The sequence below is a fragment of the Maribacter huludaoensis genome, assembly GCF_029350945.1.
GTDB classification, from domain to species: domain Bacteria; phylum Bacteroidota; class Bacteroidia; order Flavobacteriales; family Flavobacteriaceae; genus Maribacter; species Maribacter huludaoensis.
The window spans coordinates 1-57671 of sequence record NZ_JARKMS010000005.1 but is presented as its reverse complement, the minus strand read 5'-3'; the positions used below and the strand labels follow the sequence as shown (position 1 = coordinate 57671).

Sequence of the window (57671 nt, the reverse complement as noted above, 5' to 3'; positions counted from 1 at the left end):
CTGTGATACCACCTGTAATTTTATCAGGGTTGTTTACACTTTGTAGTACTAATGTAGCATATTCCAATGGTAGGTTATCATCTTTATCCACGACCTTACCTGTAATAATAATTGGTCCTCTTTCCCGGTCTCCCCCAGGTCTTTGACTATTTGCGTAATTAAATGATAGTACTAGGAGAAGGAGTAACGGGAAAATTGGTTTCATTTATTCGGTTTTAGATTTCTTTCGTTTTTCTTTTTTCTTCTTTTTATTCTTCTTTAAAGTTTTTGATACACCATCTTTCTGAAGTGCAACAAAAGCTTCGTACTTTTCTAAGGGCAAACCTGCTTTTAACTCTTCGTCTTGCCTTTTTGTAATGTTTTCATAAACTTCTGCCATTTTCTCCGGCGGTAGTTTAAGAATTTGAGCCTCTATGCGTTCTTGCACATATTTCTTTAAAATAGAACTTAAAACGGCCTGTTCAAATTCATTTAACGCTAGTGCTTCCGTAATTCTTGGCATTTCACCGTCTACCAATTCTTCTGCGGTTTTAGGTTTTGGTTCTTCTGCGGGTGCTTGTGCCTGCGGTATAGAACTTCTTTGTCTACCATAACCGTAACCACCGCGTGATCCGTAACCGTTATTGCCATAACCGTATTGCGCGTAAATTTCAGAACTTCCCAAAAGAATTAATAGCAACGCAAAAACTTTTAGAGGGCTATATTTTATTACTTTTTTCATGTGTTTAGATTATAAAGTTTTATAATGGTTTAACTGAAAATGGTTAATTGTTTGTTAAGATAATTATGCTGATCCTTATTTTAACAATTCATCTATATTAGAAGATGGTCTGCCAATTACCGCGCTATTGCCATTTATTACAATAGGTCTTTCTATAAGCTTAGGGTATGCGATCATTGCGTCTAATATTTCCTCATCATTTAGCGGTAGATTTCTAAATTTTTCTTTCCAAATTGCTTCTGATTTACGTACTAAATTAATTGGCTTTATACCTAAACAGCTAATAATATTTCGCAACTCGTCTTTTGTTGGTATGTCTTCTAAATACTTGACCACTTCAAATTTCTTGCCAGAATTTTCAAGTACTTTAAGTCCTTCTCTAGATTTACTGCATCTAGAATTGTGATATATTTTAATCATTATGTGTATTACTTTAAATTATGGATATCTCTGCAGGTTTATAAACAAGCAGAGATATTACTTTCATTCTTCTTCTTTTTGTCCCATCATCATTAAATAGGCTTTTAGAAATTGGTCTATATCGCCATCCATAACGTTGTCGACATTACCTGTTTCCTGACCTGTTCTTACATCCTTTACCAATTTGTATGGATGCATAACATAATTTCTGATTTGAGAACCCCATTCGATCTTCATTTTAGAGGATTCAATTTCTTGACGCGCTTCCATCTTTTTTCGAAGTTCTATTTCGTACAATTGAGATTTTAGCATTTTCATTGCCGTAGCCCTGTTATCATGTTGACTTCTACTGTCCGAACAAGAAATTTGAATTCCGGTAGGGTGGTGGGTCAGTTGTACTTTCGTCTCAACTTTGTTTACATTTTGTCCTCCCGCACCGCTTGATCTAGCTGTGGTTATGGTAATATCAGCAGGGTTGACATCTACTTCTATACTATCATCTACCAAAGGGTATACGTATACAGATACAAAAGAAGTGTGTCTTTTTGCGTTACTGTCAAAAGGCGATATGCGCACTAGACGATGTACACCATTTTCACCCTTTAGCCAGCCAAAAGCAAATTCACCGTCAATTTCCAATGTTACTGTTTTAATACCGGCAACATCTCCTTCCTGATAGTTGAGCTCTTTAATTTTATAACCGTTCTTTTCTGCCCACATCATGTACATGCGCATAAGCATAGCTGCCCAATCGCAGCTTTCAGTACCACCTGCTCCTGCGGTAATTTGAAGTACAGCCGGTAGTTCATCACCTTCTTCAGAAAGCATATTCTTGAACTCCATCTTTTCTAGCGTATTGACCGCTTTTTCATATTGGCGTTCAACCTCTTCTTCAGAAACTTCGCCTTCTTGTTGAAATTCGATCAATACCTCCAAATCTGCTACTAGTAATTGTGCGGCTTCGTAATCATCTACCCATTGCTTTTTTGATTGGATAAATTTCATATGTGCCTGTGCCTCTTGGGGATTGTCCCAAAAATCAGGAGCCAAGGTTTTCTCTTGCTCGTTCTCTATTTCTATTAATTTGGCATCAATGTCAAAGATACCTCCTTAACGCACCAAGGCGATCTATAAGACCTTTGTAATGGTCTGTACTTATGTTCATACAATTCTATTTTGGGTAAAAATAATACTCTTTTAAATAATCATAGCAGATATTTTAGAATACCTATTGTTGACTTTCTACGGTTACCGAGTGTATTGTCTTGTTCTTGCCGTGAGAATGTATTATTCCCTTTAACGGGGCACAGTCATTATAGTCCTTACCGTGACAAACTTTAATATGGTTCGTATTGGCCAAAATATTATTTGTAGGGTCAAAACCTTTCCATCCAATTTCAGGTATATATGATTCTACCCATGCGTGCATTTGAGAATCTCCTTGGTAATTGTTATTTTGATCAAGGTAACCACTTACATATCGGGTAGGTATACCGTTACTACGTGATAATGCACAGAAAAGATGCGCAAAATCTTGACATACACCTTTTTGCTTAGAAATAATATCTTTTAACAGGGTATTCACTTCTGTGGCACCTGTGGTGAATTTGATGTAATTAAAAGTAAAATTATTTAACGATACAAGATTATCGAAAATGGACAATGAATTATTAAACCTAAATAATTGCTCTTCCGTATTTTTAATTGTGGTGTAAGTGGTAGCTTTTAAAAAGCGTTCATGGGTAATTTTAAAACCTAAATTTTGCAGTGTATCGTAAGCTGATGATTTGTCTAAGTTAATTTTAAAATTGTAAGGATCTATTTCTTCTTTTAAAAACTTAAACTTTGCTTCAAATGAAATTTCTTTGAATTTTTTTTTAGGGTGAACTCGCAACGTTTTAAAGCCATAACCGTTAATGGAATTCTCGGTAATTGCATATTGCGAATTGCTAAATTCAATTTCTACCTCATGCTGGGTCTCATTTTCCACAGGAATTATTAAAAATTGCCAATGTGCATCATAAACCCATTCATCATAAACATTGGTTGCACTATAGGTAATCTCAAATTCTCTCGGCATAAGAACAAATATACCTTATTTTGCCCTCTTAATAGTTAAAAAACTCTTCATCTACCTTGTTGCTTATATCAACAAGACTTTTTAAAATGTCTTCAATAAATGATTTAATATCTTCATCTATTTCTTCAATATATTTAAATTCATATTCTGATCTTACCCTACCAATTAAAAAAGCTGTTGAGTCCTTGTTATATCGTTTTTCAGGGTTTAAAATCTTAACATGTTGGTTGACCTGGTTTAACGAATTCATTACCGATCTAGGGCAGTTGGGATTTAGGATCAAAAACTCTAATGTAGTAATGCTTGTAGGTGTTTTTTTATAGAACCTGCGCATCATATCATAAGATTCTGCACATTTTAAAAGGGTGGTCCATTCAAAACTTTTTCTAAATCTCTCGTTCTCCCCACCTTGTGATAACATTGCATCATTAAACTTGGCATTTATCATTCTGGTTATTTGAGTTGCTCGCTCTATATTTATACCCATAGAAATGATTGCATACGTTGCATCATGTAATAATGTGCCACGAATCTTTCCTCTTAGAATATCTGTCATTTCTGCTACATGGGTAGTAAATTCGTGAAGGCCGTTTTTTACAAATACTTCTTTAGGGTAGTTGATGACAAAATGGTAGAACTTATTAATTGCCTCATATAGTTCTGTAGAAATTAAATCTCTAGCGCTATTGGCATTCTCACGTGCAAATTTAATGTTGTTGATAATAGATGAACTATAGTTGGGGTCTAGCCCAATTTTGTACAGAACATCTTCTTCCTTTAAAAATTTCTTGTCATCTTTTTCCGGATCGCCAACCATAAATAACATAGAGCGCAAAACAAACTGGCGGTCTTGTGATTTTATATTGGGAGCATCTAATGATGAAAAGTAATTTACATTTAAATATCTTGCTACGTGTTCTGAACGTTCAATATAACGTCCCATCCAAAATAGATTATTGGCAACTCTTGCTAACATATAATTTCTTTATTTTTTTAGTACCCAGGTGTCTTTTGATCCACCTCCTTGAGATGAATTGACTATTAAGTTTCCTTTCTTTAATGCTACACGTGTCAATCCGCCTTTTAAAACAAATTCTTTGTCCTTGCCAAGTACTGTAAATGTTCTTAAATCTACGTGTCGTTGTTCAAAAGACTCAGAGTCGTCTATATATGTTGGGTGAACGGACAAGGACATTATAGGTTGTGCTACATATTTTCTTGGGCTTGCCTTGACTTCGGCCTTAACCTTTTCTATTTCTGATTTGGTCAACCTATTTCCTATAGAAATACCATAACCGCCAGCTTCATCTACAGGTTTGATCACTAATTCATGAATATGCTCAAGAACATATTTTAATTCATCTGGTCTACTGCAGTGGTAGGTGTGGACATTGTTTAAAATTGGTTCTTCATTTAGGTAATATTTAATGATCTTTGGCATGTAGGTGTAGACCGCCTTGTCATCTGCTACACCGGTGCCGGGCGCGTTAGCAAGAGTCACGTTTCCTTTTTTATATGCAGCGAACAGGCCTGGTACGCCTAAAACAGAATCTGGGTTAAACTCTAATGGGTCTATAAATTGATCGTCTATTCTTCTATAAATAACATCTACCTTCTCCGGTCCCTTTATGGTCTTCATGTAAACAAAATCATTTTCTACAAAAAGATCTCGGCCCTCTACCAATTCAACTCCCATAGTTTTGGCCAAGTATGAGTGTTCATAAAATGCCGAGTTGTACATACCTGGTGTTATGACTACTACATTGGGTATATCCACACCTTTGGGTTTTACAGACTCTAGGAGTTCTAATAAATTTTCGGCATAATTGGTAACGGTGTGTGTTTGGTAGTGGTTGAATACCCCAAATAGGGCCTTTTTAAGTGCTGTGCGGTTACATATGACATAGCTTACGCCAGAAGGGCATCTAATATTATCTTCAAGGACATAATATTTACCGTCCTTATGTTTAATGACATCCGTGCCGGATATGTGGTTGTAAATGCCGCCAGGCGGATTTATTCCGTTCATCTGATCTAAATAGTTGGCAGATGACGTTATCAAATCTATAGGAACAATATTGTCTCTTAATATTTTTTTATCGTGATATATATCCCAAAGAAATAAGTTAAGAGCCTTGCTTCTTTGTATAGACCCGCGTTCTATTATGTCCCAATCCACGGGGTCGATAATTCTAGGAAATAAATCGAACGGAAAAATCTTTTCTTGAACATTCTTATCGCCATATACTTGAAAAGTAATACCCTGATTGAAAAAGGATGATTTTGCCTTGTTGTTCAAAGAAACATAATCGTTAATGGAATGTTCGCCATAAAGGTTGAACAGTTTTTGATATACCCCCTTTATTTTTCCGTTCTTATCATAGATTTCATCATATAGGTCTGGGTTTCTTTGATAAGAAGAGAAAATTTGATTTTCAATATTGGTCATATATATTCTTTTGTAAAAGGTACAGGATAAAAAGCAATAAACAAATGGCATTTCTGTAATAATCGACAGTAATTTTCTTTATTCTATAATTATTCTGTAGGTTTTTTAACAAGAATGATTTTTATAATTTAGTTAGTTGCTCTTGTTTTTGGTTCGTTAGTTTTTCAATACTTTTAAGCAAAACTTATAGAAAATGAGAAAAAACTACGCACTTTTTTTAGGGTTGGTACTACTGTCCTTTAATATGTTGTTTGCACAGTTTAACGACCAAAAGAAAAATTTTGTAAAGTACGAGGGACTTTATGATTTTTATTACGACGCTAACACTGATAAGATTTTTTTAGAGGTAGATAATTTAGAAGAAGAATTCTTATATGTGTATGCTTTAAGTAGCGGCATTGGTAGTAATGATATTGGTTTGGATCGTGGTCAGCTTGGCGATGAGCAGGTGGTATTTTTTAAAAAAGCCGGTAACAAATTACTTTTGGTTCAGCCTAACTTAAAGTATAGGGCAATTACCGAAAATGAATTAGAGCGTAAATCTGTTGAGCAAGCATTTGCAAAATCAATATTGTTCGGTTTTCCAATAATAGAAGAGAAGGACGGTAAATATATAATTGATATCACCGATTTTTTAATGCAAGATGCCCATGGTGTGTCTAACCGATTAAAAAGAACCGAGCAAGGTTTTTATAGTCTGGATAAATCTAAAAGTGCCTTTGCTTTAGAAAGGACGAAGGCATTTCCTAAAAATGTTGAGTTCGATGTTACGTTGACATTTAAAGGTCAGGCAACAGGTAGTTATATAAGGAGTGTTGCACCCAATGCAGATCTGGTTACCGTTGCAGAGCATCATTCTTTTATAGCGTTACCTGATAATAAGTATAAAAAAAGAGTGTTTGATCCTAGGTCCGGTTCATCTCCTTTTAGCTATTATGATTATGCCACCCCAGTGGAATCTAATATTTTAAAGCAATTTATTAGAAGGCATCGTTTAGAGAAAAAGAACCCTACTGCAGCGGTCAGTGAGGCGGTCGAGCCTATTATTTATTATTTGGATAACGGCACGCCAGAGCCTGTTAGGTCTGCACTTTTAGAAGGTGGCCGTTGGTGGAACCAAGCTTTTGAAGCAATTGGCTATAAAGATGCTTTTCAAATTAAAATGCTACCCGATGATGCCGACCCCCTAGATGTTAGGTACAATGTAATACAATGGGTACACCGCTCTACAAGAGGGTGGAGCTATGGTAGTAGTATAACAGATCCCAGAACTGGTGAAATTATGAAAGGTCATGTTAGTCTAGGTAGCTTGAGAATACGACAAGATTTCTTGATTGCCCAGGCATTGATGAATAGACCTTTTGCGGAAAGAGATGATAATTACCAACCAATGTTAGAAATGGCCATTGCACGTATTCGTCAATTATCTGCTCATGAAATTGGTCATACCTTGGGTTTTGCCCACAATTACGCGGCAAGTACAACCGGTAAATCATCGGTTATGGATTATCCGCATCCACAATTTACCTTAAACGATGGTAAGGTTGAATTTTCTAAGGCATATGAAGTAGGCATAGGAGATTGGGACAAGGTTACGGTTGCTTATTCCTATCAAGATTTTAACGATGGTGAAAATGAGCAGGAAGGTTTGAATAAAATTCTAGATAAAGCAAAAGCGGACGGATTACGATATATAACCGATCAAGATGCACGCCCGCAAGGTAGCGCACATGTGTTGGCACACCTTTGGGATAATGGTACAGATGTTAGCAAAGAATTAGATGATATGTTAAAACTGCGCAAGGTGGCTATAAACAATTTCTCTGTTGATAATATTAAAGAAGGTACACCGTATTCCGTTTTAGAAGACGTATTTGTTCCGCTTTATTTCTTTCATAGATATCAAACGGAAGGTGTAGCAAAGGTTATAGGCGGATTAGAATATAATTATGCAATAAAAGGTGATGGGCAAGAAGTTGTAGCTATTGCTGGTAAAGAGATGCAAGAGAAGGCATTAAGAAGTGTTTTAAAAACTTTAGACGCAAATGAATTGGCCATACCTAAGGATAAGTTAAGCTTGTTTCCTCCAAGATCTTTTGGTACTCCCCGTAAAAGAGAGTCTATAAAAGGTAAAACAGGAGTTTCTTTTGATGCATTGTCTGCGGTAGAAACTGCTTCGGATATGACCTTGAAGTTTTTATTGCATCCAGAGAAAGCTTCTAGGCTTATTCAGCAAAAAGCTATTGATCAAGGAAATTTAGGATTAGATGATGTGTTTAATAAATTAATAGCATCGACTATTAATAATAAACAGAAAGACGCATATTTGAACGAAGCGCAGACTATTATTAATTTTAGGGTATTGCATCATATTATGAACTTGGCAGGGCACACCAATGTGCATCCACAGGTAAATGCAATTGCATCTCAAAAATTAACGGAATTAAGTGCTCTGTTGGAAAAAGATTCTGGGACATCTGCTATAAGTGCGGAAATGGTTAGGAGGATTAACTCTTTTAGGGCACGCCCAGAATTGTTCAAAGTGATACCTTCGCCAAAAATTCCTGATGGGTCGCCAATAGGAACAAATTGTTTTCATTAATTCAATCTTTACATTTTATTTATGCTTATTAATCTTATCAGTGATACGGTAACGAAACCTACACCAGGTATGTTAGATGCAATGATGTCGGCAGCTGTTGGTGATGATGTATTTAAAGAAGATCCAACGGTAAATGCGTTAGAGGATAAAGCGGCCAAACTTTTTGGAATGGAGTCTGCATTGTTTTTTCCTAGTGGCACTATGACCAACCAAACGGCCATAAAATTGCATACTCAACCTGGTGAGCAATTAATTTGTGATAAATACGCACATATTTATAATTATGAGGGTGGCGGAGTAAGTTTTAATAGTGGGGTCTCATGTCGCTTGGTAGATGGGGACAGAGGTACAATGAAAGCGGCACAAGTGGAAGCTTCTATTAACCCGCCAGATTTTTACCATAGTCCGTTATCTACTTTGGTCTGTGTAGAAAATACCGCTAATAAAGGTGGTGGTACTTGCTGGGATTTTAAAGAGCTTGAAAAAATAAGAAAGGTTTGTGATGATCATAAATTAGGATTTCATTTAGACGGGGCCCGTTTGTGGAATGCCATGGTAGAAAAAAATGAAACTACGTTACAGTATGGACAGCTATTCGATACTATTAGCGTTTGTTTAAGTAAAGGCTTGGGTTGCCCAGTTGGCTCTTTATTATTAGGGACCAAAGAGCAAATGGATAAAGCGCTTCGTATTCGTAAAATTTTTGGTGGTGGTATGCGCCAATCCGGATTTCTGGCGGCGGCGGCAATTTATGCCTTAGATAATCACGTAGAAAGATTAACGGAAGATCATAAAAAGGCAAAAGAGATAGGTGTTGCGCTGTCTTCCAAATCTTTTATAAAAAAAGTGGAGCCTATTGAAACCAATATCGTCATTTTTGAGATTGATGAGTCTTTTATGTCCAGTGATCAGTTTGTAAATAGATTAAAAGAAAAAAATGTTTTAATCATAAGTATGGGGCAGGGTAAGTTAAGAATGGTTACCCATTTAGATTATACTGATGATATGCATAATGAATTATTGATGATATTAAAATCTATTTAATATCAATGTCAATACTGTTAGATATATTTAAAATACCGTTTTCCATACCGGCTTCAGAGGAGTAAAGTCCGCTGGAGCCAATTATTTTTCCATCGGTATTTTTTAATTCAATTAAAAATTTGCCATCCGTGTTTGTTCTGCGCTCAAACAATTTACCGTTGCTGTTCTTTAAAAATTTCACTTCTTTTAAAGCGCTATCTATTTCGTTTTCAGTACTAAATGAAACGCTCTTTAATAGTGTATTGCCATTTTCAGATTTTAAAATAAACTGATATAGCCCATCTTCTTTTTTATCTATTTTGATCATCTCATTAAAGATAATTAATATTTTCTCTGCTTTTTAGTGACTTTTTAAATAATACTGTGTCTTATCTATTGAGAGGTTGATTCATTAACTTTTGATTAAGAAAAAGCTTTTAAAAAGTAGGGCTTTTCTTATTGAAATGTTAAAATATTAACATAAATTGCCAAATATTAATTATTAAAAAAATCCTTATCAAAATGAAAAAAGTATTATTCCTAGCAGTTGCATTTTCAGCGTCGTTTGCAATGGCCCAAGATTTGCCTTCAAATCCAGAGCCAGGTAAATGTTACGTGCGTTGTACAACTCCAGATGTTTATGTAAATGAAACTACTACGATTACAACAAATCCGTCGTACAAGATTTTAAAAACGATTCCTGCTACTTTTAAGACAGTGACAGAACGTGTATTAGTGAGAGAAGAAGAAAAAGTACTTACAGTGGTTCCTGCTAAGTGGGGAACAGAAACGGTAACGTATGTATCTAAAGGAGGTGGAAATTCTTTACAGGTGATCCCTGCTTCTTTTTCTCCTAGCACACAAACATTAGAAATAAAACCAGCTTACGCTCAATGGGAGTTAGGTGTTGCCGCTCCTGATTGTGAGTCTGGAAATCCAGATGATTGTAGATACTGGTGTTACAAAGGGTATCCAGCACAATTTGAGACAATTTCAACTCAGGTTCTTGCAAGTGATGCTTCAACAACAAGTACTCCATTACCTTCTAAGAATGGATCGTACACTAAATCAGTATTGATTTCTCCTGCTACTGTTGTAGAGAAAATAATTCCTGCTGAGTACAGAGAAATTACTAAAACCGTATTGGATAAAGATGCTTATACTGTTGAAGAAATAGTTCCTGCAAAAACTACGACTATTACAAAAGAAGTTTTAAAAGAAAAAGGTGGTTTAACTACATGGAAAGAAGTAGAATGTGCATTAGTTGAGTACCAAGCTTTACCTATCAACTGGGATTCTGGAAGTGCTACGTTAACTTCTCAAGCTAAAAGTATCATAGATAACAGATTGTTGCCTGTATTAGCTCAAAACCCAGGTGTTAAAGTTGAATTAGCGTCTCATACAGATTCTCAAGGTGGTGCGGCTTCTAACCAAGATCTTTCTGAAAGAAGAGCTAAAGCTGTAGCAGATTACTTAATCTCTAAAGGTGTTAACTCTAGTCTTTTAGTGGCTAACGGTTACGGTGAAACTAAATTATTGAACAGATGTAGCGACGGTGTTTCTTGTACTGCAAGAGAGCACGCTGTAAACAGAAGAACTCAATTTAGATTAATTAATAACTAATTATTAGGTTATTTAGTGAAGAAGGGCTTACAACAAGTAAGCCCTTTTTTTATGCCTTATAACTACCATTCTAGATGTATGATTTTTACTTTACGATTCATTGTAATCAGTAAAGTTTAATATGTGCTTTAAAGAGTCTTCGTTACTAATATTTAGGTTGTCAGGATAATTTTTATTGCTGAGGTTCCAAGGGTTGGTTTTAATTATAAGAAATGTAATCAGTAACAATGTTTGTAATCAGAGATATGAGAAATAATAGGAGTGATTAACTTTTTAATTTCATTGAAAGGATATACGCCTAGGCTTGCCTCGAATTTAATAATTTAATTTCTTTGAATACCTCTGGGCTTGCCCTTAGGTGTTTTATCTAGCTATTTAAAAAGACTGTTATGTATTTACCTAAACGTTATGTTTTATATGGGTTACAGTGGTATTTAAAAATAAAAAGGGCTTACATCATGTAAGCCCTTTTTATTTTTAAATGAATCTTATTACTTGTTCTTCTCTAAAAGTCTAAGGTGAGAATCTACAACACCGTTCATGCTATAACCGGATAATTTATCTAATTCATTTCCTTTTGCATCTATAATCTTGAATAACGGAAATACTTTTTTCTTATTTAATTTTGTTAATAAGGCTTTATTGTGCACCATTTGTTTTTCTGATATTAAATCTCTGTTTCTGGGTACATCTATATAAAGTAATATGTAATTATTGGATAGTTCTTTAAACTCTTTAGTGTCGAATAAATCTGTTTTAAGCATTTTACAAGGCGGGCACCAATCACTACCGGTAAAGTAAACCAAAACGTTCTTGTTTTGCTTTTTTGCTTTTGAAATGGCAGTATCATAATTAGTTAACCATTTAGAATCGTCTACGCTATTGAAATCTGCTTGAGCCGAAGCAAAAAGCGGAATCATGAATAATAAAATAAAATACTTCATAATTTATATTTTAAAGAGTATCTACAAATAACTTGCCAATCTTACTTAAATAACGAATCCATCCCAGGAATATTGGGCATTCCGTCTTTGGCAACTGCAGCTAATTCTGTTTCGTTTACGTTGGTTGCGTTCTTTATAGCTTTGTTCAAAGTAAGTATTAAATAATCTTCTAATTGCTCTTTATCTTGCAAAAGACTGTCATCTATTACTATTTTCTTGACTTCTCTATTCGCTGTAATTGTCACAGAAATTAAACCATCGTTAGATTTTTCTTCTAATGAAACTTTATCTAGTCTTTTTTTAGTTTCTTCTACTTTTTTTTGGGTTTCTTTGAGTTTTCCCATCATACCCATCATATCTCCGAACATAATTTCATTTTTATTTTAGGTTGTAAAAATAATAAAAATAGAGGCATTTTAGTTTTTAACGGTAATAAAACGGGGGTCTGTTAAATAGTCTTATTTTTGCCATCTTATTTTATAATGTAGTTTGTATGAGTGTTAAGCATCCGCCAAAGGCGCAAAAAGTTCCGAAAGAATTGGTTATTCATGATGATGTTCGGGTAGATGATTATTATTGGTTGAACGATAAGGAGAATAAAGATGTTATTTCTTATCTAGAAGCAGAGAATGAGTATTATAATGCTATAACAGCGCATACTAAAGATTTTCAGGAAGATTTATTTCAGGAAATGAAAGGTAGGATCAAAGAAGACGATTCTTCTGTTCCTTATAAATTGAATGATTACTGGTATAGTACCAGATATATTATTGGTGGTGAATACCCTTTATACTCTAGATTTAAATATAATCTAGATACTGAAGAGGAAATCATGTTCAATTGCAATGACATGGCTAAAGGCTATGATTACTTTAGTCTTGGAGGTATAGCCATTAGTCCAAATAATAAAATGGCTGCTTTTGGTGTGGATACTGTTTCTAGAAGGCAATATACCCTACAGATTAAAAATCTTGAAACAGGTTTGGTTTTAGAGGATAAAATTGAGAATACAACAGGAGGTGGTGTCTGGGCAAATGATAATGAAACCCTGTTTTATACTCGTAAAGATCCGGTTACCCTTAGATCTGACAAAATTTATAAACATAAATTAGGTACGCCTACATCTGAAGATGTATTGGTTTTTCAAGAAAAAGATGATACGTTCAGTACATTTATTTATAAAACCAAATCAAAAAAATTTTTGGTAATTGGATCATTTAGTACCTTAACTTCAGAATTTCAAATTCTTTCAACGGATACGCCTGATGGTGAATTTCAAATGTTTTCACCTAGAGAACGCGGATTGGAATATACCATTTTTCATTATGACGATAGTTTCTTTATATTAACGAATAAGGATGATGCGGAGAATTTTAAATTAATGCGTACATCTGAAGACAAGACTTTTTCTGGGTATTGGCAAGAATTCATTCCGCACAGAACAGATGTGCTTTTAGAAGATATAGATATTTTTAAGGAATATTATGTGCTTTCAGAACGTGAGAACGGTCTTAATAAAATAAGAATTATTCGTTGGGACGGTGCGGATGAATACTATTTACCTTTTGAAAGTGAAACATATACTGCGTATGTAGGTAGTAATCCTGATTTTGATACAGAGGTTCTTAGATACTCGTATAACTCTATGTCAACACCAAGTTCGGTCATTGATTTTAATATGCGTACCAAAGAAAAGGAAATCAAAAAAGAACAAGAGGTCCTTGGTGGTCTGTTCCACAAGGAAAATTATAAGGAAGAACGTTTGTGGGCAAGCGCCAGGGACGGGGAAAAAATACCGATGTCCCTTGTTTATAGAAAAGATACGGTCATAAATGAGAATACGCCAATTTTACAATATGCATACGGATCTTACGGGTCTACAATAGACCCGTATTTTTCTACCGTAAGATTAAGTTTGTTAGACCGCGGATTTGTGTTTGCTATTGCTCATATAAGGGGAGGGGAGTACCTAGGTCGTAAGTGGTACGAGACAGGAAAACTGTTGAAAAAGAAAAACACGTTTACAGATTTTATTGATTGCTCTAAATATTTAATTGAGCAAAAAATGACCAGCGATAAGCATTTGTATGCAATGGGCGGATCTGCAGGTGGTCTGTTAATGGGTGCAATTATTAATATGCAACCAGATATTTATAACGGTGTTATTGCTACGGTACCTTTTGTAGACGTTGTTACTACTATGTTAGATGATTCAATACCGTTGACTACTGGGGAGTACGATGAGTGGGGCAACCCCAATGACAAAGTATATTACGATTATATGAAGTCATATTCTCCTTATGATAATGTTACGGCTCAGGCATATCCTCATATGTTGGTAACAACGGGCTTACATGATTCTCAAGTACAGTATTTTGAACCTGCAAAGTGGGTCGCTAAGCTTAGGGAGTTTAAGAATGATGACCAATTATTGCTATTAAATACAAATATGGATGCAGGTCATGGCGGTGCTTCGGGTAGGTTTGAGTCTTTGAAAGAGGTTGCAAAAGAATATGCATTTCTTTTAGATTTGGAAGGTAAAATCGCATAGTGGAAAAAAAACTGTAAATTTGCTACGGAAATTTTAACGATTTCCTACAAATATTAATTAAACATTGATATCCCCCTTATGAAAAATGAGATCAGGGCTTACAACAATATATTAGAGCTGGTCGGTAATACACCACTAGTTAAGTTGAATAAAATAGCAGAAAACCTTACCGGTAATTTTTACGCTAAGGTAGAAGCATTTAATCCGGGTCACTCTTCAAAGGACAGAATAGCGATTCATATTATTGAGCAGGCAGAGAAAGCAGGTTTACTTACGGAAGGCAGCACAGTAATAGAGACAACTTCGGGAAATACCGGCTTTAGTATTGCAATGGCAAGTATTATAAAAGGGTACGATTGTATTCTAGCGGTAAGTTCAAAGTCATCTCCAGATAAAATAGATATGCTACGCTCAATGGGTGCAAAGGTATATGTATGTCCGGCTCATGTAAGTGCAGATGATCCAAGGTCATATTACGAAGTTGCAAAAAGGTTGCATAAAGAAACAAAAGGTTCTATTTATATTAACCAATATTTCAATCAGTTGAATATGGAAGCCCATTATAGATCTACTGGTCCAGAGATTTGGGAGCAGACTGGTGGGCAAATTACACATCTTATTGCCTGTAGTGGTACAGGTGGTACAATTTCTGGAACGGCACGGTATTTAAAGGAACAAAACCCGAATATAAAGGTTATTGGTGTAGATGCTTATGGCTCTGTCCTAAAAAAATATCATGAAACCGGTAAATTGGATACCAATGAGATTTATCCTTATAGAATAGAAGGTTTGGGAAAAAACTTAATTCCCGGTGCTACGGATTTTAGTGCTATAGATGAGTTTATTAAAGTTACCGATGCTGAAAGTGCACATACAGCTAGAGAAATTTCTAGAACTGAAGGTATTTTTGTAGGGTATACCAGTGGTGCGGTCATGCAGGCCATTAAACAATTGAATGAATTGAACACCTTTGATAAAAATAGTAATGTAGTGTGTATTTTTCCTGATCATGGTTCTCGTTATATGAGTAAAATATATAGTGACCAGTGGATGGAGGATCAAGGTTTCTTGAATACGCAAACGGTGGAAGAAACACAGGAAATTCAATATATTAAGTAATTTTTTTAAGATATAATTGTAAATAAAGTGGGTTTATAGCCCACTTTTTTGCGTTATAAATAATTTATGTTCTTTTATCAAAATTATTTACTTTTGCAGACAGATCCAAATTAAACAATGAAAGACTTATTTGATAGAATTTTAGCGAATAAAGGCCCTTTAGGTAAATGGGCTTCACAAGCAGAGGGTTACTTCGTGTTCCCTAAATTGGAAGGTCCTATTTCTAATAGAATGAAATTTCAGGGAAAAGATGTTATCACCTGGAGTATCAATGATTATTTAGGCTTGGCGAATCTTCCTGAGATTAAGAAGGTAGATGGTGAGGCTGCAGCTGAATATGGTTCTGCATACCCAATGGGAGCAAGAATGATGAGTGGTCATACAGAGTTTCATGAGCAATTGGAGCAGGAATGTGCTGCTTTTGTACAAAAGGAAGCTTCTTATTTGCTGAATTTTGGGTACCAAGGTTTTATGTCTGTAATAGACGCCCTTGTTACTAAAGATGATATTATAGTGTATGATGTTGATTGTCATGCTTGTATAATTGACGGTGTGCGTTTGCACATGGGTAAACGTTTTACTTTCGTTCACAATAATGCAGAGAGTCTAGAAAAGAATTTAGAGCGTGCTACCAAATTGGCAGAACAGACCGGTGGTGGTATTTTGGTAATATCCGAAGGTGTTTTTGGTATGCGTGGCGAGCAAGGTATACTAAAGGAAATTGTTGCTTTAAAGGAAAAATTCAAATTTAGGTTGTTGGTAGATGATGCACATGGTTTTGGTACCTTGGGTGAGACCGGCGCCGGTGCAGGCCAAGAACAAGGTGTGCAAGATGGTATTGATGTTTACCTAGCAACTTTTGCTAAGTCTATGGCAAGTATTGGAGCTTTCGTTGCCGCCGATCAAGAAATTATTGATTATTTAAAATACAATCTTCGTTCTCAAATGTTCGCTAAATCATTACCTATGGTTTATGTGAAAGGTGCTTTAAAGCGCTTAGAGATGTTACGTACCCAACCAGAGCTTAAAGCTAAACTGTGGGAAAATGTAAATGCGTTGCAGAACGGGTTAAAAGAAAAAGGATTTGACATTGGCACAACTACAAGTTGTGTTACTCCGGTTTATCTAAATGGTAGTATACCAGAGGCTATGGCCTTGGTAAAGGATTTACGTGAAAACCATGGTATTTTCTGTTCTATAGTAGTATATCCGGTAATACCTAAAGGTCTTATACTTTTACGTTTAATACCTACCGCTACCCACACGTTACAGGATGTAGAAGAAACATTGCAGGCTTTCTCTTCTATTAGAGAGCGTTTGCAGAATGGAACTTATAAAAGATTATCTGCCGCAGTTGCGGCCGCAATGGGAGAGTAAATTCTTATTGTACCGAATTGTAAAAGCCCGAAATCTAATGATTTCGGGCTTTTTATTTTTAAAGTGGTTTTCTATACGTTCTTCTACGTTTATAGATGACAGGGTCAAAATGTTTCCACATTTGTTTGATCGCTAGGTTTTCTTCCAATTCCGGTGTTCTATAGCACATATCTATTCCTTTTGCTTTGAACGTTTTGTAATACTCGTTGAAAATGACGGCCGTAACTCCTTTATTTTGATAATCTGGATGAATACCTATTAAATAGAAAATAACATCCTTACTGTTTTTCTTAGCTTTTAATAAGCGAAAAAGCCCAAATGGGAACAACTTACCTTTTACCTTCTGTAAAGCTTCTGAAAAGGAGGGCATTACTATGGCAAAGGCTATTAGTTTGTCTTCTTTATCTTTAATGAATTTAATGTACTCTGGGTTAATAAAACTTATATACTTCTTTTTAAAGTAAGCTTTTTGTATTTCTGTTATTGGAACAAAAGATGAAAGGTTGGCATAGGTTTCGTTAAAAAGGTCGAACATTTCATCTGCCATTGGCATAACCTGTTTGGTAGTGGTAAAGTTCACTTCTTTTAATCCGTAGCGTCTTTTTACCAAATCGTTCAATTTTGTAAATAGTGCGGGATCTGCATTTTTTGCCGGAAATTTATTTTCCATGTATTCCTTTTCCTTAACAAAGCCCAGATTTTCGTAATGGTCTTTGTAATAAGGGTGGTTGTACCATGTGATCATAGTACCTATATGGTCAAAACCTTCTACTAGAACACCCACTTTATCTAAATTTGAAAACCCTACTGGGCCTTCCATATATTCTAGGTTGTTCTGTTTACCTATTTCTGCAACTTTCTCTAAAAGTGTTTTTGATACTTCTGGGTCATCTACAAAATCAAACCATCCAAAGCGCATTTTTTTTACGTTTTGTTGATTGATTTCTAGGTGATTGATCACCGCAGCTACACGACCTACAATTTTATCTCCGTTCTTAGCAAGAAAGAACCATGCTTCGGCATCTTTAAAAACTGGGTTTTTAGACTTGTCAAAGCTTTCTAGCTCGTCATTTATTATTGGTGGTACCCAATACTTGTTGTTTTTATATAACGAAAAAGGAAAGGTTACAAAGCGTTTTAGGTCTTGCTTTGTTTTTGCTTCATGTAGTGTGATCATTGAACTTCTTTAGAAGTGTCAATATTAGTAATATTAATCAACAAATTAAAGTGGTTGAGAATGAAAATTGGGTTGTGGCGTTAGTGCTTTAAAAGTCAATTTCGCTACTCTCTTTCTTTTTCTTTTTTTCCGCTTTCTTTAATTTTTTAAGTTGTTTTTTTGAAGGACCAAGGTCAATGTCTTCGGCACCGCTACCTTTTTTGTTCTTTTCTTTCTTTTTCTTCTTCATTGCCCTTTTGTCTATTGCCCCGCCATTCTGATCTGCTTCTTGGTCTTCAATAGGTTTAAGTTTGTCTTTATGAAAATCCATTCTATAAGAGCCGCCTATACCAAAGAATATGCGGGTAGGGGTATTTTTTAAACTAGCTCCCATATTAAAATCGAATTGAATATTTTCTTTTAATAAATGGGCAATACCACCACGGATCAACAAGTCTGAATAACGATCACTATTTATTCCTTGGTGTTCAACAAACACACTCCATTTAGGATTTCTAAACGCGTGGGATAATGAAATGGTATAGCTTAGTTCAGGGTCATCTGTGGTAATTCTATCAAAGGCAGTATTGGTAATTAATACAAATCTAGGTGTTAATCTACTTTGAGTTGCTATCATTCCGCGGTAAGAAATGGTTGGCTCTCCTACATAGAAAGGATTGTCTCCTAATACAAAATTTGCACCACCATAAATTGAAACGGCAGGTAAAAGGTTTTTGAATTGAAATTTATGGTTCGCTCTCCAGCTATATAAGTTTGGCTTGTTCGCTTCAGGATTTTTGAATGGGTCGTAAACTAAAAATTTCAATCCCAATCTGTTTCTGGAAAAATCTCTACGGTTGGTTTCTAAGTCAAAATTTAAATAAGTTAGATTTTGGGCTTGAAACGTACCTTCATAGTTCAATTCTAGTTTTTCGAACAGTAAACCGTATCGTAAAGAAATATCTGTACCCCAAATATTAGATTCTGTATTTAAAAGTGTATGGTCCTTTTGCTCATAAAACAGTCCCATTTCTGCTTGTACCACATTTCTGCCTACTGCATACGCACTTACAGATACGCCGGGTCTGTTAGAATTTATTACATCTGTATATTGGGAAATACCCACAAAAGGCAGAAAAAATAGTAGCGTTAAAACGTATTTATATGATTTAGAGGTGGTAAATATTCTATTTATGAACACGATTTTATATTTATTTTAATAGTATGATTCTTTATATACAACGTGATAATTGTATTTTTGATATATCTTAAGTAAGAATAAATGGCTTTTTTAAAAACTATATTAATTATTCTTTTGGTGTATTATTTGCTGAAGTTTTTGGCGAAATTGTTTGCACCTAGAATTTTGAACTACGCTGCCAAGAAAACAGAATCCCATTTTAGGGAAGCTTTTAACAATCAAAGGCCTTTTGATCACGAAGAAGAAGAAACTGTTATTATCAATAAAAAACCATCTAGAAAAAAGAACGATTCGGAAAAAGTAGGTGAATACATTGATTTTGAAGAGCTAGACTAGTTATCTTTGTCAAAACACTACTATTTAGCAAATGAAGCAAGGCTTAAAATTCTTTTTCATCAATTTTTTTGTTGTCGTATTTTTCATCATTGCCGCCTTGGCTTATTTTAGTCCGGTCCTGCAGGGTAAAGTAATGTACCAGCATGATATTGCCCAGTATACGGGTATGGCAAAGGAGCAGAATGATTTTAGAAAGGCTAAAGATCAAGAACCGTATTGGACAAATAGTGCTTTTGGTGGTATGCCTACCTACCAACTTGGAGCAAACTATCCACATAACTATATTAAGAAATTAGATCGGTTAATTAGGTTTCTTCCTAGACCGGCAGATTACCTGTTTCTCTATTTTATTGGTTTTTATATACTTCTTTGTTGTTTAAAAGTAGACTATAGGTTGGCAGTAGTCGGTGCTTTGGCGTTTGGTTTTTCTACTTATCTTATTATTATTTTGGGTGCCGGGCATAATGCAAAAGCACATGCTATGGCCTATTTACCGGTATTGTTGGGAGGTATTGTTCTGGTATTTAGAAAGAAATACCTGTGGGGTTTTGTTTTAACGGCCTTGGCCATGGCTTTGGAAATTACAGCTAACCACTACCAGATGACCTATTATTTTATGTTATTGGTGCTCATATTAGGAGTGGTCTATTTGGTGTATGCCATAAAAGATGGGAAGTTGAAACATTATTTCTTGTCCGTTGGTATTTTATTGTTAGCGGTCACCCTTGGTATTGCTGCCAATGCTACCGGGTTGATGGCAACAAAAGAATATGCTGATTGGAGCACACGTGGCAAAAGTGAGTTAACGATCAACCCAGATGGTTCACCCAAAGAAGATACCGGGGGGTTGAGCAAGGCATATATTACCAATTGGAGTTATGGTATTACCGAATCTTTAAACTTATTTGTTCCCCGTCTTTTTGGTGGTGCAAGTCAGGAGAATTTGGGTGAAGACTCCAAGTCTTATAATTATTTGATAGATAAAGGTCTAGCTAGGTCTAGTGCTTTGGATTTTGTTAGTGGTCTTCCTTTGTATTGGGGGGAGCAACCGGGGACTTCTGGTCCGGCATATTTGGGCGCAGTCATATTTTTCTTATTTATTTTTGGATTATTTTTAGTGAAGGGCAAAAATAAATGGTGGTTGCTTTTTGGGTCTATTATGTCCTTGGTGCTGTCTTGGGGTAAAAACTTCAGTGCTTTGACAGATTTTATGATCGATTACTTTCCGCTTTATGATAAGTTTAGGGCTGTTTCGTCCATACAAATTGTATTGGAACTTTGTGTTCCGGTTTTGGCCATTTTAGCACTCAAAAAATTATTTAAAGGCAAGGTTCCACAGGCTGATAAGATAAAAGCTCTGACTATAGCTTCAGCTATTGTTCTAGGTTTAGGTGTGGTGCTGTTCATATTTAAAGGTGCTTTTCATTTTGTAGGTGCCAATGACGATAGTCTTAGAATGACCGGTCTGGAAGAATTACCAGAGATGCTTCGTTTAGACCGTAAAAGTGTTTATACGAGCGATTTATTACGTTCCTTGGCTTTTGCGCTGGGTACCGCATTATTAATTTGGTTGTACCTTAAAGAGAAATTGAAAATGAATTTTTTGATAATTGCAATTGGAGTTTTAGTTGTAATTGATTTGGTAGGGGTAGACCTAAGATATGTGAATAATGATAATTTTGTTTCTAAACGTAAAATGTTAGAGCCTTTTCAAGAGACTAGCGCAAATAAGATTATTGCTAAGGATAACGGGGTTTTTAGGGTTTTTGATCAAACAGACGGATTTGATTCCGCCAAAACAGCATACTTCCATCAAAGTATAACGGGCTATCATGCGGCTAAACCTGCAGGTATGCAAGACTTGTTTAATTTTCATGTTTATAACGGTAATTTGTCCGTTTTAAATATGATGAATATTAAATATGTTATCAGACAAGATCAAGAGGGTAATTCATTTCCTATTGAAAACCCTAATGCAAATGGCAATGCTTGGTTTGTTTCTCAATTAGAACCTGTGGCCAATGCAGATGCTGAAATCATGGCTTTAGATAGTTTAGATACCAAAAATGTAGCCGTTTTTAATTCCTCAAAGTTTTCTGATATTTATCCATTGACTTATCAAGTAGACTCTACTGCTTCAATCTTATTAAGCGATTATGAGCCCAATCATTTAACCTATACTGCTAAAAATAGCCATGAAGGCCTTGCTGTGTTTTCTGAGATGTATTATAAGAATGGATGGAATGCCTATATCGACGGACAGGAAAGTGATCATTTCAAAGTGAATTATGTTCTTAGGGCATTAAAAATTCCGTCAGGAGAGCATAAAATTGAATTTAAGTTTGAGCCGGAAGTAGTTGAAACAGGAAGTAAGATAACATTGACAAGTACAATTTTGTTAGGTCTGGTTATTATTGGTGGATTTGGCTTTTCGTTCTGGAACTCTAAAAAGGAAGAAGAAGCATAATGAGAAAGGTGCTGGTCATTACCTACTATTGGCCACCCGCCGGCGGTCCTGGAGTGCAGCGTTGGTTAAAGTTTGTAAAATATTTAAAGGATTTTAATGTGGAACCTGTTCTATATATTCCTGAAAATCCTCATTATCCACTTTTAGACACATCTTTTTCCCAAGATATTCCCAATGGTCTAAAAATTTACAAACATCCAATAAAGGAGCCTTATCGTATAGCTTCTATATTTTCTAACAAGAAAACAAAACGTATAAGTTCCGGTATTATTCAGTCTAAAAACCAGTCTTTTGTAGAGAAAGCTTTATTATGGATCCGTGGCAATTTGTTTATACCGGATGCACGAAAATTTTGGGTGAAACCATCGGTCCATTTTTTAAAAGATGTTTTGGATAAAGAGGGCATAGAAACTATAATCACTACCGGTCCTCCGCATAGTGTTCATTTAATCGGTTATTATTTAAAGCAAGCTAGACCATTGAAATGGATAGCGGATTTTCGTGACCCATGGACTACTATTGGCTATCATAAAAAATTAAAACTAACTTCATCTGCAGAAAAAAAACACAAACAATTGGAGTCCGATGTTTTGAACAGTGCAGATAAAATAATAGTTACCAGCACTAAAACGAAGCAAGAGTTTCAGGATATTACCAATAAGCCAATTAAGGTGATTACCAACGGATATGATGGCGAAGTGGCCGCAGATGGCAATTTAGATGCCAAATTTACCATTGCTCATATTGGTTCCTTGTTAAGTGGTAGAAACCCTTTGAATTTATGGCGGGTATTATCAAATTTGGTAGAAGAGAATGAGGATATTAAAAATGCGCTACAACTACGTTTTATAGGTGTGGTAAGTGAAGAAATATTATCGACACTAACGGAATTTGGACTACAGGATTATATTGAAATAGTTGGTTATGTTTCTCATAAAAATGCATTGGTATGTCAAAGGGCGTCCCAAATTTTGTTATTGGTAGAAATAGATTCTCAAGATACCGTTGGTATTATACCTGGTAAGTTGTTTGAATATATGGCGGCCAGGAGACCTATATTAGGTGTAGGTCCTAAAAATTGGGAAGTTGCTTCCATTATTACGGAGACGCATACCGGTCAAATATTTGATTATACGGATGATATTGAATTGAAAAACGTACTTTTAAGTTGGTTTCAACAATTTAAAAAAGGAACATTACAGGTAACCTCTGGTAATATTGAGCAATATAGCAGAAGGGAGCTCACCCGTAAATTGGTCGAATATATTTAATGGGCATCGTACTTAAACAATCATTGAACAACACTATTGTAACCTATTTTGGTTTTGCTATAGGGGCTGCCAATACCTTGTTTTTGTATACCAATTTTATGCAGCCTAGTAATTATGGCCTTATACAGGTAATATTATCCGTATCTGCAGTGCTTATGCCTATTCTGGCCTTTGGTGTGCCTAATAGCTTGGTTAAATTTTATTCAAGCTTCAGTAATGAGCAAAGTCAAAATTCATTTTTGACGTTGATGTTGTTACTGCCTTTAATTTTAATAATTCCCGTTGCCTTCATAAGTTACGTAGCCAACGATGCTATTGGAAACTTACTCTCTAAACAAAACGACGTGGTCAGGGATTATGTATGGCATATCTTTTTAACGGGTATGGCAATGGCATATTTTGAGGTTTTTTACGCATGGGCCAGAATTAAGATGAAATCTATGTTCGGCAATTTTATGAAAGAGATTTTTTGTAGAATAGGTCAGACCATACTTTTACTTCTTTTATACTTCAAGGTTATTGATATTGAGTTTTTTATCAATGCTTTGGTAGGCTTCTACCTTGTACGCGCTATAATCATGAAATTGTATGCATATACAATACGTAAACCTAAATTGAACTTTGAGCTTCCCAAGAACTGGAAGACCATTGTTAAATATAGCGCCCTAATTATATTGGGAGGTTCTACAGCTATTGTGCTTATGGAGGTTGATAAGGTAATGCTGAACAATTTTCTAAAGCTTGAAAATGTGGCATTTTATTCCGTAGCAGGTTTTATCGCTTCTACTATAGCAGTGCCGTCTAGGGCAATGCATCAAATTACATATCCGTTAACGGCTACTTATTTGAATAAAAACGACAAGCGTGCATTGGCACAGTTGTACCAGAAAAGTTCTTTAACGTTGTTTATAGTTTCCGGTATACTTTTTCTGTTAATTCTATTGAACTTAAGCGAACTTTATGAAATGCTGCCCGAGAAATATTCTGGCGGATTTATGATTGTGTTTTGGGTAGGTTTGGTTAAAGTATATGACGCATTGTTAGGAAATAATAACAGTATTTTATTCAATTCTGATTATTATCGTTCTATTTTGTTTTTTGGAGTTTTATTGGCCGTGCTTGCTATATTATTCAATCTTTGGATGATACCCACTTATGGAATCAACGGTGCGGCTATTGCAAGTTTTAGTGCCTTTTTTATATATAATACATTAAAGTTGGGGTATGTAAAATCTAAATTTAAGATATTGCCTTTTACCTATGAAACACTAAAAGTGCTAGCATTGTTAATTGTTGTTGCCGTAATTTTTTCTGCTTTTAATTTTTCTTTTCATCCGTTACTTAATATTATACTTAAAAGCATTTTAATGATGATATTCTACGTAGGTGTTCTATATCGCTTTAAAATATCCGAAGATGTTTACGGCTTTTTAAGTAAGTATTTAAGCCGGTAATTACATCTGTTGGGCACGTGGCCTATTTGGTTTTTGTATGCCATATTGCTGTTTGTAAATTTTAACGATGATTAAAAAGAGATTGATAATCAACGGACCAAAAATTAATCCTACAAAACCAAATAGGGGAATACCTATTAGAACACCAATTAAGGTTATTAAAGGGTGTGTGCTATCCAATTTTTTAAGAACAAAAAGTCTAATTAGATTATCGGTCATTGCTACTACGGTTACGCCATATATTAAAACGCCCCAGGCTTGAAAATCTTCGCCACTGGCAAGACTTAGTACAAAAACCGGAAAAATACCAATGAAGGTACCAATGAAAGGTATCATTGAACCAATAGTGACTATTACAAACCAAAATAACGGATTCTCTACACCAAAAATATAGAATCCAATTAATGCTATAATTCCTTGTGCTAAAGCAACTAAAGGTATGGCAATGGCATTAGAACGAACTACGTTGTCAATTTCCTTGCCTAAGATTACTAGATTTTTATTGCTTAATGGAATATATTCCAATAAGGATTCTTTTAGCTTTTTTGGACTCTTCAACATATAGTAAAGTAAAAACAATAAAATTCCCAAAGAAATAAATATGTTAAAAGTGCTATTGGCAAAACCTTGCATATTATCCGTTAACCAACCAGACGCCTGTTGGGGGTCAATGGTCGATGAAATATCGTAACCTATATATTTTTCAATTTTTGATACTTGGTCCTTAAAGGCTTTGGTTACTTGTTCAGATTTATCGGCGAAATCTCCTAGCTGTGTACTTAACATAAAACCGGCACCTGAAATAGGTATAAAAATACCAATGAACGCTACTAGTATTAGTAACATAGAAGCCCATGATCTTTTAACCCCTTTGTTAATCAATTTTAGCATCCATTTTCTCAGTACCACATATAGCGTAAGTGCACCTAAAACTCCAGAGATATAGGGTAACATGTATTTTACGATCAATCCGCCTAAAAAAATAATTAGTGCAAGAATAATTAACTGTCTAAGAATTTTGTGATTGATTTTTTTCATGGGTTTGTTAGGTAGCTTTTTAGTTAATTGAAAATTAAGATGATATGCCCTTTGTTGTTAACTCACTTCGGTTTTTTAGTAGTCCAAAAATGAATTGTTTAGGTTTATGCTAAAACCTAACTAACTTTGAATAGTTATTATGCAATTAAAAGAAATACATATAGTCCCTATAATTAAAGACCCATTAAGATTGCAAGAATATGGGGTAGGTATATTTTATAGGATTAAAAGTAAATCTGCCTTAAAGAAAGCGATTAAGAAAAAATTGCTCTTTGTCAATGGTAATGTTGCTACAACTGGGACCATGATTTTTGGTGGGGAAGAAATCATATATCAAATACCTGAAAATACAACGAATACTAGACTAGTTCTTAAGCTTAATGTAGTATTTGAGGATGAATATTTGGCCGTCATCAATAAACCTGCCGGAATTTTGGTAAGTGGTAACGGATTTAAAACGGTTGCCAATGCACTACCACAGAATCTAAAAAAAAGCTCTGCCGAAGACGCTGTTGTGCCGCAACCTGTACATCGCTTAGATTATGCTACTACAGGTTTATTGTTGGTTGGGAAAACAAATAGCGCAATTACTAAATTGAACAAATTATTTGAGTATAAGAATGTTACAAAAGAATATTATGCAGTAACTGTAGGAAAAATGGAGAGTAGCGGAATTATAGATAATGACATAGATGATAAACATGCAACTTCTTCTTTTGAGGTTATTGAGACGATTGTTTCAGAACGTTTTTCCTCTTTAAATTTAGTCAGGTTAAGCCCTTATACGGGAAGACGTCATCAATTACGTAAACATTTACTATCCATTGGAAATCCAATATTAGGCGACCCCAAGTATTTTTTACAAGGGTTGCAACTAAAAGGTAAGGGGTTGTATTTACATGCACGGTCTCTTCGGTTTCAGCACCCGGTAACTAATGAAGAAATGTTTATTGAATCTAATTTACCAAAGAGGTTTGTGAAATTATTTCCCACATGTAATTTGCCAATGTAATAAGAAAAAGCGCCGCAGTGAACAAAATCACTACGGCGCTTTACAACTAACCAACCTAAAAACTATTTTTAATATCTTCTACTGCTTCTAGTTGCTGAACTTGATCTAGAGCTTGAGCTTCTAGCAAGAGCTTTGTTTACAGATCTTGAACTAGAACTTCTACTTACCGTACTTCTAGAAGGACTACTGGTCGCTTTTCTGGTTACGGTACTACCTTGTGTTCTGGTATTTGTTGCAGTTCTAGTGTTTGCACTTCTGCTTACCGGTTTTTTGTACGTAGTCGTAGTTCTTTTTACAGTTGTACTTCTTGGTGTGCGGCTTACTTCTCTTTTGGTAACCGTTCTATTTGGTGAAGTACGCACCGCAGTACTATTACTTCTTTTTACCTTACCGTTGTTAGTACTTCTTGCAACTGTTCTATTTTGTGTTGTTCTACCACTATTTGTATTACTACGTCTAACAGTAGTTGATCTATTTACCGTTGAACTTCTATTAGTTCTTGATGTATTGTTAGATGCCAACGTTCTGTTTGTTCTTAGACCTTTATCTCTTTTAGCAACAGTTCTATTGTTTCTATAGTTATTATTTTTAACCGCAACCCGCTTATCATTTCTATACACGGTAGCTCTATTATTTCTAACTTTATTGTATCTGTACTGTTTGCCAACATTTACATAGGCCCTTCTAAAATTGTTTCTGTAAGGTCTGTAGTAAGAATATCTTACAGGAGTATAATATCTTCTATACGGACTATTGTATACGAAACTAAACCCTACTGCCGGTCTTACGAACCATCTGTGAAATGGACGGTAAACATAACTTCTGTTGTAAATATTAATAAAACCAGTGTGGTAATCGTAAAATCCACGGTTATTATAATATACGTTCATACCACCAACGCTACGTACTCTATTGTTCGCGTAGTTTATGTTTACTTCGCCAATGGCGCTTACACGACCATAGTAGTCATAAAAGATAGGTACATTTTCTACCTGGATTACGGCACCGTAGTCATCATATTGTGCAAACGGACTATAATCATAACCTGAATTAAATGTTATTCCATTTTTACTTCCCGTAACTTGGTCTTCAATATAAAAATCAAATTCACCATCTGGGTAAACAGAAAATGTTATTCCGTTTTCTATAAAAATAAATGAATTGTCGTATCTATAAGTATTGCTGTTTGCAACCTTATCTTCATTAATACCTGTAGCGAAAACACCTGTGGTGCTAAAAATAACCGCTGTAAATAGTAGTACTAAGTTCTTCATAATATAAGGTTTAAATCTGCCCCTTAGGCAGTTGTTCTAAATGTAAATATTTACATTCCCCTAGTATATTACAAACAGCGTGCCAAAAAAATGCAACTCTTTTTAACTGGTTTAAAATCAAGATTTTATGTTTTGTTTAGTTGTGTTTTTTTAAAGATTTTTAATCTAATTTGTCTTTTAGGTAGCTCGCCGTATACGATTTTTTACTTTTTACGACTTTTTCTGGAGTGCCTTCTGCCAATAACTGTCCTCCATTTTCTCCGCCACCGGGTCCAAGGTCAATAATATAATCTGCACATTTAATTAAATCTATGTTGTGTTCAATAACAACAATAGAATGTCCTTTCTTGATAAGTGCGTTGAACGACTTAAGTAACTTCTGTATATCGTGAAAGTGTAATCCGGTTGTGGGTTCGTCAAATATAAAAAGTGCTTTATCCTTAGTACTACCCTTAATTAAGAAAGAAGCCAATTTAATACGTTGTGCCTCTCCGCCGGATAGGGTAGAAGAAGATTGACCTAAAGTTACATATCCCAAGCCTACATCTTGCAAAGGTTTTAATTTGTTGACAATTCTAGTCTGTTCTCCAGTTTCAAAAAACTGAATGGCATTATCAATGGTCATATTAAGAACATCGTCTATATTGGCATTGTTAAAAGTAACTTCTAGTACTTCTTTCTTAAATCTTTTACCGCCACAAGTTTCGCATTCTAAATGAACATCTGCCATAAACTGCATTTCTACAGTAATTTCGCCTTCTCCTTTACACTTCTCACAACGACCGCCATCAACATTGAATGAAAAATGTTTTGCTTGGTAGTTTCTTATTTTACTGAGTTTTTGATTTGCATATAAATGTCTGATATCGTCATATGCCTTTATATAGGTAACCGGGTTTGATCGTGATGATCTACCTATAGGGTTTTGATCTACAAACTCTACATGCTTAATATGTTTAAATTTACCTTCTACGGATGTGTGTTGACCAGCCTTTTCGCCATACCCTCCTGTTTCTTTTAATATTATAGGATATAGCAGTTTTTTTACCAAGGTACTTTTACCACTACCGGATACTCCTGTAACTACAGTTAACATATCTAATGGAAAAGTGACATTGATATTTTTAAGGTTATGCTCTCGCACACATTTAATAGTTATATGATTTTTAGATGTTCTACGTTCTTTGGGAATTTTAATTTCCATCTTACCATTTAGATATTGCGCGGTAAGCGATTTTGATTTTAATATTTCTTTTAGCGTACCTTGTGCTACCACCTCACCACCATTTGTACCCGCTTCAGGACCTATATCGATCACCATATCTGCCGCTTTCATAATATCTTCATCATGTTCAACAACAATTACCGTGTTGCCCAAGTTTCGTAATGATATTAATACATCAATAAGATTTTCGGTATCCTTGGGGTGTAGGCCAATACTAGGTTCATCCAATATATACATTGATCCCACCAAACTACTACCTAAAGATGTTGCAAGATTTATTCGTTGACTTTCCCCACCGGATAATGTGTTCGATTTTCTATTTATCGTCAAGTAGTTCAAGCCCACTTTATCCAAAAATCCTAGTCGTGTGTTTATCTCTATTAATAATCTTGATGCTATAGTGGCATCGCTTTCATTCAATTCTAGTTCTTTAAAAAAAATTATTAATTTCTCTATGGATAGCCCTACCAACGAAGAAATAGATGCTCCGCCAACTTTTACATAATCGGTTTCTTGACGTAAACGTTTGCCGTTACAAATATTACATTTGGTCTTGCCTCTATATCTGGAAAGCATTACCCGGTTTTGAATTTTGTAACTTTTTTCTTCTAACATTCCAAAGAACTTATGAAGCCCAATAAAATGCGCATTACCATCCCAAACCAATTGTTTTTGTTCTTCCGTAAGTTCAAACCAAGGTTTATGTATAGGAAAGTCAAATTTGTAAGCTGAGTTGACCAATTGATCCCGGTAAAAACTCATGCTTTCACCTTTCCATGGAAAAATAGCATTTTCGTAAACAGATAGCGCCGTATTTGGAACAACTAAATCTTCATCAATACCAATGACATCTCCGTAACCCTCACATTTTGGACATGCCCCGTACGGATTGTTAAAACTGAATAAATGAACGTTAGGTTCTAAAAAGGTCATGCCGTCCAGTTCAAATTTATTACTGAACGCTGTTTGTTTTCCGTTATCTAACTCCTCGATCAAACATTCTCCCTTACCTTCAAAGTAAGCGGTGTCTATAGCATTTGCCAAACGATTATAAAAATCTTCATCATCTTTGGTAATTATTCTATCAATGACCAGATCAAATTTTTTACCGATATCTTCAGGAGCTTGATCTATACGAAGAACTTTATCATTGTATTTAATACGTGCATAACCTTGTTTAGAAAATAATTCCAAAGATTTTAATGCATCTCTATCTTCTCTTATTTCAATTGGGGACAAAAGCAAAAGTTTTGTTCCCTGTTGGTACGTTTTTACATGGTCAACAACATCGGTAACGGTATGTTTTTTTACTTCTTTGCCAGAAATAGGAGAGAAGGTCTTGCCAATACGTGCGTATAAAAGCTTTATATAATCATAAATCTCTGTTGTTGTACCAACTGTTGATCTTGGGTTGGTAGAGTTTACTTTTTGCTCAATGGCAATTGCCGGTGCTATACCTTTTATATAGTCTACTTTAGGTTTGTCAAGTTTACCCAAAAATTGTCTGGCATAGGAAGATAGACTTTCTACGTAACGCCTTTGGCCTTCTGCATATAGGGTGTCAAAAGCTAAACTTGATTTACCTGAACCTGATAGTCCTGTAATGACAACAAGTTTATTTCTAGGTATTACAACATCTATATCTTTAAGGTTGTGCAGTTTTGCTCCCTTTATAATAATGTTTTCTTTCGGATTTACTTCAGCGAGTGTAGGCATACTAATATCTAAGTTTACAAAGATACGCTTTGCCTTTTTTCTGAACTAAAAAATGCAGTTTATCTAATAATTGTATAAGAAATTTTCACATTTTTATAAGAGTATTTATTTTTTTATATCTTTGAGCTCTTACAAAAACACAATTTGCCTATAACGCAACATTACTTTTAAAGTTAGAATTTAACCATTAGACCCTTATTCATTATGAATTTGGGGCTGCTTTTTAACCCTACAAGTAACGTTATGGTAGTACAAGTTGAAGATTCCCAATTAGTAAAACAATATATTCAAGGAGACGAAAAAGCTATAGAAGCGCTTATTAATCGTCATAATTCTCGTCTTACAGGTTTCATTTATTCCAAAGTAGGAGACCGTGAACTTACCGAAGACATTTTTCAAGATACATTCATGAAAGTTATACGTACCCTTAAAAGAGGTGCTTATAATGAAGAAGGTAAATTTTTACCTTGGGTAATGCGTATAGCGCATAACCTTATTATTGATCATTTTAGAAAACATAATAGAATGCCAATGTATAATAGTAAAGAAAGTTATAACATATTTTCTTTATTAGGTGATGACAAGTTGAACGCAGAAAAGCAATTGATAAAAGAACAGATAGATTCTGATCTGCTTCGTATGATCAAAGAATTACCTGAGGATCAGCAAGAGGTTTTAGAAATGCGTATATATAAGGACATGAGTTTCAAAGAAATTTCTGATAATACGGGTGTGAGTATTAATACTGCATTGGGTAGAATGCGCTACGCTTTAATTAACCTTAGAAAGTTGGTAGAGGCCAATAATATAGTTTTAACGAATTAATAGGTCTTAGGTCGAGAGGATCTACTATCTTCATCCATGTGTCGTTCTTTAGATGAACCTAAACAACATGTAGCATGGAAAAAATATACACAAAAGACCAGAATAAGACGAAATTAGTAAAAGCAAAGCCAGAAACAATTCAGTTTTTACTTTCTTATTCTAAGTCTTTAAATATTACAGAGGTAGATGGATTGCAGTTTGAGAGTAACTTAAACTAGAATAATCTTACATTTATATATAGACCCTTAGGCATTGCCTAAGGGTTTTTTTATGCTTAAAATTTGTTTAGTGCTGTAATTTGCTTCTTTTAAGCCTTATTTTAATTGTAGGAGAATAAGGTTTTTAAGGGGTCCTTATATATAGGTATACTATTGTAGTACTAATAATCAAGGGCTTTTTGGCTATTTTATTCTTTCCTACATTTCCTGGCCGAACTATCTGAAAATCTATTTATTGTGTAGAAATATACTTTTTCGATGTTTCACATCAAAAAAACGCGGTTTGACAACATACTTTTTCCTACAGCCCCCCTTTTCTCTAGTTTTATATCAGAAATAAAAAATAAACCAATTAACTAAAAGATTTCCCATTCTTAACCAATTAAAGAAAGTAACTCGTATGAAACTACAAATTGAAGACTCAGAATTAGTTAAAGATTACATCAACGGTAACGAAAGTGCTCTTGAGGTTTTAATTAACAGACACAATCAACGTATTACTAGTTTTATCTATTCTAAGGTTTTAGATAGGGATATCACAGAAGACATATTTCAAGATACTTTTATTAAGGTGATCAAAACCTTAAAAAGAGGTAAGTATAGTGAAGAGGGTAAATTTTTACCATGGGTAATGAGAATTTCTCATAACTTAATCATCGATCACTTTAGAAGAAACAAAAGAATGCCAATGTTTGAAGGTAGTGATGACTTTAATATTTTCTCCGTAATTGGTGATGATAAGTTAAATGCCGAAAAACAATTAATAAAAAATCAAATTGATACTGATTTAAGACAATTGGTTGAAGAATTACCAGACGATCAAAAAGAAGTTCTTTTAATGCGTATCTACAAAGATATGAGTTTCAAGGAAATCTCTGAAAATACGGGAGTTAGCATCAATACTGCTTTAGGAAGAATGCGTTATGCTTTAATCAACCTTAGAAAAATCATTGAAAAAAACAATATAGTTCTTACGAATTAATTTGGAGTAGAAAATAGAATAAACAATATTTCCAAATTTGCTGCGTTATTTTATTGTAACAACGTAGGAAGTATGGAAAAAATTTACTCAGATTATCAAGAACAGACCGGATTTAACAAAGTTTGTCCGAAAACAATCAACTTCTTATTGAGCTATTCTCAAGCCCTTTATGAATTTGAACACGAAGATTTAGAATTCGAAACTTTTTTGAATTAATAAACAAAACCCGCTTTTAGCGGGTTTTTTTCTTTTTATAGTAGTCGTTAAGTACTGTTTTTCTACCAATAGTCTTCGTAATTATATCTTTTTCCAAGTCCCAACCTCTTGCCGGTGAGTATTCTCTACCATACCATATAATTTGCAAATGAAGATCGTTCCAAATTTCTTTAGGAAATAAACGTTTGGCATCTTTTTCGGTCTGTACTACATTTTTTCCGTTGGTAAAACCCCATCTATATAATAACCTATGAATATGGGTGTCTACAGGAAAAGCGGGAATGCCAAAAGCTTGGGAAATCACCACACTTGCCGTTTTGTGCCCAACAGCTGGTAATTCTTCCAAATGCTCCAACTCTTGTGGTACTTCACCGTCATGTCTATCAATTAAAATTTGGGATAAACCATGAATTCCTTTTGCCTTCATGGGCGATAGGCCTACGGGCTTTATAATTTCCCTAATTTCATCAACACTTAATTTGACCATATCATAGGGGTTGTCCGCTTTGGCAAATAGGAGAGGAGTAATTTTGTTTACCCTAACATCTGTACTTTGCGCAGACATTAACACCGCAATTAAAAGGGTATAAGGGTCTTTGTGGTCTAATGGAACAGGAATTTCTGGATATAACTCTTGTAATGTTTTAATTGTAAAAGCTATTTTTTCTGCTTTCGTCATTAATTGTTTAATTTTGAATGAAAATATTTAAACACAAATTTAAAAATATCATAGATGAATACATTAAAAGTGGGTGATAAAGTACCATCATTTTCTGCAAAGGATCAAGATGGCAATACTGTGAGTTTATCGGATTATAAAGGAAAAAAGCTAATTGTATTTTTCTATCCAAAAGCTAGCACACCAGGTTGCACCGCAGAAGCTTGCAATTTAAGGGATAATTATGCAGAATTACAATCACAGGGCTACGAACTTTTAGGGGTAAGTGCAGATTCAGAAAAAAGGCAAGCGAATTTTAGAAACAAATATGAGTTTCCTTTTCCGTTATTGGCAGATGAAGACCATACCGTTATCAATGCATTCGGTGTTTGGGGATTAAAAAAATTTATGGGTCGTGAGTATGATGGCATCCATAGAAAAACCTTTGTGGTAGATGGTGAAGGTATTGTGACTAAAGTTATAGATAAGGTAAAAACCAAGGATCACGCAGCGCAGCTACTAGATTAATGGTAAGTTCTTGATATTGTAATGAAAAAACGCCCATTTTGTATGGGCGTTTTCTCTTCAAAATGTTAGATATCAACTACTTACTCCGTTTCTTGATCTTCCGTTTTTCTAGTAAATAATTGCTTTTGCTTTATGATTTCCGCAATTCCTTCCGGTAACATTTGTTCCCAGCCCTCATCATTGTTCATTAATTTTTTAAGTACATCTCTAGAGAAAATATGCATTACTTCTGGTTCATAATCAATGATGTCCATTACCTTACCGTTATATTTAAAGAATTTATATAATTCTTTCATACGTGGGTGAACCTTAACATTGTTACTTGTCATGATCTGCCCGGTATCTGGGTTTTTCATTGGGTATAGATATACCTGTAAATCTTTAAAGAATAATTTGCCGAATGCCTCTAGTATGCCACCACTTAAATGGCGGTAGTATTTTTCGTCGAATATGTCTACCAAGTTGTTTACACCCATGGTTAAACCAATTCTATTTTTGGTATAATTATTAAAGTACTCTACCAATTTATAATACTCTTGAAATTTAGAAATCATTACAGAATGACCCAAGGAACAAAGTAATTCTGCCCTGTCCATAAAATCTTGCTCATCAATTTCACCAGATGCCTTTAGATTGGAAAGTGTAATTTCAAAAATAACGATGGTATTGTTCTGGTCAACCCCTTTGTCACGAATGAAAATGTCATAAGACTTCTCGAACATATCTAAATTAACCTTGGTAACAGGTCTAAAACTACCACGTAAGGCAAGTATGTTCTTTTTGTAAAGTACGGCAGCGGGTAAAAGGTTGTTGCCGTCAGGACCGAACATTACGGCATCTGTCATATCATTCTTAATGAGCTGTAAACTCATTAAGCGGTTGTCAACTTCCTTAAAATTTGGTCCGGAGAAGTTGATCATGTCAATCTCTAGTGTATCCTTATCTATATGATCATATAGATATTTCAACATTTTCTTTGGCTTATGATACTTATAGAAAGCGCCATATATTAAGTTTACCCCAAGTATACCTAAAGTTTCTTGTTGTAATCTTGCTTCGTTCTGCTTAAAACGAATATGAAGAATAATTTCATCATATTCTTTTTGATTAGGGTCTAGTTGGTAGCGAATACCTATCCAACCGTGACCTTTATATCTTTTAGAGAAATCAATGGTAGCCACTGTGTTGGCATATGAAAAGAACAATCTTTCCGGATGGTTTTCACGACTAATACGCTCTTCCATCAGTTGCATTTCATAATGCAACATAGTCTTCAATCTCGCTTGGGTTACATAGCGGCCGTCAGATTCTACGCCATAAATGGCATCACTAAAATCTTTATCATAGGCACTCATTGCTTTTGCAATGGTACCAGAGGCGCCACCCGATCTAAAGAAGTGACGTGCGGTTTCTTGACCGGCGCCAATTTCGGCGAAAGTTCCGTATATATCCGGATTTAGATTTATACGTAGGGTTTTTGCTTTAATAGAAGGAATATTCTCAAAAACACTATCTTTTTTTAATACCGATGCCATTTCTTACCTGTTTAACTTTTAACAAAGTTATAAAGAATGGTTGTTACATTGGGCAATAGGAGTAAAAAAATGGACGAACTTTCGGTTATTGTTTTTATTCTCTATTAAATACGATGATCTTCTAATTTTCAATAACCAATTTTATTAAAAAGGGATTAAATTTGTAATACATGATTAACAATTTACGTATTACTTTTTTAGGTACGGGAACTTCTCAGGGTATTCCCATTATTGGCAGTACGCATCCGGTTTGTTTAAGTGATAATCCAAAAGATAAAAGGCTACGGGTCTCCGTTTTGCTTTCTTGGGGCAAGTACAATTATGTTATTGATTGTGGTCCAGATTTTCGTCAGCAAATGCTCAGGTCTAATGTTGACCATTTAGATGGTATACTATATACCCATGAGCACTCTGATCATACTGCAGGGTTAGACGATATACGTCCGTTCTTTTTTAGACAAGGTAATATTCCTGTATTTGCACATAATAGGGTAGTACAATCCTTGAAAAAAAGATTCGATTATATTTTTCAGGAAGAGAACAAATATCCAGGGGCACCTACAGTAGACATTAATTTGGTCAAAAATAATGAGCCATTTTTAATAGGAGATAGAAAAGTAACCCCTATAAACGTATTGCATAATAAACTGCAGGTATTTGGTTATAGAATAGGAGATTTTACATACATAACGGATGTAAAAACTGTAATGCCCGAAGAAATAGAAAAAATTAAAGGTTCTAAGGTTATTGTAGTCAGTGCATTGCGAATAGAACCCCATATTTCTCATTTTAATTTGGAAGAAGCACTACATTTTATAAAAGAAGTGAATCCTGAAAAAGCATACTTAACACATATTAGTCACCTACTTGGTTTTCATGACGAAGTAGAAAAAATGTTGCCGAATAATGTACATTTGGCCTACGATAATTTAACAATCACTATTTAACTATGAAGGGTAAAATATTTCTTTATTTATTTCTATTTGTATCACTAATTTGTCTTTATCTAGTGGTTAGTAGCGGTAATATGGCAGAAGCGAATGCCAAGACAATTACTAGGTTAGAAAAACAAACCGAAGAATTAAAGGACTCTGTTCAAAAATCATCTTTAAAGGTGCTTGATATGCAGTATTTTTCATTGGAGAACAATGATGATGCTTTGGCGTATTTTGAACATTTAGATTTGAAAGATCCTGCTGGTTATGTTGCAGATAAATTGTTGGAAACCAATGCTCAAAAAGGAGACAATCCGCTAGTCCCTTACGAGGGAATGCAAAGTGATTTTAAAATCAATAAAATTAAAGTGCTTAACCATAAATGGATTCTAACCGATTTCTCGGATGGAAAATATTGGGGAGAGCTATTAATAAAATACGAGTTAAAAGATGACCTTGGGGTAGACTTTACCTTGGTAGATCATTTATTATATACGCGTAGTAATTAAATTTTATCTGAAATCCATTTTTTAAGGGAGTAGAAATTCTGTGGTGCAACACCGTGCCCTGCAGGAAATTCTTCATATACATGTTCAATACCTAAGCTTTGTAATAGTTCTGGTGCTTTTCTAGCCCAGTCTACCGGTATTACCTGGTCCATGTCTCCATGAGAACTATAGAAGTTCAAACCGTCAAAATTATTGTTCCTATAATTGTCGGTTAAAATAGATTCATTGATATATCCGCTTAAGGCTATAATGTTTTTTACTTTTTTTGGATAAGATAATGCTACGGCATAGCTTAAGATAGTTCCCTGGCTAAAGCCTAAAAGATTTACATTGTCTTGATCCAAACCATATGTTGAACAAGCTTCGTCAATAAAGTTCTTGATTTTATCACGCGATTCTATAGCTTGATCATCATCGCTCCATTTTCCTTTTTCATCATCAAAATTAATGGCGTACCAAGCATAACCATAAGGTTGTAAAATGTATGGAGCCCTAACAGCTATAATACAAAGTTCTTCAGGTAATTCTGGAGCAAAGGAGAACAAATCTTCCTCATTACTACCATAACCATGTAACATAAAAAGAACCGGTGGTTTTTTATCTGTTAGGCTAGAGGGTTTAATAATATGTTGAAGAGATAGGGGAGCTGTTGTCATTATATTATTTAATAAAGGTGAACCATTTTTGAAAATACGGACCTACGATAGGTACAATCTGTTCTTTGTTACTTAAAGCGCCAATAAAACCATATACCCAAAGTACAATATAGCAAAGATATAGCCCATAAAGGGCGTATTGATTATACCACACACTGGAGAATATGGCAAAACCATGAAACATTAAGTGCAAACCAAAAGCTTGTCTGGTATGAATTCTTGCAAAACGGTATTGTGGCTCATTGTTCATTGACAAGGCAATAATTGCCCCAACAATGGTTAAATAGGCAACTATCGCTGTAGTTTTACCTTGTACTTCAGTAGATTTCTCCATGTTAATTATTTAAAACTAATTGGTTGTTTGCAATGGTGCCAATTACTTTTCCTTTCATCTTTTTGCCAATTGCAATAGCGTTTTTACTTGAGCTAAAGATCTGATCTTGTGAAAATTCATAAGTGTCATTTATAGTAAAAAGCGAAAGGTTCGCTTCTTTGCCTACTTCTAGCTTTGGATCTTCTATTCCAAAAACAGAGCGCCCCTTGGTCAGTAGGGCAACGGTCTCTTCTACATCAAAAAGTTCATTTAACATACCAAATATGCTTTCCAGTCCTATAGTTCCAAAATCTGCATTATCAAACTCCACATGTTTTAATTCTACATTGAGCGGAGTGTGATCGGATGTTACAAAATCTATAGTTCCGTTTTTTACTCCTTTTTGTAAAGCTCTTGTATCTGTTGCTGTACGTAATGGTGGCATAACTTTATATTGGGTGTCAAAATCTTCTAATGCCGTATCCGTAATACTAAGGTTGTGGGCGGCAACACTACAGAATACCTGTAATCCTTTTTTCTTGGCGTCCGCTATTAGTTTTACGGAATTTGCCGTAGAAATGGTAGGTATAAATAACTTGCCACCTGTATATTCCAATACAAATAAATCCCGTGCTATCTGCAATTCTTCTGCCAGAGCCGGTATGCCTTTTAAACCTAATTTAGTACTGGTAATTCCTTCATTGACAATACCTTTTCCAGAAATACTTTTATCCAACGGAAAGGAAAATACCATTCCGTCAAAATTTTGAGCGTATTGTAAGGCAATTTTTAATAAGTTGGCATTTGCCATTGGGTGTTTATAGTCGTAAAATCCCAGGGCGCCGGCACTTTGCATATCATAAAGTTCAGCCAAAACCTCGCCTTCACCTTTTACGGTCAAATTTCCTAAAGGATGTATTTTGGTCAATTGATTTTTTGCGGCATTTTTTAAATATACTATATCAGATGCCGAATCTGGCGTTGGGTGACTACTAGTGTTTAAGATAACATCTGTAAATCCACTTTTGGCAGCGGTAAGTAACCCATTTTCTATGGTTTCCCTCTCTTCATAACCAGGTTCTCCAAAACTTATCCCGCTATCAAACCAACCTAAGGATACATGTAGATCCTTAATATCTATGACCTTGGTTTTACCGTTAGGCTCTATATTGGTCTCTATAGCATCTATGTTGCCGTTTTTGATGAGAATATCCCTCTTTTTTAGATGAAGATTCTTGGTGCTCCCATTTACTATCGTAACTGATTTTAAAAGTATGTTCATAGGTTTATGGGTAGGTTCGTTAATAGTTATTTTAAGAATTTTTGTAGTACCGTTTCTATTAAAACAAAAGCCAGTGCTAAAATAGCAAACCATTTCCAAAACTCGTTTATGGCATTGCTATTTTGAATTTCTAAAAAGAAGTTTGATACTGAAGTATTACTATTATTTTTAGGTAGCGTATTGTATAATAGCACACTTTCTTTTCTATCGTAATTAAAGCTTGTGTGCCTTAAAATAACGTCATTATGTTCAATAGTGTAGATACCTGCTTCTTTAGGATTTTCTGTAAATGTTATCTGTACTTTTTTGGGTAAAACACGTTGTTGTGGAATAAATTCTACAGAGGCATTTGCAATTTTAACGATATCATCTTGTTGCAGTGTCACAGGTAGTTCAATCTTTATATTATCACCTATAATTGAATATAAGGGCGGAAGTTTTAGACTATTGGTGCCCATATTATAAAATGTGGGAACAATTAAAGGTGAATTTTTAAAATTAGAATTATCACTATTAATTGCTGCAGTAAAGAAATATGCATTCTGCGATCCGGTTAAAAAAGGATCATTATTTTGAAAAGATAATGCTATGGGCGCATTTGTTTTAAATGTATAGCGTTGTTGAACGGTAGGGTATTGAAAATCTGTCACTTTTTTTTCAAATACGTTCTCAAACAACGGATGCGCAGCTTTTACATTGGCAATGGGCATTTCTTGTTTTATTCCGTTCAAGAACTGACTTCTGTTATAGCTTGATGCCAGTTGGTTGTACGAAGCAATATCGGCGTTTACCGAGGGCACCAATACAAAACTTCCGCCGTTAGCAGTTAACGTTTTTAATGCGGTTGTTAGCGAAGTGGGTAGTTTGTCCATTTCGTTGAGAACAACTAAATTTTGACTTTCTATAGTACTATAATTCAATTGTTCTAACGTGCTACTGGTAAATATAAATTCATCTTCGGTATAAATTCTCCTTAAAAAATCCGAAGTTGTATTTCCTATATCCAATATTTTAATTTTTGATTTTTCATCGATATTAAAGTAGAATTGGTTGTCATAATCCAATCCGGTATCTACTATGGCTATTTTGCCTAGAACAATATCGTTTGCATTAATGCTAAAGTGAACATCGGCTTTGTTGTTTTTATCAAAGTTAGCCGCTGTCTTGGCTATAAGTTTATCATTGTTGTAAAGCGAAACGGGTACTGTTTTTTCTTCGGAATTTGTAGATAATTGTGCAACTAACTCTATGTTGTCATTACTGCGTTCTGCTATAAAAACGGTATCTATAGCGGTATTGATAATAAAATCATTACTAGGCTTTACAAAATGAACGGTAGCATTATTGGTTGAATCTATAACCGTAACGTCTCCCATACGTTCTTGAAAATCTGAAATGAGCACCAAATTCTTTTGTGATGCCGCATTATCGGTAAAATAGGTTTTACCTTTTAAAATAATTTCAGAAATATTTAATTGCTTCGGTCCAACGGAAAGGTCTAGCAGTTCGTTTTGGATATCTTTTATAACAACATCATTAAATGATTGTTTATTTGTAAAAAGGGTAAATCGTTGATCTGAAGGAATATTTTCTATAAAATCCTGAACGGTGTTTTTAAAGAGGTTGCCGTTTTCAACCTGCCCGTTCATGCTAAAAGAATCATCTAGATAAAAAACGGTTTCTTTTTCTTGAAGAGCAGTTTCATTGGCTATAAAAGGTTGCGCAAATGCAAGAACCAATGCTCCTAGCAGTCCCATTCTAGTAAACAACAATAACCATTTCTTTAATGTGCTGTTTTTTCTAGATTCAGATACTACTTGCTTTAAGAACTTTACGTTGGTAAATGGTGTTTTCTTAAATCGGCGTAATTGAAAAAGATGAATTATAATAGGAATGAGTAGTAGTAAAAGCCCCCAAAGAAGTTCTGGATATTTAAATTGCATTCCTTATTTTGATTAACGCAAAGATAATTATTTTGAAATTAGAAGCTTGGGAGAAAGCAACTATTATTTTGAGATACTTCATTAGCAAAAGAAGAAATAATCTATAGCCGGCTTTAGTTTTAATTCATGGTAAAATGATTCAATTACAGATTGATCATCTTCATTTGCTACGGTAATAATGGTCTTGGATTTTTTAATGTTTTCCAGTTCTGAGTAGTGCTTAAGCAGTACCCCATAAATGTCTTTTCCTATTTTCTTTTCATTATCACATACCCAATAAAATGGAATATTTTTCTTTACAAGTGTACTGGCTATGGTTTTTCCTTTTTTTCCGGCACCCCAAACTACCAAACTGTCCGTAGGTTTATATTCAAGTTTTAAAAAATAATGCAACTTAATATCCAAAAAATAATTTTGTGCATAATGTTCGCTGGTGCGTGATGTTCTATTGTAATAATCTCGCCAGTAATGTATGGTAGTGGTGCAGGGAATACATTTTAATCCTTTTTCATAAAAACGAAAGGCAAGGTCATAATCTTCAGGATATCTATTGGGATTAAATGCATTACTAGCCTCAAAATCTTCCTTAAGAACCATCCAGCAGGGAGAGGGTATAACACATTCTTTATATATCTCCTTAAAATTATCGCCGGTAGCGGTCAGTTTGTTCAACCATTTCTCGTAACGATCGTAGCCATCGTTTACGCCTGTTTTTGAAAAATACTTGACTTTTCCTATCGCAAGATATCCTTTACCGTGTTCAATAAGTGAATTTACCATTGTTTCAATGCGTTTGGGAGACATGTAATCATCCGCATCCATTCTTGAAATAAAACGGCCGTTACTATTTTTGTATGCTTTTCTAAGTGCTGTTATAATGCCCGATTCTTTATTGGAAATAATTTTGAACCTACTATCGCTTACTGCAAATTTGTTGGCAATTTGGAGACTATTATCACTTGAATTATCATTTACTGCAATTACTTCCCAATTTAAATAGGTCTGTTTTTGGATGGATTTAAGGCATTCTTCAAGATATTGATCGACATTTTTGAAGGGGATAAGTATACTTACAAGCGGATTTGTCATCGTGGCAAGGTAATAAATAACTGAAATTCAACCTTTTCATTTCTATGAAAAAAGTTTAAAAGAACAGAGATAAAAAATAATTCATAAAAGGCTTTATTAGATAAGAAAACCTTTATATATTTGCACCCGCATTCAGGGAATACCTGATGAGGCACTCAGGAGAAATGGCAGAGTGGTCGAATGCGGCAGTCTTGAAAACTGTTGAGGGTCACACCTCCGGGGGTTCGAATCCCTCTTTCTCCGCTCAGAGTTAAGCTCAATATCTATCTGATATTGAGCTTTTTCTTTTTACGTACGTTATAAGTATGTTTTTATAGGACGCAAAAAGAAATAGTTTATAAATATGCAGGAGTAGATTTTAACTTTATTGTCAACTCTTATGGTTGAGCTAAGCCCATATTCAATGCCGGCTATTACCTTTTATTTTATTAATTATATTGCTCATTCACTCCCCAGCTCTGCCTTTTATTGGTTTTTTTTGATAGGATTGTATTATATTTAAGCGATCAAAAGCAATTGGGCCTTATATTTGTTGCTTTTAAAACCACCTCTTCTTAATAGTCTATGACAAAAGCCAAAGTTCATGATAGGGAAAAAGAACGATTGACTCTTCTTAATTCTTATTCAATTTTAGATACCTTACCAGAGAAAGATTATGATAATCTAACCAAACTTGCGGCAGAAATTTGTCAAACACCCATTTCTTTAATTACGTTGCTTGATGATAAAAGACAATGGTTTAAATCTCACTACGGGCTTGGTGTTTCTGAAACGCCCATAGAAGATGCCTTTTGTGCTCATGCCATTACTGGTGATGATCCTATTTTTACTGTTGAAAACGCACGGGAAGATGAACGATTTCATGACAACCCATTGGTCACCGGTGATCCTAATATTGTTTTTTATGCAGGTATACCTTTAAAAACTACAAACGGCCTTCCCCTAGGTACTTTATGTGTTATTGATAGCAAACCAAAGAAATTAACCCCTAGTCAGAAAGAATCACTAAATATATTGTCTGAACAGGTAATTAATTTATTAGAGCTTAGAAAGAATAAATTAGAGCTTGAACGTGCCCATAAAAAGCTAAAAAAATTCTCTAAAAAATTAGAGAAAAAGGTTTTTCTGCGTACAAATCAATTGGAAATCAAGACGATAAAGTTAGAATTGATGATCAATGATCTAGAGTCTTTCAACCATATCTGTAGTCATGATCTACAGGAGCCTTTACGTAAGATTCAAATGTTCATTTCCCAGATCAGTGACAATGAGTTTGATAATCTTTCTGATACCGGTAAACATAAATTAGAAAGAATTGACCGCTCTGCGGCTCGTATGAGAAACCTTATACAAGATTTATTGACGTATGGCGCTACCGAGACTATTGATAATAGTTTGACAACGGTTTCGTTAAAAAAGCTGGTTTTAGATGTAAAAGACGTATTGAGCGAAGAACTTAAGCAGTATAAAACTGTACTAAGAATTCCAAAAGATTGCGAAATTACGGTTAGGCCAATACAGTTTAAGCAATTGCTGTTCAATTTGTTCACCAACGCTATTAAATTTACTAAAGAAGAAGATAAACCGGTTATAAAAGTAACTGGAAAAATTGTACAAGGTGCAGATTATCCAAAGTTGCAGCTAGCTGAAGATACGCGTTATTCCAAAATCGTAGTAACAGATAATGGTATTGGTTTTGATCAAAAATATGAAAACAAGGTTTTTGAAATTTTTCAACGTTTACATAGCGATGAAGAATATCAAGGTACCGGTATTGGTCTGGCCATTGTAAAACGTATTGTTACCACTCACAAAGGGCAAATTAGGGTAGAAAGTTCTTTGGGCAACGGTACCGTCTTTGAAATTTTTATTCCCCTTGCTGATCAAACAGTCTTAAAATAGTCTTTTACTTCTTGAATATAGTTGGCTTTGGATGCGTCATTTAGCCAACTAGCTTCAAATGCATTGATAGCCAATTGCTCTATTTGCTTTAAACTTAAATTGAGGGCTTTTGAAGTTTGAAAGTAGTTCTCGTTCATGTATCCACCAAAATACGCAGGATCATCTGAATGGATGGTAGCAACAATCCCCTTGTCCAACATTTGGCCAACCGGATGCTCATCCATCTTCTGAATTACTTTTAAGGCAACATTACTGGTAGGGCATAGGGTCAACGCAATTTTATCATTCACCAATCTTTTTATCAAAGCTTCGTCCGTTAGACAACGGTTTCCATGATCTATGCGCACTACATTTAAAATATCCAAAGCCTCCCAGATATATTCTGCAGGACCTTCTTCGCCTGCATGTGCCACTAGTTTGTATCCATGTTCTGCAGATGCTTTAAACACTTTTTTAAATTTACTTGGCGGATTTCCCATTTCCGAGGAATCTAAACCAACACCATCAATTATGTCTTTAAATGGTAATGATTCTTCTAAGGTCTTAAAAGCAGCCTCTTCACTTAAATGACGCAAATAGCTCATTATAAGTTTATAAGATATATTAAGCTCGTTTTTGCCCTTTTCCAAGGCACGATGAATTCCATTAATGACCACATCAAAACTTACTCCACGTTCTGTATGTGTTTGTGGGTCAAAAAATACTTCTACATGTTTTACATTTTCACTGTGAACTTTGGTTAAATATGCCCATGTAAGGTCAAAGAAATCTTGCTCGTACAACAATACTTGTGTGCCTGCATAGTAGATGTCTAAAAACTCTTGTAAGTTGTTAAATTTATAGGCTTCTTTTACGGACTCAATGGAATCATAAGGTAAGTTGATGTTGTTTCTCTTTGCAATCTCGAACATCAACTCTGGTTCAAAACTACCTTCTAAATGTAAATGTAGTTCCGCTTTTGGTATGCCTTGGATTATAGTTTGAAGTTTTGATGATTCCATTTAAGAGAGATTTTGCTTTTTTTTTTGGTAGATAGGTCTATATATTTTTGATAAACTTACTTATTAAACCTGGATATTAAAGAACGATAAATATTTTAGGGATAAAATTAAAGTAAATACATTATTTTCTATTTGATGACTTGTACCAGATGTTAGAATTACAAGACATACTTGTTAAATATATCTTCAAGTTCTTTTTCAGGATCTGTACTTAGTCCTGATCTGGTGGTAGAGCTTTGTATAACGGTGCTTCTGCAAGCTGTTAACCATCCAAATCGATCTGGTAGGTCTAATTTACCTATGGGTCCGCCTGCTTCTTTACCCTCACATATCAGCTTCCATGCCTTTAAATATTCGTTTAATATCTCGTATTCTATTTCTGGAGAAAAAGCTTTTAATTTTTTCTCGTCGATATGATATTTAATATCTAAAAATTTTGTTCGTTTACAGAATAAAATCACGCCTACATTAAAGAACTCTTCTCGTTCTACTTTAGGTACTATTCTAACTATCGCAAATTTAAAGGTGTGTCTATCTTGCATCTTCCGCTTCTTTTACTAACACATCTATCATAGATAACTTAGTGGTTATAAATTGTATATAGGCAGCTCTTTTTTCATCCGCATTCAAAACGTCAGATTCGCTTGTTAGCCAATCTTCTGGTATATTTAAAACTATTTCAGTTACTTTTTCTAAGGTAATGTACTTTTTAATTTCTGCTGCTGCTTCAGAGAGGGCAGTAGCTTGTTGTAAAAGAACATGATCTTTTATGAACGGGAAGGTTCTTGATAAATGGTTTTCCCAGGTTTCCCAATTATGATGAAAATAAAAACTGGCACCATTGTCTATGACCCATAACTCATTGTGCCAAAATAAGAGATTTGCATTTTTTGCCGTTCGATCTATATTGCTGATCAAGCTATCCAATACTACTACCTTAGATGCTGTTAATGCATCTGCCTTAGAAATTAATGGGTCAAAAGTAATGGCGCCGGATAAAAAATGCAATCCAAGATTTAAACCAACACTAAACTTTAATAAATCTTGAATTTCTTCATCTGGCTCTGTTTGTCTAAAGGAGTCCTCTAAATTCATAAATACCAGTTCAGGTACTTTTAAACCTATGGCACGTGCCAATTCTCCACCAATAAATTCTGCAATGAGCGATTTTTTTCCTTGGCCAGACCCTCTAAACTTCAGTACATATAAAAAATCATCATTTGCTTTTACGATGGCCGGCATAGAGCCTCCTTCCCGTAAGGGTTGCAAATATTGAACAACATCTACTGTCCTAATATCAATTGTATTCATATTGCTAAGATATAGTTTGTAGTAATATCTATACCTCTGCTTATCTAAATAACATTGACAACTTCCTCTAAAACATAATGGGTAACCCCAACAATAACAGCAATTATAGAAATAATCAGAAATTTAAAAAGGACTGGTTTGCTATTACCTTTAAATTTGTTATTTAGAAATACTACATCGAGCAAAATAAATATAACGGCAATAATACAGCCAATGATTGTGCCAACCTGTACCAATGCCCATTCATATACCATACTTGACAACGAGAATTTAGTATGGTCTGATTCTGGTGCCGGTCCTAAAACTATGCGCATATGGAATAACCCTAAAAGTATAGCAACAATAAGCCAACCAAGGTAACTTAGTATTCGTTTGGTCATATCACTTAAACGCTACTAGACGTGCAATGGTATTATTCTACTTTATTTTCTAACGGAGAAATCATAATATGTGCCCTGTGAGTACCAGGGTCCATGATCCAAGGGTGATTTGGAGCTGAGGGTGTCTCCGGCAAACCGATGGATTTAGATGTGGCAAAAGGAGTATAAATAACGTAACGTAGTTTAGCACCTTCAACTTGTGATGTTTCAGGGTCAAAGGTTGTATTTGGACCATAATAAATGTGCAAAGTAGAACCGGGAGTTATTTTTATTTTACCAGATTTTACTTCTGCTTCGCGTATGGCAAAAATTTCGTCTGAAGATTTGCCTTCGTTACGTAAGGTTCTTCCCCGTGCCATAAAAGGTTCTAGGTCTTTATGATAACATGCGGCATTGAAACCGTTTTTCTTTGGGTCGTCTGCAAGTACAATATACTCGCTGTCACCTTCCTTTAGCGTAACAAATTCACCTGCCATATTGTAACCGATAACTTTAGTATTTTCCCTACTTTCTTTTGGTGCTGCCATTAATGCCGTGGCAATTAAATCTTGATCGCTTTCAATAGATTTTAAATTTGATTTTTTATCCGCAATTTCTTCGGTAGTCTCGGTTGAATTGTCATTAGAAGTCCCTTTGTTTTTATCTGAAGTATTACAAGATATTACAAGACCGCCAAGTAGTACTGTAGCTAGAAGTTTTTTCATGATTTAAAGTTTTTTGTTCTTTCTGATACTAAAGAAAGTTCTTTTCTAAAGTTAGTTATTTTATTAACCTTCTGAACGTCAAAAGCTTTTAAATTATGTGCCAAATTTTTCTAACTGCATATATAAAATAGGGTAGGGTTTACCTGTAGCATCTAACTCTGACCTGCTTTGTGTTTTAAATTGATAATGTTCGTAAAAACCTACAGCTTTTTCATTCTGTTCATTGACATCTACTTTGTCTATTTTCAAATCTTTAATGGCATATTGTAATAACAATGCGCCTATGCCTTGACCCCTATAATCTGGATGTACGAACAACATTTCAAGATTACTTTGGTCAACACCTAGAAAAGCAATGATTTCCTTTTCATGGTTTCTATAGGCACGAAGATTTACGGCATCTAAATAGGTATTTAAGATCAAAGGTTTAAAATACTGGATATCCTCTTCATTTAAAAAATGATGTGTAGCTCTGACGGAAGCTTCCCAAACCTCTACAACTTGTGGGTATTCCCACTTTTGGATAGAATCAATTTTAACCTTCACAATTAAAAATAGAAAAACAGTTGATAATTTGTTTTAAGAAGTCATTATTAATCATACAAACGTATAACTTCTCCGTTTCCTCTTCCTTTTACACTACGTACATAACCATTTACTACTTTAGGCATAGGAATGGGGTTGTGCCCCGGAAAATAGTCTTTATACTTCTCATAGGCATTTTCTACCATACCAGACGATACCACATTTACTCTAATCTCATTTTCCATTTCAAGGGCAACCGCCTGTACAAAGCTATGAATACCACCGTTTACCATAGCTGCACTAGTGGTTTTTACTACGGGATCATCGGCTAAAATACCGGTAGTTAACGTGATGGAGCCTTTTTTGTTTAAATAATGTTGTCCTATGCGAACCAAATTTACTTGCCCCATTAGTTTGCTTCTTAAACCTATATAATAATCTTCTTCCGTTAGGTTGTTGAAATTGTCCCATTTTGCCTCTCCAGCAATACAAATGATGGCGTCTAATTTTCCTGTTTTTTCAAACATTGATGAAATGGAGCTGCTGTCTGCAATATCTACTGTGATATCACCGGTTGTACGGCCAGCAATAATAACTTCATTATCATTTGTAAAGTGAGAAACTACGGTTTTGCCAATAGTTCCGTTGCCTCCTATTATTAAAATTTTCATGTTGTTTTATTTAAAGATTATTACTGATCTAAGAAAGATGCAAGCTAAATGTAAATGACTTTTGTAAGGTTAAGTTAATAACTTAAGGGGATGTTTTCTTTCTTGATTCATAAAATTGTAGGTTAATTTAATGGCTTAATTTTTAAAGAAAAAATACATTTCGTTAAGATATACTAAAAACAAAAGCGGCTAGGGTATAACCCATAGCCGCTTTGTTTTGTAAACCGATATTATTTATCGTACGTTTTTATTTAAGAATGACCTCATTTTCTCTATGATGTCGTTGCCGTCTTCTTCCAGTGCAAAGTGTCCGGTATCATAAATGTTGTAGTCTATATTTTTTACATCTTTTTTAAAGGCTTGGGCACCACTTTCAGGAAAGAAAGCATCATTTTTACCCCATACGATCAATAGTGGAGGTTGGTTATCGCGTAAATACTGTTGCCATTTAGGGTATAGTTTTACATTATTTTGATAATCATAAAACAGATCTAGGTTTACGGCATGTGCATTTGGTCTAGACAGTCTTAAGAAATCTAAATGCCAGGTGTCCGGATTCACGTTTTCTGGGTTTCTAGTGCCGTGCGTGTACTGCCATTCTAACCCTTCCAATGAAAAAGATGGTAATAAGGCCTTTTCGGTTTCCTTGTTTCTATTGGACCAAAATTTCTTAGTAGTTTTCCAGGCTTGTCCTAGACCTCCTTCGTAGGCATTTCCGTTTTGATTGACTATTGCAGTTATTCTACCAGGATGTGCGGTTGCTATTCTAAATCCAATTGGGGCACCATAGTCTTGAATCATAATAGCATATTTATCTATAGCTTTAGATTCTAAAAAAGAATTGATTGTTTCAGCTATATGGTCAAATGTATATAGATAATCATTCTGAGAAGGAAAATCACTGTTTCCAAAACCAGGATAATCCGGTGCTATTAAATGAAACTCATTAGAAAGTTGATTTAAGACTTTTCTATATTGGTGCGATGAAGAAGGAAAACCATGTAATAGTACAATGGTGGGGTTACTTGGATCACCAGCCTCTCTATAGGCAATGTTTACTCCCTTTACATTTTCTTTTTTATACTGTATTGTGTTCATTGTTTTGTGTTTTTTATGATTAAAGATGCTTTGTTTTTTTGTGTGGTGTTTTGTTGTTGACATGATGTTGTTAGTGTCAATGCCAAGATGCATATAAGGTTAATTGTTCTCATTTATAATGTTCTTTCGTTTTCTTTAATTGTTAAATCATTAATACTTGCATATCTTTTTTGCATTAATCCATTTTCGTCAAATTCCCAGTTTTCATTACCGTAAGCACGATACCATTGTCCTTTTTGATTTTGATATTCATATTCAAATCTTACGGCTATTCGATTACCATGATAGCTCCATAGCTCTTTTTTTAGCTTGTAGTTTTGTTCATTGGTCCATTTGTGTTCTAAAAATTGTTGCACTTCATTTCTACCATTAATGAACTGGCTTCTATTGCGCCACTCGGTGTCAACGGTATATGCCATGGAAACCTTTATTGGGTCTTTGCTGTTCCAGGCATCCTCTGCCAATTGTACTTTTTGTTTTGCTGTTTCTTCTGTAAAAGGGGGTAACGGGTACTTTTTCATAGTTCAAGAATTTATTACCGAACATTCGGTAAAATATAGTGTTAAATTTTTTATGGCTTTAGATACTTGTGTTCAATGTTCTGTAGGGTTTTGTCAAAAATACTGATATCTCCTAAGCCCTTGGTTACAATTAAGCTTCCTTGTATTTCTATCAATACTTGCAAGGCCTTTTCTTCTGCTGCTGCTGGAGTTAATTTTAAGGCAATACCTATTTCTTTAAAGGCAGAAAGGTATGCGGTCATTCCTTGGTTGATCTGCTCTTCAAATAGTTCAATGCCGGCTTGCATAGAAAGTGCACGAAAAATGCAGATGTTTTTACCACCATCATATAAAGTTCTAATTGCGGATAAGCCTTCTTTTAATCTAGTAGATGGGTCAAGGTTGGTGTCCAATAGTGTATTAAAAACATTGTTGGTAACCCAATCTTCTAAGTGTTGCAATACAGCATCTGCCATTTCTTGCTTGCCGTTAGGAAACCTATGATATAAACTAGCTTTTTTAAGACCGGTAGCTTCTGATAATTCCTTTAAGCTAGCACCTTCATAGCCTCTTGATCTAAAGACTTTTGTTAACCCTGTTAATATATCTATGTCCAATACCTTTTGTGGTCTCATGGTACAAATGTAATATTATTTTTAATTACCGAACGATTGGTAAAATATTTAATATAAAATTAAGATTTTTGATTTTTCTGTTGAAAACATAGGATGCAAAAAGGAAAGGTGGTATTATAAATTGGTATTATGGGGTAGTAGTGTTCTGGTGTAATAGCCTTATATCTAGTTTTATAGCCTATGTTTTATAAATGTATAATACGGTGTACATATATTTTTCTATGAGTCTTAATCTGAAACAATATTAGGTTTATGTTTAATTTCAAAGTTGCAAGAATTGGCAATAAAACACATTTTATTAGCTTCTTCATGTAATTCTTTAGCTTCTTGCATTCTGCTTTTATCCGAAATTCTAACGGTAGGGTTAAGGGTAACTTCTGTAAATCTTCCGCTACCGTTATTATCTTCCGCCATTGTTCCCGTAGCATTATCCTCATATGCAGTTACTATAATTTTATGTACGGAACATAAATGTAAATACCATAGCATATGACATGCTGTTATTGAAGACAGAAAAAGATCTTCTGGGTTATATTTTGATTTGTCCCCCAAAAATGATGGATCTGATGACCCATGAATTGCATCATATTTACCAACGGATGTAATTTCGTGATTACGGTTGTAAGAGGTATAGTTTAAAGTTCCGTTTCCCTCGTTACCTGTCCACTCAACTTTTATTTCGTATTTGTGACTTTTCATTTTAAAGTGCTTGTTGTTTACTTGTCCATAGATGCCGAGTTCCATTTTTGGTTCAGGATGTTGCTCAAAAGATCAATATAATTCCATCCTATTTTTCTTGCAGATAGTAACGTTAAACTGTCTTGATTATTTCTGTGGGACCTTGAGGGGCCGGTCATATTCGGTTTCATATTAAGGTCAAATAAATAATATTTTCCTGTACTGTTAGATCTGCAATCTATTCTAATTGGAGCTTTAATATCTATTATCTCTGCAGATTTAACGCAATGTTCATAAACTTCTAGAATTTCATTACTCTGTAACTCTGCATCACTTAGTACTTTACTGTTTTCCATAACAGCAACTGTTCCATTATAAGGGGCAATACCATTATCATGATTATATCTTTCTACAGCAGGTAAGCACCATGGCCTATCATAAAACAATTCTTTACCATTTACCATGTAATTCCCTTTAGGCATTACGGTAATTGTTATTTCCTTTCCAATTAAAAATTCTTCAATGTAAACAGCGGTGCCATAGGCATTGTTTGAAAACATAGCAGGTAACCTATCTAAAAGATCTTTGTGGTTATTGATTTTCGTTACACCTTGACTTCCTCTTCCTCTTATAGGTTTTAATACTAAAGGAAATTTTAAGTCCAATGAAAGGTTATTGTAATCTTCATTGGTAATGAGTTGATTTTTGGGGATAGGTATATTGTTGGTAGCTAAAATATAATTGGTATACATTTTATCATCAAAAGTATCTACTAAGGATGGTGTTTGCCCTACAATAAAGAGGTCTTTGTTATAAAATTTTTCAATGTTGTGGTGGTTATAGAGCACCGTATTCAACCAAAAGATGTTTGCTCCTTTATTCAATGCATTTTTAATACCATCTTCTGTGTCTGGAAAAACCCAATCCTTGTCAATATTTTCATTTGGATGTTCTACAGGTGTAATTACATGATATTGGTTTTTTAATAATGCAAAAGCTATATCCGCTCCGCTATCTGCATAGCCTCCAGGTTTCATAGGTTTTTGAATACCTTCTTTAATAGGAGGTAATTGGGCTTGGTATAATATCGCTATTTTATCCATAGTATAAATTTAACGAAACTATCTATTCAATTTTTTAATTAGTAAGATTTAAAAAATGTATTATAAATTTTTTTAAGTAGAAATATTTAGCGTGTGTTTCTATGTTTTGGTTTGAAATATTTCTTTTTTAATATCTAAATACTGCTGTTCTCAATCAGATATTAATATACCGATACTTTGGTAATGAGCCCATTTTTGACCTCTATACCCATGGTATCTGTAATGTTTTCGTTTTTGGATTCTAATGTTAATTCAAAATCTGAGCTTTTGTCATTTCTTGCATAAATTGCAGCGAGGTAAAAATCATTTCTCCAATTAGAAAATGCTTTAATTGTATTAATTTTTTCTTGTACAATTTCTTCTTCTATTTTGGGTAGAAACTGTTTATCCCAATTTTCTATAAGTTGGCAAACAAAGTCTATTTGGTTGCTAAAGGGTGAGGAGTTTTTACCTTCTAAATAAAATTGTGTTTTTATAGTATTGTTGCCTATTATAATGCCGCCGCGCCACGTATATGTTTTGGTTAGTTTATTGCCTCTTATTCTATCACTTTTAATTATGCCTAATTTAGGGTGATTAATAGTTTTCTTTTTGCCCAAAAGCAAGCTGATAATGCTCATTAATTTATTTTAAATGGTTGATGGTCCTAAGCCCAAGTTATTTTTAATTTCATCTGATACCGTAATAAAGTTAGCTATGTCTCTTGCCCAAATCTGATACGTTTGCTTTGATGGATGTACGCCATCTATAAAAAAGTCAGAAGGTTGTAACTTCAAATTATACCTCTGTATATAGTCTTTACTAGATGGTTTTAAAGCGTAGTAATACACCTTTTCATAATCTTTTACAATTGTATTTAATTCATCACCAAGAATATCAACTAAATTTCCGATGGTAAACTTTATCAGTGATGTAAAAGCAGGGAATTCTTTAATAGGCGGCATGTTTGTAAAAACAATAGGAGTACTTTTAAATCTACTTCTAAGACTATCTATTAACTTACGAATATCATTGTTCCATTTTTTAGGTGAGTTCAGTTCAAAAGCATCGTTACCACCAAGGCCTATTACTATTAGATCTGTACTTTTTTCTGTAATAAGATTAATAATTTTGTCATTTATATTTTTTGCGGTATACCCACTTTTGGCATAAACTTTCCAATTTACACTTGTGTCTAGTGCGGTAGCCAGTTCATGAGCTAGTGCCCCGGTAAATCCCTCTTCGTGGGTTTGGACACCTACACCGGCAATAGTACTTTCACCAATGGTAAGCATTTGTAATATTGTATTGGTAGATACTGTAGAACAGCCTTCAATACCTGTGGCCTCTGGCAGCCTAGGAACTGATTTTTTAATTCTTTTGCCTTGAAAGTACATAATTGGTAAAAGTGGAATAGTTAAGATGTATCCCAAAGTGTACTTTAAATTCATTTTAAATGTGTTAAATGCCTATAGTCAATATTGAATTTCTAAAAATTCTAAAGATGAAAATAGTATAATTAAATTGGTTAAAAATGTAATGGGAGAGGGGGTGTATTTTAGCAAAACCTAAAGTTGCCCTCATAAATAAGATATCATTATGCCAGTAATATGTTTTGCTTTAAAAAAACACTGATAAAATAAATAAACTTAAAGCATCTAATTTAGAAACTTTAAGTCTATTTATTATACCGCTAAACTAATATGGAAGATTTTACTTTCACCTATTCTCTTGAGTGAAGACCAATTGTGTTTCCTTCACTATCTAAAAATATTGATATAAAGCCGAATTCACCTATTGGTGTTTTTGATTTTAGTATTTTTCCACCTGCACTTTCAATTCTCATTTCTTCCGTGGTACAATCTACAGAGGCAAAATAAACAACGGTGTTGTTGTCATTTGCAACATAGTTTTCTTTTTCTACCAAAGCCCCGGTTGCATTTGCGCCATCATTTTCAAATGGGAATGTGGCTTGTTTTCCCCATTCAATAGGTAAGTTGGTCAATGTTACGGCAAAAACAGTTTCATAAAATTTTTTAGCTCTTTCTAAGTTGGCTACATTAATATCAAACCAACAAACAGGATTTACAGTTTTCATTTTAATTGTTTTTAAGTTCCCTACAAATTTGCGAATGCAGGGAGACTTAAAATTGTAAAAATGGGACAATGCTATTTTTTAGCATCAAAAATCAAAGACATTTTTAATTCTTCTCCGTAAAATTCTTTAGGTGTAATCCCTGTAAACTCTTTAAAATCCTTAATAAAATGAGATTGGTCAAAGTACTCATTCTCATAGGTCAAATCTGTTAAATTTGAATTCTCATTTTCTAAAAGTGATTTTAGAGAGGCTTGTAGTCTAACAATTTTTGAAAGTTGTTTTGGGCTTAACCCTATGTTGGAAGAAAATTTTCTGGCTAAAATTCTACGGCTTAGACTAGCTCTATCAGATAGTTCATTGACAGAAAGCTGTCCTTTGTATTTCGTTATTGCTTCAATTGTAGCGTTTACTATACGGTCTTTTACCTCTTTGCTCTTTAATAATGCAAAAAGAAAAGTTTCGGCTATTTTAATGCGTTCATCAGTGTTATTGGCATTTAAAATATCGTATTCCAATTTTTCACCTTTATCACCGAACAATTTTTTTAAGGAAATAGGTTTGTTTTCCATTTCTTTTATTGGAATGTCCGTAAAAGGTGAAAAACCGTTTGAATTAAAACGAATTACAAAAGTACCTGTTTCTCCTACAGGTTCAACAACATAAGGCTTTGTAAGTTGTCCTATCAAAAAACATCTTGGCTGTAAGAAACTTTTTCCATCCTTTGGATGATGCCAATACAGGTCACCATAATGAAATATTAGTTTCATGGTTCCATCAGGAATTATCGTATTTCTTTTAGGTGTGTTTTCTAATGAACTCTCCAATGTCCAATAGCACTTTATAAAGTCGGCCAGAGCGCTGTTTGGCTCATAAATTTTTGTTTTCACTTAGTTTCTTTTATGCGGTAGCGGTTTGCTATGGATAAGGCTATTTCTATTTTTTATAATTCATAAAAAGATTGCTTGATCTGCGATAGTAAATTGTCTTAAATATAATTAATTACAAACTTTTTTTGTTCTTATTTAAATGTTGAATGCCAAACCCTAAAGAATTGATGGACTCTCTAAATATAACTATACTTAAGGTTAAGAACAAGAGTCTATTTGTGTTGAGACTTTGAGTCTTGAGCTATATTACTTAATTCTCTAATTCTGTATCTGTTTGATAATAAATTCTTGGATTTTCTTCAATAAGTGAATCAAAAGATTCTTTGGCTTTACTAAGACCGAATACTATAGCCAAAAACAATATGGATAAATGAACTAATTTATTCTTTGTATTTTTCTCTCTAAATATAAGAGCTAGATTCCATATGAATATAACAATCATAATAGCTAAGGAAATTTTATCTAGGATTGGATTCATTCCTGAAAATAGCGTGAAATGGAAGGCTATTAAGAGTCCGATTAGGATTAATAGAAATGTGGTTACTATAGTTTTGCCTTTCATTTCAAACGAATGAATTTTAATTTTAGAGCTATTGATTAGTCCATTCTTTTAATATCAGCAATTTGCTCTTCAAATTTTTTGCTGTCCTTAAATGCACATAAGTTTCCGTCAGGGTCGTAAAATTTGGCTATTGTTCCCCAAGAATGTTCTTGGTAATCCACTTTTATATTTTTCCTGGTCAATTTTTCTGCAAACATTTTTACATTCGGAACATTCATTCTCAAACAAGTTTTTGTTCTTTCCATTCCCGTTTTTTGTCCATTGTATTCATCGTCCAATTCTACCATCAAATATGCGTGTCCAAATTCAAAACAAGTTAAATTTTCGCCCTCAAACATTTTCTTGAGACCTAAAACATTTTCATAAAAATCCACACATTTTTTGTATTCAAGAGTATATAATATTATTCCGGTACGATCAAATTCCATTCGGTGCAATAATTTTTAGAGCTTTCTTACAACGTTTCGGCTCGTATGTTTATTTCTATAGTTGAAGATAAGATATTTAGAATAATCCATTAGCTTAAATAAATGTGTGATTACATGGTTTGGCTAGGTACTGAGTATGGATATCATCGCTTAGGTTTAAACACATTCCAATCTAACGGTCTAAAAAATTTACTTTGGCTAATACATCAGCATTGACAATAGGAGGGACAAAGAGTTCTAGACTATTTAATACAATATCGTTTCTTAGAAATCCCGCCCTTCTATAATTTTCTTGGAATCCGGACAGTACCTAGGTCCTTTGGATAGAGACCGAATCAAGTGCGAGCAAGGATGATAAAGGGAATTATAGCTTAAAAACCGAATAAATGGAAAAGCGTTTAAAACAGAGTCTTGGTATCGATGTTTCCAAATCGAACCTGTCATTGTCACTAGGGTTTCTA

At 34.4% G+C, this 57671-nt stretch carries 58 protein-coding genes and 1 tRNA gene (1 of these 59 running past the window's edge); 19 read left to right on the top strand and 40 right to left on the bottom strand.

Annotation, left to right across the window (positions count from 1 at the left end; genetic code table 11):
• The 7 genes from PXC01_RS14565 to PXC01_RS14535 form a co-directional block, all read right to left on the bottom strand.
• Positions 1-205 carry the 5' end (the start) of a TonB-dependent receptor gene (locus PXC01_RS14565; RefSeq protein WP_276473023.1) on the bottom strand. It extends 2288 nt beyond the left edge of the window, so 205 of the gene's 2493 nt are visible here — the first part of the coding sequence; the start codon lies at positions 203-205; its stop codon lies beyond the left edge, outside the window.
• Positions 206-721: a hypothetical protein gene (locus tag PXC01_RS14560; protein WP_276473022.1), complete on the bottom strand. Its 516-nt coding sequence runs from the start codon at positions 719-721 to the stop codon at positions 206-208.
• 75 nt (positions 722-796) lie between these two features.
• Positions 797-1141, bottom strand: coding sequence for an arsenate reductase (glutaredoxin) (arsC, locus tag PXC01_RS14555; protein ID WP_276473021.1), 345 nt, complete (start codon positions 1139-1141; stop codon positions 797-799).
• A 63-nt stretch (positions 1142-1204) separates the two neighbouring features.
• Positions 1205-2306, bottom strand: a protein-coding gene (gene prfB, locus PXC01_RS14550) for a peptide chain release factor 2 (protein WP_276473020.1) whose coding sequence is annotated in 2 segments (ribosomal slippage) — positions 1205-2239 and positions 2241-2306 — 1101 coding nt in all. Because the reading frame shifts where the segments join, the coding sequence is not laid out codon by codon here.
• Between the two features lie 63 nt (positions 2307-2369).
• Complete coding sequence (locus PXC01_RS14545; protein WP_276473019.1) at positions 2370-3221, bottom strand: transglutaminase-like domain-containing protein; 852 nt, start codon at positions 3219-3221, stop codon at positions 2370-2372.
• 28 nt (positions 3222-3249) lie between these two features.
• Complete coding sequence (locus PXC01_RS14540; protein WP_276473018.1) at positions 3250-4197, bottom strand: alpha-E domain-containing protein; 948 nt, start codon at positions 4195-4197, stop codon at positions 3250-3252.
• 9 nt (positions 4198-4206) lie between these two features.
• Positions 4207-5670, bottom strand: coding sequence for a circularly permuted type 2 ATP-grasp protein (locus PXC01_RS14535; RefSeq protein WP_276473017.1), 1464 nt, complete (start codon positions 5668-5670; stop codon positions 4207-4209).
• A gap of 193 nt (positions 5671-5863) precedes the next feature.
• Here PXC01_RS14535 and PXC01_RS14530 point away from each other — a divergent pair, with 193 nt between their 5' ends.
• A complete protein-coding gene (locus tag PXC01_RS14530) occupies positions 5864-8272 on the top strand; it encodes a zinc-dependent metalloprotease (RefSeq protein WP_276473016.1) in 2409 nt (802 codons plus the stop codon).
• A 21-nt stretch (positions 8273-8293) separates the two neighbouring features.
• Positions 8294-9316, top strand: coding sequence for a threonine aldolase family protein (locus PXC01_RS14525; protein WP_276473015.1), 1023 nt, complete (start codon positions 8294-8296; stop codon positions 9314-9316).
• Here PXC01_RS14525 and PXC01_RS14520 read toward each other — a convergent pair.
• Positions 9309-9623: a YegP family protein gene (locus PXC01_RS14520; RefSeq protein WP_276473014.1), complete on the bottom strand. Its 315-nt coding sequence runs from the start codon at positions 9621-9623 to the stop codon at positions 9309-9311. The genes PXC01_RS14525 and PXC01_RS14520 overlap by 8 nt on opposite strands.
• Before the next feature lie 194 nt (positions 9624-9817).
• Here PXC01_RS14520 and PXC01_RS14515 point away from each other — a divergent pair, with 194 nt between their 5' ends.
• Positions 9818-10918, top strand: coding sequence for an OmpA family protein (locus tag PXC01_RS14515; RefSeq protein ID WP_276473013.1), 1101 nt, complete (start codon positions 9818-9820; stop codon positions 10916-10918).
• Between the two features lie 491 nt (positions 10919-11409).
• Here the strand turns inward: PXC01_RS14515 and PXC01_RS14510 are convergent, their stop codons facing one another.
• Both PXC01_RS14510 and PXC01_RS14505 read right to left on the bottom strand, forming a co-directional pair.
• The gene (locus PXC01_RS14510; protein WP_276473012.1) at positions 11410-11862 is read right to left on the bottom strand and encodes a thioredoxin family protein; all 453 of its coding nucleotides are present in this window, start codon (positions 11860-11862) and stop codon (positions 11410-11412) included.
• A 41-nt stretch (positions 11863-11903) separates the two neighbouring features.
• The gene (locus PXC01_RS14505; protein ID WP_276473011.1) at positions 11904-12230 is read right to left on the bottom strand and encodes a YbaB/EbfC family nucleoid-associated protein; all 327 of its coding nucleotides are present in this window, start codon (positions 12228-12230) and stop codon (positions 11904-11906) included.
• A gap of 125 nt (positions 12231-12355) precedes the next feature.
• Here PXC01_RS14505 and PXC01_RS14500 point away from each other — a divergent pair, with 125 nt between their 5' ends.
• The 3 genes from PXC01_RS14500 to capB all read left to right on the top strand — a co-directional run bounded on the left by PXC01_RS14500 (position 12356) and on the right by capB (position 16909).
• Complete coding sequence (locus tag PXC01_RS14500) at positions 12356-14413, top strand: S9 family peptidase (protein ID WP_276473010.1); 2058 nt, start codon at positions 12356-12358, stop codon at positions 14411-14413.
• A 78-nt stretch (positions 14414-14491) separates the two neighbouring features.
• Entirely contained in the window at positions 14492-15532 is a 1041-nt protein-coding gene (capA, locus tag PXC01_RS14495; protein WP_276473009.1) for a cysteate synthase, read from the top strand.
• 117 nt (positions 15533-15649) lie between these two features.
• Entirely contained in the window at positions 15650-16909 is a 1260-nt protein-coding gene (capB, locus tag PXC01_RS14490; protein ID WP_276473008.1) for a cysteate-C-fatty acyltransferase, read from the top strand.
• 58 nt (positions 16910-16967) lie between these two features.
• On the opposite strand, the gene PXC01_RS14485 is transcribed toward capB, so the two are convergent.
• On the bottom strand, positions 16968-18086 hold the full coding sequence (locus PXC01_RS14485; RefSeq protein ID WP_276473007.1) for a GTP cyclohydrolase: 1119 nt from the start codon (positions 18084-18086) through the stop codon (positions 16968-16970).
• Positions 18087-18174: 88 nt separating this feature from the next.
• Positions 18175-19260, bottom strand: coding sequence for a transporter (locus tag PXC01_RS14480; RefSeq protein WP_276473200.1), 1086 nt, complete (start codon positions 19258-19260; stop codon positions 18175-18177).
• A gap of 87 nt (positions 19261-19347) precedes the next feature.
• Here PXC01_RS14480 and PXC01_RS14475 point away from each other — a divergent pair, with 87 nt between their 5' ends.
• The 4 genes from PXC01_RS14475 to PXC01_RS14460 are packed head-to-tail and all read left to right on the top strand — an operon-like array spanning position 19348 to position 24794.
• Complete coding sequence (locus tag PXC01_RS14475; protein WP_276473006.1) at positions 19348-19602, top strand: DUF4834 family protein; 255 nt, start codon at positions 19348-19350, stop codon at positions 19600-19602.
• Between the two features lie 31 nt (positions 19603-19633).
• Positions 19634-22069: a YfhO family protein gene (locus tag PXC01_RS14470; protein WP_276473005.1), complete on the top strand. Its 2436-nt coding sequence runs from the start codon at positions 19634-19636 to the stop codon at positions 22067-22069.
• The gene (locus tag PXC01_RS14465) at positions 22069-23340 is read left to right on the top strand and encodes a glycosyltransferase family 4 protein (RefSeq protein WP_276473004.1); all 1272 of its coding nucleotides are present in this window, start codon (positions 22069-22071) and stop codon (positions 23338-23340) included. Before PXC01_RS14470 ends, PXC01_RS14465 begins: the two co-directional genes overlap by 1 nt.
• Positions 23340-24794 (top strand): oligosaccharide flippase family protein, encoded by a 1455-nt coding sequence (locus PXC01_RS14460; protein ID WP_276473003.1) that lies wholly within the window; start codon positions 23340-23342, stop codon positions 24792-24794. The genes PXC01_RS14465 and PXC01_RS14460 overlap by 1 nt, the downstream gene beginning before the upstream one ends.
• Here PXC01_RS14460 and PXC01_RS14455 read toward each other — a convergent pair whose 3' ends face one another.
• Complete coding sequence (locus PXC01_RS14455) at positions 24795-25832, bottom strand: AI-2E family transporter (protein WP_276473002.1); 1038 nt, start codon at positions 25830-25832, stop codon at positions 24795-24797.
• Positions 25833-25971: 139 nt separating this feature from the next.
• On the opposite strand from PXC01_RS14455, the gene PXC01_RS14450 reads away from it, so the two are divergent.
• On the top strand, positions 25972-26844 hold the full coding sequence (locus tag PXC01_RS14450; protein ID WP_276473001.1) for an RluA family pseudouridine synthase: 873 nt from the start codon (positions 25972-25974) through the stop codon (positions 26842-26844).
• 68 nt (positions 26845-26912) lie between these two features.
• On the opposite strand, the gene PXC01_RS14445 is transcribed toward PXC01_RS14450, so the two are convergent.
• Both PXC01_RS14445 and uvrA read right to left on the bottom strand, forming a co-directional pair.
• Positions 26913-28118: a hypothetical protein gene (locus PXC01_RS14445; protein WP_276473000.1), complete on the bottom strand. Its 1206-nt coding sequence runs from the start codon at positions 28116-28118 to the stop codon at positions 26913-26915.
• Positions 28119-28278: 160 nt separating this feature from the next.
• Positions 28279-31059 carry an excinuclease ABC subunit UvrA gene (uvrA, locus tag PXC01_RS14440; RefSeq protein ID WP_276472999.1) on the bottom strand — a complete coding sequence of 927 codons (2781 nt, stop codon included), beginning with the start codon at positions 31057-31059 and terminating at the stop codon, positions 28279-28281.
• A 243-nt stretch (positions 31060-31302) separates the two neighbouring features.
• Between uvrA and PXC01_RS14435 the strand changes: the two genes are divergently transcribed.
• The 3 genes from PXC01_RS14435 (at position 31303) to PXC01_RS14425 (ending at position 33084) form a co-directional block, all read left to right on the top strand.
• A complete protein-coding gene (locus PXC01_RS14435) occupies positions 31303-31884 on the top strand; it encodes an RNA polymerase sigma factor (RefSeq protein WP_276472998.1) in 582 nt (193 codons plus the stop codon).
• 74 nt (positions 31885-31958) lie between these two features.
• Positions 31959-32102, top strand: a complete 144-nt coding sequence (locus PXC01_RS14430; RefSeq protein WP_170861978.1) for a hypothetical protein — start codon at positions 31959-31961, stop codon at positions 32100-32102.
• A 400-nt stretch (positions 32103-32502) separates the two neighbouring features.
• Positions 32503-33084, top strand: a complete 582-nt coding sequence (locus tag PXC01_RS14425) for an RNA polymerase sigma factor (RefSeq protein ID WP_276472997.1) — start codon at positions 32503-32505, stop codon at positions 33082-33084.
• A 232-nt stretch (positions 33085-33316) separates the two neighbouring features.
• On the opposite strand, the gene PXC01_RS14420 is transcribed toward PXC01_RS14425, so the two are convergent.
• Positions 33317-33979: an endonuclease III domain-containing protein gene (locus tag PXC01_RS14420; RefSeq protein WP_276472996.1), complete on the bottom strand. Its 663-nt coding sequence runs from the start codon at positions 33977-33979 to the stop codon at positions 33317-33319.
• A gap of 54 nt (positions 33980-34033) precedes the next feature.
• Between PXC01_RS14420 and bcp the strand changes: the two genes are divergently transcribed.
• Positions 34034-34486 (top strand): thioredoxin-dependent thiol peroxidase, encoded by a 453-nt coding sequence (bcp, locus tag PXC01_RS14415; protein ID WP_276472995.1) that lies wholly within the window; start codon positions 34034-34036, stop codon positions 34484-34486.
• Positions 34487-34566: 80 nt separating this feature from the next.
• Here bcp and PXC01_RS14410 read toward each other — a convergent pair whose 3' ends face one another.
• A complete protein-coding gene (locus tag PXC01_RS14410; protein WP_276472994.1) occupies positions 34567-36021 on the bottom strand; it encodes a nucleotidyl transferase family protein in 1455 nt (484 codons plus the stop codon).
• Positions 36022-36191: 170 nt separating this feature from the next.
• Here PXC01_RS14410 and PXC01_RS14405 point away from each other — a divergent pair, with 170 nt between their 5' ends.
• Both PXC01_RS14405 and PXC01_RS14400 read left to right on the top strand, forming a co-directional pair.
• Positions 36192-36968, top strand: a complete 777-nt coding sequence (locus PXC01_RS14405; protein ID WP_276472993.1) for an MBL fold metallo-hydrolase — start codon at positions 36192-36194, stop codon at positions 36966-36968.
• A gap of 2 nt (positions 36969-36970) precedes the next feature.
• Positions 36971-37465, top strand: coding sequence for a hydrolase (locus PXC01_RS14400; protein WP_276472992.1), 495 nt, complete (start codon positions 36971-36973; stop codon positions 37463-37465).
• Here PXC01_RS14400 and PXC01_RS14395 read toward each other — a convergent pair.
• From PXC01_RS14395 to PXC01_RS14375, 5 genes are all read right to left on the bottom strand, one after another.
• Positions 37462-38121 carry an alpha/beta hydrolase gene (locus PXC01_RS14395; protein ID WP_276472991.1) on the bottom strand — a complete coding sequence of 220 codons (660 nt, stop codon included), beginning with the start codon at positions 38119-38121 and terminating at the stop codon, positions 37462-37464. The two genes, PXC01_RS14400 and PXC01_RS14395, sit on opposite strands and share 4 nt — an antisense overlap.
• A gap of 4 nt (positions 38122-38125) precedes the next feature.
• Positions 38126-38455, bottom strand: coding sequence for a hypothetical protein (locus PXC01_RS14390; protein WP_276472990.1), 330 nt, complete (start codon positions 38453-38455; stop codon positions 38126-38128).
• A gap of 1 nt (position 38456) precedes the next feature.
• The gene (locus PXC01_RS14385; protein ID WP_276472989.1) at positions 38457-39716 is read right to left on the bottom strand and encodes a dihydroorotase; all 1260 of its coding nucleotides are present in this window, start codon (positions 39714-39716) and stop codon (positions 38457-38459) included.
• Between the two features lie 26 nt (positions 39717-39742).
• Complete coding sequence (locus PXC01_RS14380) at positions 39743-41659, bottom strand: BatA domain-containing protein (RefSeq protein WP_276472988.1); 1917 nt, start codon at positions 41657-41659, stop codon at positions 39743-39745.
• 81 nt (positions 41660-41740) lie between these two features.
• The gene (locus PXC01_RS14375) at positions 41741-42748 is read right to left on the bottom strand and encodes a glycosyltransferase family 2 protein (RefSeq protein ID WP_276472987.1); all 1008 of its coding nucleotides are present in this window, start codon (positions 42746-42748) and stop codon (positions 41741-41743) included.
• Between the two features lie 158 nt (positions 42749-42906).
• Here PXC01_RS14375 and PXC01_RS14370 point away from each other — a divergent pair.
• Both PXC01_RS14370 and PXC01_RS14365 read left to right on the top strand, forming a co-directional pair.
• Positions 42907-42991 (top strand) — tRNA-Ser (locus PXC01_RS14370).
• Positions 42992-43312: 321 nt separating this feature from the next.
• A complete protein-coding gene (locus PXC01_RS14365; protein WP_276472986.1) occupies positions 43313-44650 on the top strand; it encodes a GAF domain-containing sensor histidine kinase in 1338 nt (445 codons plus the stop codon).
• Here the strand turns inward: PXC01_RS14365 and PXC01_RS14360 are convergent.
• From PXC01_RS14360 to PXC01_RS14275, 18 genes are all read right to left on the bottom strand, one after another.
• Positions 44632-45651 carry an adenosine deaminase gene (locus PXC01_RS14360; RefSeq protein WP_276472985.1) on the bottom strand — a complete coding sequence of 340 codons (1020 nt, stop codon included), beginning with the start codon at positions 45649-45651 and terminating at the stop codon, positions 44632-44634. The genes PXC01_RS14365 and PXC01_RS14360 overlap by 19 nt on opposite strands.
• A 158-nt stretch (positions 45652-45809) precedes the next feature.
• On the bottom strand, positions 45810-46193 hold the full coding sequence (locus PXC01_RS14355; RefSeq protein ID WP_276472984.1) for a DUF3037 domain-containing protein: 384 nt from the start codon (positions 46191-46193) through the stop codon (positions 45810-45812).
• Complete coding sequence (locus tag PXC01_RS14350) at positions 46183-46962, bottom strand: HipA family kinase (protein ID WP_276472983.1); 780 nt, start codon at positions 46960-46962, stop codon at positions 46183-46185. The genes PXC01_RS14355 and PXC01_RS14350 overlap by 11 nt, the downstream gene beginning before the upstream one ends.
• A gap of 44 nt (positions 46963-47006) precedes the next feature.
• A complete protein-coding gene (locus PXC01_RS14345) occupies positions 47007-47342 on the bottom strand; it encodes a hypothetical protein (RefSeq protein WP_276472982.1) in 336 nt (111 codons plus the stop codon).
• A 32-nt stretch (positions 47343-47374) separates the two neighbouring features.
• The gene (locus tag PXC01_RS14340) at positions 47375-48046 is read right to left on the bottom strand and encodes a hypothetical protein (RefSeq protein WP_276472981.1); all 672 of its coding nucleotides are present in this window, start codon (positions 48044-48046) and stop codon (positions 47375-47377) included.
• Positions 48047-48139: 93 nt separating this feature from the next.
• Complete coding sequence (locus tag PXC01_RS14335; RefSeq protein ID WP_276472980.1) at positions 48140-48592, bottom strand: GNAT family N-acetyltransferase; 453 nt, start codon at positions 48590-48592, stop codon at positions 48140-48142.
• A gap of 47 nt (positions 48593-48639) precedes the next feature.
• Positions 48640-49242, bottom strand: a complete 603-nt coding sequence (locus tag PXC01_RS14330; protein ID WP_276472979.1) for a short chain dehydrogenase — start codon at positions 49240-49242, stop codon at positions 48640-48642.
• Between the two features lie 234 nt (positions 49243-49476).
• On the bottom strand, positions 49477-50340 hold the full coding sequence (locus PXC01_RS14325; RefSeq protein ID WP_276472978.1) for an alpha/beta fold hydrolase: 864 nt from the start codon (positions 50338-50340) through the stop codon (positions 49477-49479).
• Between the two features lie 113 nt (positions 50341-50453).
• Positions 50454-50861, bottom strand: coding sequence for a nuclear transport factor 2 family protein (locus tag PXC01_RS14320; protein ID WP_276472977.1), 408 nt, complete (start codon positions 50859-50861; stop codon positions 50454-50456).
• Positions 50862-50911: 50 nt separating this feature from the next.
• Entirely contained in the window at positions 50912-51475 is a 564-nt protein-coding gene (locus tag PXC01_RS14315; protein WP_276472976.1) for a TetR/AcrR family transcriptional regulator, read from the bottom strand.
• Between the two features lie 228 nt (positions 51476-51703).
• Positions 51704-52174, bottom strand: coding sequence for an OsmC family protein (locus tag PXC01_RS14310; protein WP_276472975.1), 471 nt, complete (start codon positions 52172-52174; stop codon positions 51704-51706).
• A 17-nt stretch (positions 52175-52191) separates the two neighbouring features.
• Positions 52192-53256, bottom strand: a complete 1065-nt coding sequence (locus PXC01_RS14305) for a D-alanine--D-alanine ligase family protein (RefSeq protein ID WP_276472974.1) — start codon at positions 53254-53256, stop codon at positions 52192-52194.
• A 161-nt stretch (positions 53257-53417) separates the two neighbouring features.
• Positions 53418-53876 carry a hypothetical protein gene (locus PXC01_RS14300; protein WP_276472973.1) on the bottom strand — a complete coding sequence of 153 codons (459 nt, stop codon included), beginning with the start codon at positions 53874-53876 and terminating at the stop codon, positions 53418-53420.
• Between the two features lie 9 nt (positions 53877-53885).
• Positions 53886-54686: an SGNH/GDSL hydrolase family protein gene (locus PXC01_RS14295; RefSeq protein WP_276472972.1), complete on the bottom strand. Its 801-nt coding sequence runs from the start codon at positions 54684-54686 to the stop codon at positions 53886-53888.
• 272 nt (positions 54687-54958) lie between these two features.
• The gene (locus PXC01_RS14290) at positions 54959-55333 is read right to left on the bottom strand and encodes a VOC family protein (protein ID WP_276472971.1); all 375 of its coding nucleotides are present in this window, start codon (positions 55331-55333) and stop codon (positions 54959-54961) included.
• Positions 55334-55404: 71 nt separating this feature from the next.
• Positions 55405-56220, bottom strand: coding sequence for a helix-turn-helix transcriptional regulator (locus PXC01_RS14285; RefSeq protein ID WP_276472970.1), 816 nt, complete (start codon positions 56218-56220; stop codon positions 55405-55407).
• Positions 56221-56470: 250 nt separating this feature from the next.
• Positions 56471-56782 (bottom strand): hypothetical protein, encoded by a 312-nt coding sequence (locus PXC01_RS14280; RefSeq protein ID WP_276472969.1) that lies wholly within the window; start codon positions 56780-56782, stop codon positions 56471-56473.
• 35 nt (positions 56783-56817) lie between these two features.
• Complete coding sequence (locus PXC01_RS14275) at positions 56818-57210, bottom strand: VOC family protein (protein WP_276472968.1); 393 nt, start codon at positions 57208-57210, stop codon at positions 56818-56820.
• Between the last annotated feature and the right edge of the window lie 461 nt (positions 57211-57671).

Excerpts from the sequence above, each read along its gene's own strand:
- PXC01_RS14560 (WP_276473022.1), bottom strand. The coding sequence starts at position 721 with ATGAAAAAAGTAATAAAATATAGCCCTCTAAAAGTTTTTGCGTTGCTA.
- arsC (WP_276473021.1), bottom strand. The coding sequence starts at position 1,141 with ATGATTAAAATATATCACAATTCTAGATGCAGTAAATCTAGAGAAGGA.
- PXC01_RS14545 (WP_276473019.1), bottom strand. The coding sequence starts at position 3,221 with ATGCCGAGAGAATTTGAGATTACCTATAGTGCAACCAATGTTTATGAT.
- PXC01_RS14540 (WP_276473018.1), bottom strand. The coding sequence starts at position 4,197 with ATGTTAGCAAGAGTTGCCAATAATCTATTTTGGATGGGACGTTATATT.
- PXC01_RS14535 (WP_276473017.1), bottom strand. The coding sequence starts at position 5,670 with ATGACCAATATTGAAAATCAAATTTTCTCTTCTTATCAAAGAAACCCA.
- PXC01_RS14530 (WP_276473016.1), top strand. The coding sequence starts at position 5,864 with ATGAGAAAAAACTACGCACTTTTTTTAGGGTTGGTACTACTGTCCTTT.
- PXC01_RS14525 (WP_276473015.1), top strand. The coding sequence starts at position 8,294 with ATGCTTATTAATCTTATCAGTGATACGGTAACGAAACCTACACCAGGT.
- PXC01_RS14520 (WP_276473014.1), bottom strand. The coding sequence starts at position 9,623 with ATGATCAAAATAGATAAAAAAGAAGATGGGCTATATCAGTTTATTTTA.
- PXC01_RS14515 (WP_276473013.1), top strand. The coding sequence starts at position 9,818 with ATGAAAAAAGTATTATTCCTAGCAGTTGCATTTTCAGCGTCGTTTGCA.
- PXC01_RS14510 (WP_276473012.1), bottom strand. The coding sequence starts at position 11,862 with ATGAAGTATTTTATTTTATTATTCATGATTCCGCTTTTTGCTTCGGCT.
- PXC01_RS14505 (WP_276473011.1), bottom strand. The coding sequence starts at position 12,230 with ATGTTCGGAGATATGATGGGTATGATGGGAAAACTCAAAGAAACCCAA.
- PXC01_RS14500 (WP_276473010.1), top strand. The coding sequence starts at position 12,356 with ATGAGTGTTAAGCATCCGCCAAAGGCGCAAAAAGTTCCGAAAGAATTG.
- capA (WP_276473009.1), top strand. The coding sequence starts at position 14,492 with ATGAAAAATGAGATCAGGGCTTACAACAATATATTAGAGCTGGTCGGT.
- capB (WP_276473008.1), top strand. The coding sequence starts at position 15,650 with ATGAAAGACTTATTTGATAGAATTTTAGCGAATAAAGGCCCTTTAGGT.
- PXC01_RS14485 (WP_276473007.1), bottom strand. The coding sequence starts at position 18,086 with ATGATCACACTACATGAAGCAAAAACAAAGCAAGACCTAAAACGCTTT.
- PXC01_RS14475 (WP_276473006.1), top strand. The coding sequence starts at position 19,348 with ATGGCTTTTTTAAAAACTATATTAATTATTCTTTTGGTGTATTATTTG.
- PXC01_RS14470 (WP_276473005.1), top strand. The coding sequence starts at position 19,634 with ATGAAGCAAGGCTTAAAATTCTTTTTCATCAATTTTTTTGTTGTCGTA.
- PXC01_RS14465 (WP_276473004.1), top strand. The coding sequence starts at position 22,069 with ATGAGAAAGGTGCTGGTCATTACCTACTATTGGCCACCCGCCGGCGGT.
- PXC01_RS14460 (WP_276473003.1), top strand. The coding sequence starts at position 23,340 with ATGGGCATCGTACTTAAACAATCATTGAACAACACTATTGTAACCTAT.
- PXC01_RS14455 (WP_276473002.1), bottom strand. The coding sequence starts at position 25,832 with ATGAAAAAAATCAATCACAAAATTCTTAGACAGTTAATTATTCTTGCA.
- PXC01_RS14450 (WP_276473001.1), top strand. The coding sequence starts at position 25,972 with ATGCAATTAAAAGAAATACATATAGTCCCTATAATTAAAGACCCATTA.
- PXC01_RS14445 (WP_276473000.1), bottom strand. The coding sequence starts at position 28,118 with ATGAAGAACTTAGTACTACTATTTACAGCGGTTATTTTTAGCACCACA.
- uvrA (WP_276472999.1), bottom strand. The coding sequence starts at position 31,059 with ATGCCTACACTCGCTGAAGTAAATCCGAAAGAAAACATTATTATAAAG.
- PXC01_RS14435 (WP_276472998.1), top strand. The coding sequence starts at position 31,303 with ATGGTAGTACAAGTTGAAGATTCCCAATTAGTAAAACAATATATTCAA.
- PXC01_RS14430 (WP_170861978.1), top strand. The coding sequence starts at position 31,959 with ATGGAAAAAATATACACAAAAGACCAGAATAAGACGAAATTAGTAAAA.
- PXC01_RS14425 (WP_276472997.1), top strand. The coding sequence starts at position 32,503 with ATGAAACTACAAATTGAAGACTCAGAATTAGTTAAAGATTACATCAAC.
- PXC01_RS14420 (WP_276472996.1), bottom strand. The coding sequence starts at position 33,979 with ATGACGAAAGCAGAAAAAATAGCTTTTACAATTAAAACATTACAAGAG.
- bcp (WP_276472995.1), top strand. The coding sequence starts at position 34,034 with ATGAATACATTAAAAGTGGGTGATAAAGTACCATCATTTTCTGCAAAG.
- PXC01_RS14410 (WP_276472994.1), bottom strand. The coding sequence starts at position 36,021 with ATGGCATCGGTATTAAAAAAAGATAGTGTTTTTGAGAATATTCCTTCT.
- PXC01_RS14405 (WP_276472993.1), top strand. The coding sequence starts at position 36,192 with ATGATTAACAATTTACGTATTACTTTTTTAGGTACGGGAACTTCTCAG.
- PXC01_RS14400 (WP_276472992.1), top strand. The coding sequence starts at position 36,971 with ATGAAGGGTAAAATATTTCTTTATTTATTTCTATTTGTATCACTAATT.
- PXC01_RS14395 (WP_276472991.1), bottom strand. The coding sequence starts at position 38,121 with ATGACAACAGCTCCCCTATCTCTTCAACATATTATTAAACCCTCTAGC.
- PXC01_RS14390 (WP_276472990.1), bottom strand. The coding sequence starts at position 38,455 with ATGGAGAAATCTACTGAAGTACAAGGTAAAACTACAGCGATAGTTGCC.
- PXC01_RS14385 (WP_276472989.1), bottom strand. The coding sequence starts at position 39,716 with ATGAACATACTTTTAAAATCAGTTACGATAGTAAATGGGAGCACCAAG.
- PXC01_RS14380 (WP_276472988.1), bottom strand. The coding sequence starts at position 41,659 with ATGCAATTTAAATATCCAGAACTTCTTTGGGGGCTTTTACTACTACTC.
- PXC01_RS14375 (WP_276472987.1), bottom strand. The coding sequence starts at position 42,748 with ATGACAAATCCGCTTGTAAGTATACTTATCCCCTTCAAAAATGTCGAT.
- PXC01_RS14365 (WP_276472986.1), top strand. The coding sequence starts at position 43,313 with ATGACAAAAGCCAAAGTTCATGATAGGGAAAAAGAACGATTGACTCTT.
- PXC01_RS14360 (WP_276472985.1), bottom strand. The coding sequence starts at position 45,651 with ATGGAATCATCAAAACTTCAAACTATAATCCAAGGCATACCAAAAGCG.
- PXC01_RS14355 (WP_276472984.1), bottom strand. The coding sequence starts at position 46,193 with ATGCAAGATAGACACACCTTTAAATTTGCGATAGTTAGAATAGTACCT.
- PXC01_RS14350 (WP_276472983.1), bottom strand. The coding sequence starts at position 46,962 with ATGAATACAATTGATATTAGGACAGTAGATGTTGTTCAATATTTGCAA.
- PXC01_RS14345 (WP_276472982.1), bottom strand. The coding sequence starts at position 47,342 with ATGACCAAACGAATACTAAGTTACCTTGGTTGGCTTATTGTTGCTATA.
- PXC01_RS14340 (WP_276472981.1), bottom strand. The coding sequence starts at position 48,046 with ATGAAAAAACTTCTAGCTACAGTACTACTTGGCGGTCTTGTAATATCT.
- PXC01_RS14330 (WP_276472979.1), bottom strand. The coding sequence starts at position 49,242 with ATGAAAATTTTAATAATAGGAGGCAACGGAACTATTGGCAAAACCGTA.
- PXC01_RS14325 (WP_276472978.1), bottom strand. The coding sequence starts at position 50,340 with ATGAACACAATACAGTATAAAAAAGAAAATGTAAAGGGAGTAAACATT.
- PXC01_RS14320 (WP_276472977.1), bottom strand. The coding sequence starts at position 50,861 with ATGAAAAAGTACCCGTTACCCCCTTTTACAGAAGAAACAGCAAAACAA.
- PXC01_RS14315 (WP_276472976.1), bottom strand. The coding sequence starts at position 51,475 with ATGAGACCACAAAAGGTATTGGACATAGATATATTAACAGGGTTAACA.
- PXC01_RS14310 (WP_276472975.1), bottom strand. The coding sequence starts at position 52,174 with ATGAAAAGTCACAAATACGAAATAAAAGTTGAGTGGACAGGTAACGAG.
- PXC01_RS14305 (WP_276472974.1), bottom strand. The coding sequence starts at position 53,256 with ATGGATAAAATAGCGATATTATACCAAGCCCAATTACCTCCTATTAAA.
- PXC01_RS14300 (WP_276472973.1), bottom strand. The coding sequence starts at position 53,876 with ATGAGCATTATCAGCTTGCTTTTGGGCAAAAAGAAAACTATTAATCAC.
- PXC01_RS14295 (WP_276472972.1), bottom strand. The coding sequence starts at position 54,686 with ATGAATTTAAAGTACACTTTGGGATACATCTTAACTATTCCACTTTTA.
- PXC01_RS14290 (WP_276472971.1), bottom strand. The coding sequence starts at position 55,333 with ATGAAAACTGTAAATCCTGTTTGTTGGTTTGATATTAATGTAGCCAAC.
- PXC01_RS14280 (WP_276472969.1), bottom strand. The coding sequence starts at position 56,782 with ATGAAAGGCAAAACTATAGTAACCACATTTCTATTAATCCTAATCGGA.
- PXC01_RS14275 (WP_276472968.1), bottom strand. The coding sequence starts at position 57,210 with ATGGAATTTGATCGTACCGGAATAATATTATATACTCTTGAATACAAA.